Origin of the sequence: Streptococcus infantis (genome assembly GCF_047460685.1) — a bacterium.
Classification (GTDB): domain Bacteria; phylum Bacillota; class Bacilli; order Lactobacillales; family Streptococcaceae; genus Streptococcus; species Streptococcus infantis_AD.
The window spans coordinates 1-57,671 of record NZ_JASHFS010000002.1 but is presented as its reverse complement, the minus strand read 5'-3'; the positions used below and the strand labels follow the sequence as shown (position 1 = coordinate 57,671).

The window sequence follows — 57,671 nt, the reverse complement described above, 5'->3', positions numbered from 1 at the left end:
GAGACAGGCGTTGTTTAGCTGATTTGTAGACAAAGTCCATTGACTTACCAGCACCTTCAGGTAGATATTCTTCTACGATTGGCATACCAACTGGGAATACAAAGCCATTACGCTTGTCCACCTCACGATTGCCCCCTACAGTAGCATCTGCTGTCAAGACAATCGCTTTATACCTCTCAGCCTTCACACGGTCCATGATATGGCGGTTGATACCGTCATCCTTACTAAAGTAAAATTGGAACCAGTGAGGTGTCCCTTGAAGAGCTTCTGTAATTTCTGGAAGATCTACAGTAGAGTAAGAGCTGGTTGTATAAAGAGAACCAAACTCATGTACACCACGCGCAGTAGCTACTTCACCTTGTTCATTTGCCAATTTATGAGCCGCAACAGGCGCCATAATGATTGGTGAAGACAATTTTTCACCTGCAAATTCAATCTCTGTACTTGGATTTTCCACATCACAAAGCGTATGCGGAACGATGAGTTTGTGGTTAAAGGCACGGATGTTCTCCCGTAAAGTAAAGGTATCTTCTGCTCCACTAGCGATATAGCCAAATGCTGCTTTAGGAATAACTTGTTGCGCCATGGGCTCTAAATCATAGGTATTGATGAAATCTACATGACCTTCTGCATTGCTTGTTTTATATGACATAAAATATCCTCCTTAATAAGTAAGCGCTTACTTTGTATATTACAAAAACATCTTAACTCTTTTTTCAAAACTTTTCAAATATTTTGTTTGGAAATTTCAGAAATTTTATGTCTATGATAAAAAATCCTTATAACGGCAATAAAAAATACATATTATCCAAAGCTCTCTTTTAATGCTACAATAACTGTATCATTTTTCTAGATGGGAGGTTCTACTTTTGGATTGGTCCATTGTTGAACAATATCTACCACTCTATCAAAAGGCATTCTTTCTGACCTTGCATATTGCAGTTTGGGGAATTCTAGGTTCTTTTTTGCTGGGGCTCATCGTCAGTGTCATCCGGCATTACCGCCTTCCTGTTTTTTCCCAGTTGGCAACAGCCTATATCGAACTTTCACGAAATACACCCCTTTTGATACAACTTTTCTTTCTCTACTTCGGCCTACCTAGAATAGGGATTGTTCTTTCTTCAGAAGTCTGTGCAACAGTCGGGCTCATCTTTTTAGGTGGTTCCTACATGGCAGAATCCTTCCGAAGCGGGCTAGAAGCAGTCAGTCAAACCCAGCATGAAATCGGTTTAGCCATTGGGCTTACTCCATTTCAGGTTTTTCGCTACGTGGTTCTGCCACAAGCGACAGCGGTTGCTCTACCATCCTTTAGTGCCAATGTTATTTTCCTCATAAAGGAAACATCTGTCTTCTCAGCAGTTGCCCTTGCTGACCTTATGTATGTTGCTAAGGATTTGATAGGACTCTACTATGAGACAGATATTGCGTTAGCTATGTTGGTGGTTGCTTACCTTATCATGCTTCTACCTATTTCGCTAGTCTTTAGTTGGATAGAAAGGAGGCTCCGTCATGCAGGATTCGGGAATGCAAGTACTCTTTCAGGGAAATAATCTCCTGAGAATCTTACAGGGATTGGGCGTCACGATTGGTATTTCTATCCTGTCTGTCCTCTTATCCATGATTTTCGGAACGGTGATGGGAATTATCATGACTTCTCATTCTAGAGTGATTCGCTTCTTGACACGCTTATATCTAGAATTTATCCGTATCATGCCGCAGCTAGTGCTCCTTTTCATCGTTTACTTTGGCTTGGCTCGAAACTTTAATATCAATATCTCTGGTGAGGCTTCTGCTATTATCGTTTTCACTCTTTGGGGAACAGCTGAGATGGGGGACTTGGTTCGTGGTGCCATCACTTCCCTTCCCAAACATCAGTTTGAGAGTGGGCAGGCGCTTGGCTTAACTAAAGTGCAACTCTACTACCATATCATTATCCCTCAAGTTTTGAGAAGGCTTCTACCGCAAGCCATCAATCTTGTCACTCGTATGATTAAAACAACTTCCTTGGTTGTTTTGATTGGGGTTGTTGAAGTTACCAAGGTTGGACAACAAATCATTGATAGCAATCGCTTAACCATCCCAACCGCTTCCTTTTGGATTTACGGAACCATCCTAGTCTTATATTTCGCAGTTTGCTTCCCTATTTCCAAACTATCTACTCATCTAGAAAAACATTGGAGGAACTAAATGTCTGAAACTATTTTAGAAATCAAGGAACTAAAAAAATCCTTCGGAGACAATCCTATCCTCCAAGGACTTTCTTTAGATATTAAAAAGGGGGAAGTGGTCGTCATCCTAGGACCATCTGGCTGTGGGAAAAGTACCCTTCTTCGCTGTCTCAATGGTTTAGAAAGTATTCAAGGAGGAGATATCCTGCTGGATGGCCAGTCCATCGTTGAAAATAAAAAAGATTTTCACCTGGTTCGCCAAAAGATTGGTATGGTCTTTCAAAGTTATGAACTCTTTCCTCACTTGGATGTCCTTCAAAACCTCATCCTAGGCCCTATCAAGGCTCAAGGGAGAGACAAAAAAGAGGTTACTGAAGAAGCTCTACAACTACTGGAACGAGTTGGACTTCTAGACAAAAAACATAGCTTCGCTCGTCAATTATCTGGTGGACAAAAGCAACGGGTTGCGATCGTCCGTGCCCTGCTCATGCATCCAGAAATTATCCTCTTTGACGAAGTAACTGCTTCACTGGATCCAGAAATGGTGCGTGAGGTTCTAGAACTCATCAATGACTTGGCCCAAGAAGGTCGTACCATGATTTTGGTAACCCATGAAATGCAGTTTGCCCAAGCCATTGCGGACCGCATTATCTTTCTAGACCAAGGAAAAATTGCTGAAGAAGGAACTGCTCAAGAATTCTTCACAAATCCACAAACCAAACGAGCACAAGAATTTTTAAACGTCTTTGACTTTAGCCAGTTTGGCTCATATCTATAATCAATAAAGGAGATTATTATGAAACTACTTAAACCAATTTTAACTGTTTTTGCCCTAGCATTTGCGCTTATCTTCGTCACAGCTTGTAGTTCAGGCGGAAGCTCTGATGCTTCATCTACTAAGGCAACTGCCAAAGCTCGTACCATTGATGAAATTAAGAAAAGTGGCGAACTTCGAATCGCGGTATTTGGAGATAAAAAACCATTTGGTTATGTTGACAACGATGGTTCTTACCAAGGTTACGATATCGAACTTGGTAACCAATTAGCACAAGACCTTGGTGTCAAACCGAAATATGTATCAGTGGATGCAGCTAACCGTGCTGAATACTTGATTTCAAACAAGGTTGATATCACACTTGCCAACTTCACAGTTACTGACGAACGTAAAAAACAAGTTGACTTTGCCCTTCCTTACATGAAAGTTTCTCTCGGTGTTGTGTCACCAAAAGATAAAGTCATCAAAGACGTTAAAGAACTTGAAGGCAAAACCTTGATCGTTACAAAAGGAACTACTGCTGAAACTTACTTTGAGAAAAATCACCCAGAAGTAAAACTTCAAAAATATGACCAATATAGCGATGCCTATCAAGCCCTTCTTGATGGACGTGGAGATGCCTTTTCTACTGACAATACTGAAGTCCTAGCTTGGGCGCTTGAAAATAAAGGATTTGAAGTAGGAATTACTTCTCTAGGTAACCCAGATACCATTGCACCAGCAGTTCAAAAAGGTAACCAAGAACTTCTTGACTACATCAATCAAGAAATCGAGAAATTAGGTAAGGAAAACTTCTTCCACAAGGATTATGAAAAAACACTTCACCCAACTTACGGTGATGCTGCTAAAGCAGATGACCTGGTTGTTGAAGGCGGAAAAGTTGACTAATACTCTTCGAAAATCAAATTCAAACCACGTCAGCTTTATCTGCAACCTCAAAGCTGTACTTTGAGCAGCCTGCGGTTAGCTTCCTAGTTTGCTCTTTGATTTTCATTGAGTATAACATCCAATGAAATCACAAAAAGAAATCAGGTAATCCTAGCGACTACCTGATTTTCTATTTTTTAAGCATTTTGCCAATTTTCTTGGTCTTCTTTAAATCGTTTGAGGAGGTCAAGTCCTTCTGGTGTGATATAACCTTCTTCTTGGGCTAGGTGAATGAGCTCGCTGTAGTTTGAAAGTGTTACTAGTTTGACACCAGCATCTACAAAGTTCTTGTCTGCTTTTGGCAATTGATAGCTGAAGATAGCCACAACACCAAGGACATCAGCCCCTTCACGTTTAGCAGCTGCTACAGCTTCGAGAACTGAACCACCCGTTGAAATCAAATCTTCAACAACGACCATTTTTTGTCCTTGGGCTACATGGCCTTCGATTTGATTTCCAGCACCGTGATCTTTTGGTTTGCTACGGATATAGGCAAATGGCAAGTTCATCTTGTCAGCGATGATGGCACCATGCGGAATGCCCGCAGTCGCTGTTCCTGCAATCACTTCTACTTCTGGGAATTCTGCCTTGATGGCTTCCACAAAACCATTTTCAATCAAGCTACGCGTTTCTGGGTAAGCAAGCGTTACACGGTTGTCCGTATAAATCGGTGACTTAATGCCTGATGCCCAAGTAAAAGGTTCTTCTGGCTTGAGGTAAACGGCTTGAATTTTCAATAGATGGCTAGCAATGTCTTTAGCAAGTGTCATGGTGTGCTCCTTTTTATTTATAGTGTTAAATGAATCTTCTTTTTAAACCCAATCTTGTGTCCATTCTTCTTTGATGGCATGGTAGGCTGCGACTGGATCAGCTGCTTGCGTAATCGGACGGCCAACTACGATGTAGTCACTGCCAATCTGGTAAGCTTGTCCTGGGGTTACTACCCGTTTTTGATCTCCTGCTTCTGTCCCTCTTGGGCGAATCCCTGGTGTCAGACAGATAAAGTCTTCATGAGTTGCTTGTTTGATGAGCTTGGCTTCTTGAGCCGAGCAAACGACTCCATCTAGACCAGCTTCAGCTGTTTTCTGGGCATAGTGGATAACCGACTCTTGGAGGCTAGTTTGGATATTTTGACACTCCTGCATTTGTTCTTCCGAGGTTGAGGTTAATTGGGTCACCGCTATGAGAATCCCCTTGTCTCCCAATCCTTCACGCGCTGCCTGCATCATCTCAACTCCACCTGCTGCCTGCACATTGGTCATATCAACTCCTAGGTTGGATAAGATTTTCATGGTTGATTTGACTGTATTGGGAATATCATGCAGTTTGAGATCCAAAAAGACACTATGTCCTAATGACTTCAAATAGCGGACAACTTCAGGCCCTACAGCATAGTAGATTTCCATTCCTACTTTGACATAGAGCTTTTCATCTGCTGGAAATAGGGCTAAAAACTCCTTGGCTTCTTCAAAACTTGGAAAATCCAGAGCTATGACTGGGCGACTTTCACGCATGTGTTTCTCCTCTTATCTTTCTTATCAGCCCAACTTCCTTCAAAAAGACTACAAAAAAGGAACCTGCCAACAGCAAGGTTCCACGAAAAATGGGTAGAATCCACCCTTTCACCGTCTAACCTTAGCTGCCTCTCTGGACTGCTTTAAAGGTTTTTAACTATTCTATTATTTAAAGCGGGACTTGTCAAGTAAAAACTAGTATCCGAAAAACTTTAAAGCCAAGACTCACAATCAAGCCGATAGAATGTTCTCAAGTTTATCGACTCTGTGATTGTTGAGTTGTTTGGTTTTGATTACCCTGTTCCTCTTGTTTTTTCTTTTCTTCTTCCAGCTTTTTCTTCTCCTCTTCTTTGGCCTTGATTCTCTCCTCCTCAAGTACCTTATCCGCCAAACTATAACTATAGATCCCAACTTCCATATCAATACCACTTGGTACTGTCAATTGTGGTTTAATCTTACTATAGTAAGGCAATTTTTTACCTAGTTCTGATAGAGGAACCAAAACTTCATCCGTATCATACATGGTAATCTTGAGTAGATCACTGGTTACACTAGTTGGAGCCAATTCAATCGTTTTGATCGCTTGCTTAATCTCTGGGCTGATTTCAGCCAGTTGTTCAATCAAGGTTTTGACTTGCTGCTCATCGTTAAAGAGTACAGACATATAGGTTTCTGGAAGACTGACTAGGCTAACTGGACTAGTTTCCACCGTCCCACTAGAAAGAATCGGATAATGGTCCTCTCCAGAAACATAATAAGCTATAATCCCGTATTCCTTGACCTGGATGGTGAAATTGGTCGGGAATTGATAGTGAATGCTAGCAGATTCAATCCAGTGATTGGACTTAATCATCTCAGCATGTTTGTCTTTATTGAGAAGTAGACTAAAGGTATAGTCACTATCACGAATCCCTGAAGCCTCTTTGATTTGATCTGCATTGGTCTCTACTGTCCCAGTGACTTCTATGTTTTTCAGAGTTGAGAAGGGCGTCAAGAGATAGATCGAAAAGACCAAGAAAAGCAAACTCGGGATTAGAATCGTAACAGCACGCCAGATATGAACACTTGGAATAGAAGGCTTAGCAATCTTTTTCTTAGACTTAGATCTTTTTTCTTCTTCTTTTGTTTCTTCAGATTTTTCGTCCTCTTCTTCTACTTGTTCTGTCTCAGTAGTTTCCTCCTCATTTTCAGGAGAGGACTGGTCTTCTTCTACTTGTTCTGTCTCAGTAGTTTCCTCCTCATTTTCAGGAGAGGACTGGTCTTCTGCACTTTCCTTCTGCTCTTCAGGATTAGAATCTAAATCCTCTTCCTCCTCAGTATCTTCAGATAAGTCTGACTCTTGTTCTTCCTTGGTCTCTTCCTCAGCCTTTTTACGCAGATATTCACGGTTCTGCTTCTGCCACTCTGATAAAGTGGTTTCTTCTTCCGGAGCTTTTGCAACTTCTTTTTTATTGGTATCTGCTTGGGCCTTTTCTTTGGCTAGTTGGGCCTCTTCTTCAGCTTTTTTTTGAAGATATTCTTGATTTCGTTTTTGCCACTCTGACAATTCCTTGCCTTGAGTTGGCTCTTGTTTCTTATCCTTTGACATCGATTTTCCTTATGATAGATCTTTTGTTAGTAACGCATAAAAATCCGCCACAGATTTTAATTCATGAGAATTCTTCATCGTGTTCTGGTAGTCTTCTTTGTGGGTCAAAAGCTTGCTTACTTTTTCTTCTAAAGTAGACAAGGTCAAATCGCCCTCTTGCAACTCCTCAGCATAGCCTTTTTTCACAAAGTAAGCCGCATTTTCAATCTGATCTCCACGGCTAGCTTCACGCCCTAGAGGGACAATGACATGCAATTTAGCCATGGCAAGAAGTTCAAAAATAGTATTGGCACCACCACGAGTGACGACTACATCAGCCATATTCATGAGCGGTTGATAGAGGTCAGTAACATAGTCAACACGATAGAGGTTTGAACTTAGTTCATTTAAACTAGCATCCCCTGTCAGGTTGATGATATTGTAGCGACTAGTCAACTCTTCCTTGTGGTCTGTGACTAGTTGGTTAAAGACACGCGCACCAGCAGAACCTCCGACAAAGAGAAGAGTTGGTAACTTGTCGTTGAAAGAAGTTCGGATATCCACCATTTCTTCAGGTTCTTCCATAACTGGACCAGAAACCTTGGTCACAGCTCCTACATGTTCTACCTTAGTGAGACTAGACGCTTGCTCGAAAGTAGAGTACATCTTAGTCGCAAACTTATAGGCAATTTTATTGGCCAATCCCATAGAGAGGTCAGACTCGTGGATAAAGACTGGCACTCTGCATACTCGCGCTGCAATAACAGGAGGAACAGATACAAATCCCCCCTTAGAAAAGAGGGCCTGAGGACGAAGACGGAGCATGATAAAGAGCGATTGAAGGATTCCAAAGGCAACCTTAAAGACGTCAACCATATTTTGCCATGAGAAATAACGACGCAATTTCCCTGTAGCAATAGAATGGAAGGTGACATCTAAACCTGACTTGAGAATTTCATGATGCTCAATTCCGTTCTTATCACCAATATAGTGGACTTCCCAGCCATCTTCGATGAACTTAGGCATTAACAAAAGGTTGAGGGTAACGTGTCCAACCGTTCCCCCACCTGTAAATACTATTTTTTTCATATTATCCCTTTAACTCCGCTACAGTGTCGATGAAAAGATCTCCACGTACTTCAAAGTTAGCATACATATCCCAGCTAGCATTAGCAGGACTGAGGAGAACCACATCTCCTTCTTCTGCAAGTTCATAAGCCTTGCGGGTTGCATCTGCAATATCTGTTGCATCCACATAAGCCACACCTGCCTTATCGGCTGCACGTTTGACACGTTCTGCAGACTGACCGAGAATGACCATTTTCTTAAGTCCAGTAATATCTGGTACCAATTCGTCAAACTCATTACCACGGTCTAAACCACCAGCAATCAAGATAACCTTGCTATTGTCAAATCCAGACAAGGCTTTTTGAGTTGCCAAGATATTGGTTGATTTACTATCGTTATAGAATTTAACCCCATTGATTTGGTCTACAAATTGGAGACGGTGCTTGACACCACCAAAGGCTGACAAGGTTTCCTTGATGGTTTGGTTATCCACACCACGAAGCTTGGCCACAGCAACCGTCGCAAGAGCATTTTCTACATTGTGGCTACCTGGAACTCCGATTTCATTCGCTGCCATGACTACTTCCCCACGGAAGTAGAGTTGACCATCTTCCAGATAAGCTCCATCAACCTTTTCCTGTGTTGAAAATGGTACAACGGTAGCTTGTGTTTTGCTAGCCAATTCTTTTGCCAAGTCTTGGTTGAAGTTCAATACTAAGTAATCAGTCGCTGTCATATTGCTTTGAATATTCCACTTAGCTTCGACATAGGCTTCAAAAGAACCGTGATAGTCAATATGCGTTGGCATCAGGTTGGTAATAACAGCAATTTCAGGATGAAATTCTTGGATTCCCATTAGTTGGAAAGAGGATAGCTCCATGACAAGGGTATCCTTATCTGTTGCTGTCTGAGCTACCTGGCTTGCAGGATAACCGATGTTACCTGATAAGAGTCCATTTTGCCCCGCAGCAGTCAGAACTTCTCCAATCATGGTTGTGGTCGTTGTCTTACCATTTGAACCAGTAATTCCAACAATGGGTGCATCAGAAATCAAGTAGGCCAACTCAACCTCTGTCAAAACTGGAATGCCTTTTTCTAGAGCTTTTTCAATCATAGGATTGCTATAAGGAATTCCTGGATTTTTTACCATGAGGGCAAAATCTTCATCCAATAATTCCAAAGGATGTCCACCAGTGACAACCTTGATGCCCTCTTCCAAAAGACTTTGCGCAGCTGGATTTTCCTCAAAAGGCTTGCCATCATTCACCGTTACGATGGCTCCTAGCTTGTCCAAGAGACGAGCTGCAGATTCACCAGATTTAGCCAAACCTAGGACTAATACTTTCTTATTTTCAAATTGATCAATTCGTTTCATATCTAGAACTCCATTTCTACTCTTACTATTTTACCATTTTTATGAAAATAAAAAAGCCACAAAGGGCTTTCTTATTTGTTTTTATCCTCTACCAATTATTCTACAGACTTGAGGGCTTCTAACATATCCACCTTTCGGAGATAATGATTGACAAAAATTCCTAGGATGGTCAAAATAACACTGACGGCTAGAACTGGAATGAGATAAACTTCCCAGCTGACCTTTGGTTGAAAACGGAAGGTACCGGGTGCGATCATCTGAATGAGAAATTGATGGAGATAAAAGCCTGATACCAATCCTACAATCATTCCAATTAGTGACAATAGGATGGTTTCCCGATAGATATAAAGGGTCACTTCTTTGTTATGAAAACCAAGAACCTTGATGGTTGAGAGTTCCCTAATCCGTTCAGCAACATTGATATTGGTCAAATTATAGAGAATCACGATGGCTAATAGAACCGATACCAGCACCAAAATCGCCATGGTATGATTCAGAGAATTAGCAAAACTTTCAAAGAGCTGAATGGTTGAGGCATTTTGAACGAGGCCACTGACAGCCACCTGGTCCATAAATTCTCCTGCGACGGTTTCAGTATTCCCTTCACTTTTATCCTTAAGTTGGACCAGATAGGTGTTCATCTTGGGAGCTTGACCATATATCTCCTCATAGGTCGCCTGATTCATATAAACAAAATGGCCTACGTAGTGTTCGGTAATGGCTCCAACCTTAAAGGTTTTTCCATCTATTGTAAAGTTGTCACCAAGGGAAACTCCTGCCAACTGGGCTAATTTTTCAGTCAGAACAAGTCCGTTAGATAAGCTCAGTTTTTCCCCATTTTTTTCTAGGAGGACAAATGGAGCCAGATCATCTTGATCCGTTACCATCATGGTCACGGTTTGAACACCTGCCTTGCCAGCATACTTTTCCTCAACCTGTTTGGAAGAAATTAAACGATAGTTTTCAACTTCATCACTCTGCAATTTTTCTTCTAGCTTTTCCTTATCAGAATCTGAAGCCCGAGAATTGACAGAGAGAACCATCTGGTATTGTTGCAGATCCTTAAACTGTCTGTCGGCCACGCCAACCACAGAGGATTGAATACCAAGCCCTGCAAAGAGGAGGGCTACTGAACCTGCAACTCCAAAAATGGTCATCAGCATGCGTTGTTTGTAACGGAAAATGTTACGAGCTGTAACTTTTTGGGTAAAGCTCAAATGAGACCAGATAAAGGTGATCCGCTCCAAGAGAATCTTTGAGCCCTTGACTGGTGGCTTGGGTAGTAATAATTGTGCTGCTTCTTCATGCAATTCTCTGCGAGATACAAGGTAGGCAGGTAAAACGCTAGCTATTAAGCTTAGCCCCAGAGCTAAACAACTATAGGTCCAGTAAAAATACTGCTGACTCTCTCCAACAATCATTCGCTCAGTGATGATATGCGAGATTGTGGGTGCTAAGACATAGTGACCAATCAGAATGCCTAGAAGGGTGCCAAGAGTACCAGCAACTAGACCGTAAATCACAAACTTAGCAATGATATTCTTGCTATGGTAGCCTAAGGCCTTAAAGATACCAGCATTAGTTCTTTCTTCGTCTACAAAACGGGTCATGGTGGTAAAGGTAACCATGGCTGCTACGGCATAGAGAACAACTGGGAAGATATTCCCTACGGCACGAATACTCATAGCCGAGTTACTATACATGAGATAACCTTGACCAGTAGGAGAACTCTTGCGATTGTAGACATGATAGGTTGGCGCTGTCAGAGCATTGACCTCATCCTGACTGGTCTGCCACTTAGCCTTTTCACTCGCCAGATCTGTTTCGGCTTGACTCAGCTTTTCCTTTTCTTGCTTTAGTTGTTCTTTTGCTTCTTCTAACTGACTAGATGCTTGACTTTTTTGTGGTTCTGGTAGTTGGCTCACTTGATTTTCTTGAGCTTGTAAACGCGTTTCGACTTCCTGCAGGCGTTTCTTGCCCGCTGTCAAGTTGCTTTCAGCCTCGTCTAGCTGTTTCTTGCCCTCATCAAGGGACTCTTGAGCGTCCTTTTTCATTTTTTCTAGCCGCGCTTGACCATTATCAGCAACTAAGTTCTTTAGAGTTGCTTCTTCTTCCTCTAGCTTCTTTTCGTAATCACTGGAGAAAGGATTGACATCTGTTAAACTAGCAAAACGCAGACGGGCAATCGTGTAAACAGAGCTCTTAAAATTTGCTTCAGTTACGACACCATAGGCTGCTAGATTCCCATTACCACTGGCTGAACTCCCCATATCCGTTTTTGAGAAAATATCTGGAGAGTGGACGAAGCCTGTAATGGTATAACTATCCCGCTTCAACTGAGAATTACTGCCCTTCTTTTGACTCAACTGAATGACTTGACCAATCTGATAACGATCTTTCCAAAAGTCCGCCAAAGCCAATTCATCTTCTTTTTCAGGCAAACGACCTTCCGTTACTTGAAATTTTGAAATCTTTTCAGTATTTGAAAAGATCCGTATGGCATCTTCACTGTTTGCCAGAGTCAAATCTGTCATATAACCAAATTCGACATCTGCTCCTGATAGAGTTTGCAATTCTTCCTGGTCTGCCTGATCTAGACCATAATCTGCTATGACGGTCATATCTGCCGCATTAGTTTCTTTCAGATAAGCCCAAGCTGTTCGCTCCATATTAGGACTAGCAACCTTGAGACCAACCACGGCTAAAGAACCTAACATCATCAGAGTTAGGATGGATAAAAACCGTCCCTTTGAACCTGTGAAAGACTGGAGCAGGTCTTTCCAATATGTCTTTCTTTTCATCTTAGTACTCCAAATCATCAATATCCTGTGGTTGAGGATTGAGGACAACACTCTTGACACTGGCATCATGCATCTGAATCACCCGATCAGCTATTGGAGCTAGGGAGGCATTATGGGTCACAATGATAACGGTAGCCCCCTTCTTACGTGACATATCTTGAAGAATCTTTAGAACCTGCTTACCCGTCTGGTAGTCCAAAGCTCCCGTTGGTTCATCACAAAGGAGAATTTTAGGATTTTTTGCCACCGCTCGAGCAATGGATACTCGTTGTTGCTCACCGCCTGACAGCTGAGCTGGAAAGTTATTTAGACGGTGTCCTAAACCTACATCCTTGAGAACCTGCTCAGGATCCAAGGCATCGGCAACAATTTCTGAAGCAAGCTCAACATTTTCCTTGGCAGTCAAGTTAGAAACCAAGTTGTAAAATTGAAAGACAAAGCCAACGTCATCTCTACGATAGTTAGTTCTCTGATGAGAAGTGAAATTCGAGATATTAGTTCCATCAATCCAGACTTGCCCTTCATCGTTTGTATCCATACCACCTAGAATATTTAAAACGGTTGACTTCCCTGCACCAGATGACCCAAGGACAATGACTAGTTCTCCCTTTTCAATCTCGAAGTTGACATCTCGATTGGCTACGATTTCTGTATCACCAGTATGATACCTCTTATAGCTGTTTTTCATTTCAATATAAGCCATCCTATCTCCTCCTCTTCTCCTATTTTCATCTTTATTATAACTCTTTTGAGGAGAGAAAGAAAGCTTATCCCTGTAGACTTTAGAGAGATTTTCAAAGTCCTCAGATGAGCTGAATTCAAGTCAGTATAGCCATGCCTTACTCACCATGTTTCTGAGGCAATTCCTCTAGTTTGTTATTTTAGTTTTTTGTCGAATATCATCTCTGGTCTTCTTTTGCAATTAATTGTTTAGATAAAAAAGCGAACAAGACCAGCTTCTGTTTATCAGAAAACTAGTTTTGTCCGCTTTTTATAATCGAGGCTGGGACAAAAGTCCTAGCCTCTCAATTGTCTTTGGATTGTCGAGCAAGACGCAGTGGTTGAGTGGGCTCTACTACGCTGATTTCATCAGCTTTTACAGCCCTACTCAACTGTGCGGAGGTGGGACGACGAAATCGAATTCTAACGAATTACCGATTTCTGTCCCACTCTCTATGACTTGGATGCTTTTACATCATCTTATTCGTCGTCTCTTTTCTTGCCCATTGCAAACATACCAAGAAGTGCTCCTACAACACCTACGGCTGCAAGGCCAGCATTTTCTTTAGTGCCTGTCTCTGGGAGTTTGTATTGATGACTTGCAGGTGCTTGGTAGGTCTTATCTTGTGACATAGCAAGAGCTATTTGTGACTGCTCATCTTTGAATTCTGGAAGTTCATGGATAGCTCCTTCTGATCCATTGACACCACCTGTGAATTCTGGACCTACTTCTTGAACAGCTGCTGCTTCACCATTCACACCACCAGTAAATTCTGGGACTTCATGGATAGCTGCTTCTGCTCCATTGACACTGCCTGTGAATTCTGGGCTTACTTCCTGAACAGCTACTTCTTCACCTGCTGTACCAATAGCTCCTGTGTATTCTGGGATTTCATGAACAGCTGCTTCGACTGCGTTAACGCCACCCTTGAATTCTGGGACTTCTACTACTGGTGCTGCTTCATCACCTGCTGTACCAATAGCTTCAGTGTATTCTGGAACTTCATGAACAGCTGCTTCTGCTCCATTCACACTGCCTGTGTATTCTGGGATTTCCACTACTGGTGCTGCTTCATCGCCTGCTGTGCCAATTGCTCCTGTGTACTCTGGAACTTCTACTACTGGAGCTGGCTCGTCACCTGCTGTTCCAATTGCTCCTGTGTACTCTGGAACTTCTACTACTGGAGCTGGCTCGTCACCTGCTGTTCCAATTGCTCCTGTGTACTCTGGAACTTCTACTACTGGAGCTGGCTCGTCGCCTGCTGTTCCAATTGCTCCTGTGTACTCTGGAACTTCATGAACAGCTGCTTCTGCTCCGTTAACACCACCTGTGAATTCTGGAACCTCGTGGATAGCTGGATCAGTTTTACCTGATACTTCTTTCTTAGTTCCGACTAAGACAATCTCATCTTGTGCTGCTTCAACAACTTCACGAAGTTTTTCAGTACGGCTTCCATCTACTGCTACTTCAGTAAGGATGCGTTCTTTACCTTCACGACCTACTTGAGTCACACGAGTTTCACCTTCTGGAAGATTCGGATCATCTTGCTTAATAGACTTAAAGCTGATTGCTTCTTCTACCACTTCAAGGCTAGGAAGTTCTTCCTGAACTGCTGGGGCAACTTTTCCAGTTTCAACCTTTTCTTTGGTCAATTGGATACGGTATTCCTTAACGTGTTTACCACTTTCTGAAACGAGACGTACCAAGACTGGAAGTTTATCGTCACCACTATCAACAACTGTTGCCGCTACGTTTTCACCAGCTTCAACGGTCACTTTAGGACGGTTTCCACTATAGGTTACTTGGTAATCCACACGAGCTTCAGAGAAGTCAGCAAGCTCTTTACCATCTACTAGAAGTTTAGAAGCTGTATTGTCTTTTGGTGCTTCACTTGGTGCGATAAAGGCCATTTCAGTGATAGCCACACCCTTCTTGTCTGCTTTTCTGTCCATGCGCCATCTCATAGCTTTAGCTTTGACTGGTGCAAAGGTTACATGGATGTCAGTTCCTGCTTGAACTTCTTGATCCGCACGGTATTCAACTTTCTCCCAGTTAGAAGGAGTGTTGAATGGATGTTCTGGATCGTATGGTTGGTAGTTAGAGTAATATTCTGGTGAATCAAATTCTGGTCCCACATAGCGTTCTAGAACGAGTTTAGAAGGTGCATCTGTTCCACCATCTGCAAAGAAGCGAATGCTTCCTTCAGCTACTGTACGTTCAACAATCTTACCATTTTCTCTGAAGATAACCCCTACTGAAACTTCTGGATTTTCAGATGGAGTTGGAGACCAGTTGGTCCAACGACGGCTTTCATCATCAGAACCATCATTGACATAGTCCACACGGTCACGAGAGTTTGGATCAATATCGTTAGTTGCTGAGGCAAATGAGCGGTTGCTGTCATCATCGAAGTCTGGGTTGTCTGATAGGTTTTCACCGAGTTTATCAGTCACACGTACAGCCACTTCAGCAGTTAAATCAGTACCCAAAACGCGACCATGAACTGTAAATTCACCTGCTTTTGTTAGATTTTCTGCTGGGACTGCTTCCCAATCAACAGCCAAGTCTTTCACTTCATAGTCAGATTTTCCTGTGAAGTAGACAGGAACTTTTGCTGGTAGCTCAAGGGTTTGTCCTTTAGCAACCAAGCGAGAGGATTTGGCAACAGCAACAGGTTTACTTGCGAGCAAATCTTTATCATTTGTGAAGTGTAGACGATATTCACCCAGGATATCACCGTTTTCAGCCTTGACAACAACACGAACTGGATCTCCTTCACCTACGCTTGGTACAACTGTTGCAATACCATTTTCAGTGACACTTGCTGTTACAGTTGGAGCTTTTCCTTGGCTTGCTTCTAGATAGTAGTCAGTCAAGCCTGGGTTAAAGTTTGGCAAATCTTTTCCATCCACTTGGATTTGTGCTTGAGCTTTCTTAGCTGCTGCTACCTGTTTAGAGAAGACTTGCATTTCTGTAATAGAAGTACCCCATTTACCATCTGGTCGAACCATGCGGATACGAACTGCGTAAGTGTTGACTTTATCAAAGCTAAAGTGGGTCATTTCTCCAGCTCTTACTTGATCTGGAGCCTTGAGATTTGTTACTTCTTTCCAGTTTTTATCGTCATTAAAAACATGATCTTCACGTGCTACGAAGCTTGGATTCTTAGGAACTGTTGGAGTTGCTGAACCAACATAGTATTCGATGACATAGGATTTAGGTGCACCAACACCGTGGTCTTCGTGGAAGGCGACATTGAGGTTATCAACTAAACGTTTAGACATGATACCAGAGTCACCAAAGAGAATCCCTACTGAAGCTTCACTTGTACGGTTCCAGTTTGTCCAACGGTTTGCTGGTTGGTTATTATATGAGATTAGTTTGTCATTGACATTGGCTACTGGGTCACTTGGATTTGAGTCTGATGCAAAGGCAAGTGGCAATTCTGAACCAGTCCACTGATCAGAAATATTAGCACCAGTTTCTGTCTGAGCAGACACACGAACATGAAGTTTGGTTGGTAGTTGAGTACCTTCGACATATCCTGTCACAGTAAAGTTGCCTTCTTGTGCGTATTGGCTTGGTTCAATTGCGTCCCAAGTTACTTTAGCTGAAGATACTTGGCCATTTGAGTGATAAGTCCGAACACTCTCTGGTAGTTGAGGAGCTTCTGCAACTGGAGTTGTTACGCTCACTTCCTCGACAGCAATGATACCTTCAACAGATACCTTAGCATGAGCTTCTTTTTCGAGCCCTTCTACTTTACCAAGAACATCAAAGCTATGGTATTTAGCAAGGTCTTCCTTAGCAACTGCTTGCCAAGTCACCTTGTGAACCTTTGGAAATCCTTTGTCATACTCTACAGTTACTGTAGCTGGGAGACTTGGTTCTTGATTCAAGCCTGTCACTACGCTGACTGGGCGGATTGCTTGTACGACTTTGTTTTCAGTATTTGCTTGAATGTTCAAGTCAATCTGACCTTCTGCTCCTTCAAATTGAGCTTTCAGAGTTACTTGACCTGGTTTGTGCAATTCAAGCATACCTTTACGAACGGCTACATCTCCCTCACCTGTAGTTGAGAAGCTAACCTTGTCAGCCTTCAAGACTGCTTGTGTACCGTCTTGATAGTGAGCCAAGACCTTGATACCGACAGTTTGGTCTTCTTTCAAAGTAGCTGCATTTTCAACTTCTAGGCTCAAACGTTCAATTTGTGGAGCTTCTTGTAGGAATTGGATAGCATAGATTTGTAGTGGGCCACCATCGTTTGGTTGAACATGGATGCTTGCACGCATACCATTTGCTTCATTAGCTTGAATAACTGTCACTTGAGCATTTTCAGCTGTAGCTTTGACCTCTGGCAAGGCTGCTCCATAAGCAAGCTTGTGATATTTTACAGGTTGGTCTGTTGAAAGACCTTCAACAGCTTGATCTGCTACAGTTACACTTGGAACTACTGGATTAGCAGCTTCCCCTTCTGCAACTACCAAGGTCGCAGCGATTTCTTCATCTTCTAAAATACCTTTTGCTGGGATGCGAGAGCCTGGGATTGCTAGTTTAGCTTGGTCTTCAGCTGCAATTTCCCACTTATTAACATCATAGCTTGCTACAGTACCATCTGATAATACGTAGGAAACAGATTTGTCAACTGAATTTAGGTCTGTATTTGGAGCGATTCTCTTAACGACAGGCAGTTCTGCTTCGAGTGCCAAGACTTCAACACGCGCTTCTACTTCACGTCCTTCTGCCACACCTTTAACAGTAACAATTCCTGGTTCGTTGATATCAACTGCTGACCACTCTACTGGAAGTTTTGCACGACTGCCGTCACTGTAGATAAAGGCCACTTTCTTAGGCATTTTTGGTGCTTGCCCGATAACCGTACGTACTTTAGGTACTTCTGTACCCAAAACTGTTTTTTCAGCTTGCTCTTTCTTACCTGTGAAGATAGTAGTTTGAGCAGATTTCAAGAGATCAGAGTGAGCAGTCAAAGTAAATTTACCAGCTTGCTCAGTTGATTTAACAATGACAACACCCTTACCATTGAAGGCCTTACGGATCCATGAACCGTCTGCTTGTTCTTTGTAACGCTCACGGCTAGCTTGTTCACCGTTATCCACACCGACAATTTGACCTTGACCATGCAACTGGAAGCGCACAAGGTTGTTAGCTGTAGGAACTACATTACCAGCCTGGTCAACTATTTCATAGTAAATATAAGTGAGGTCTTTCCCGTCTGCTGCAATAGCATGTTCTTCTTTGACTAAGCGAACACCTGCAGGCTCTCCAGCAGTCGTAATCTTATCACGAGCAATTTCATTACCTGCTTCATCACGAGCTACTGCTTCCAGGGTTCCAGGTTGATAAGCAACCTTCCACTCAAGGTAAAGTTCCTTGGCATTGGCACCTTCTTGATAAGTACGTCCATCACTTGTTTGTTTTTTGTTAAATGTCTTCTTGCCTAGAGATTCACCATTCAAGAATAATTCCACACTTGCAGCGTTTGAAAATGCACGAACAGGAATCTTACCATCTGCATCAGCTACATTCTCTTTCAGACTAGAGTCTTCCCAGTTCCAGTGAGGAAGCAGGTGAACCATTGGTTTCTTCTGAGCAGAAACCCATTGGCTTTGGTACAAGTAGTAGTCATTCTTTGGAATTCCGGCTGTATCTACGATACCGAAGTAAGAACTCTTAACTGGCGTATTGTTTTGGTTGTGCCACGGAGTAGGCTCACCGATATAGTCGGTACCCGTCCAGATAAACTGACCAGCATAACCAGCATTGTCACGGTCAAAAGTCCAAGATGCAGTGGCTGTTTTACCCCAACCAACACGGTCATTACCGTAGTCAGACTGCTCATAATGACGGTAAGCTTGATTGCTGTGGACTAGTTCACTTTCTGGACGGAAATAGCTACCACGAGTACGAGTTGCAGAAGAAGTTTCTGAACCGTAAATCAACCAGTTTGGATGTTTAGCACGCAGTTTCTTGTAGTTATCTTCTGAATAGTTAAATCCAACCGCATCCAGTTCGTCAGCGATTTTCTCATGTCCACCGCTACCATCACCGAAGCGGAATTTATCTGCTCCCATTGTGACATAGCGAGTCTTGTCAACGTCTTTGATGACCTTGACCAAACGCTTAACAGTCGCTAGAGAATGTGGATCTCCTGAAGCTTCACCGATTTCATTACCGATAGACCACATGAAGATAGCCGGGTTGTTCTTACCTCTTTCGACCATGGTACGCAAGTCAAAATCAGACCATTTTTCACCTTTTTTAGCTTCTGGGTGAGTGGCATCTTTTTCAAAGAAGCGGCCATAGTCATACTGTTTCTTACCACCATACCAAGTATCAAAAGCTTCTTCTTGAACCAACAAACCAAGCTCTGCAGCAATTTGTAAGGTCTGCTCACTAGCTGGGTTGTGGGTTGTACGGATAGAGTTCACACCCATATCCTTCATCTGTTTAAGACGACGGTATTCTGCCTTATAGTTTTCTTCTGCTCCTAGGGCCCCGTGGTCATGGTGAAGAGAAACACCGTGGAATTTAATGCGTTCACCATTCAAAGAGAAGCCTTCGTTTGGAGTCCAATTGTAATAACGATAACCAAATAAATCTTTCTTAGCATCTACCAACTGGCCATCACGATAGACACGAGTTACCAATTCATAAAGGGCAGGCTTGTCGTTAAGGACTGTCCAAAGTTTTGGTTTCTCAACTTGCAAAATAGCATTTAGACTAGTTGATTGATGAGCTTTCAAGACTTGACTATCTGTACGAACCACGTCCGTTACAGCCTGACCATTTCGTTCAATAATTTGGTATTCAGCAACAATTTCATGATCTTTGTCATCTGTATTGACAATCTTACTTGATACGTGAGTGTCAACCTTACCATTTTGTTGTTTTTCAAGGTCTGGAGTTAAGATGGTTGTACCGTTTTTGGCAACATGCAATTTGTCTGTCACTTGAAGAGTAACATCACGATAGATACCACTTCCTGAGTACCAACGGCTACTTGGTTGTTTATTAACCGCATGTACAGCTACGACATTTTCACGACCGTCTTTATTGAGATAATCAGTGATGTCATAAGAGAATTGGTTGTAACCATTTGGATAGTGACCAACTAGCTGACCGTTTACATAGACTTGCGAATCCATATAAACACCATCAAAGACTAGGCGAATATTCTTGTTTAGGTCTTTTTCATCTAATTTAAAGGTCTTGCGATACCAAGCATCCCCACCATTCAGTTGTCCACCCTCATTTTGGGCAGGAGACTGATGGTCGAAGTCGTTATAGATACTCCAGTCATGAGGAAGGTCTAATTTCTTCCAGCTTGATACATCGGCATCTGGCTTGATGGCGTCTTTGGCATTAGCATTGAGTTTAAAATGCCAGTTTTGGTTAAATTCTACTTTACGATCCTCAACCAATTGATTTACCTCCTCGCTGGTAGCCGGTTTTAGGTCCGGTTTTTCCGTTTGAGAAGATTGATCTTGAGTAATTACTTGAGATTTCTTATCTAGCATGGAATCCACTTTTTTATCAGAATCTGATTGTAGAGTTTGGTCGTCCTGTGCCTTTTCAACTGCATGAGCTGGTGTAGCAACTTCACTTGCAGCTGATTCAGTTGATGCTGGCTGTTCTGGACTTCTTGTTTCACCAAGTTCCTCTTTATGAGAATCATCCGCTACTTTTTCTGTAGCAACTGTAATCGGAGTTTCTTCCGCAGCTACTGGATTTGCACCAGCTACACTTGCTCCAAATAAGACTGAGCAAGTACCGATGACTACAGAGCAAGTTCCAACGGTAAATTTCCGGATACTATACACTCTTTTTCGATTCCAATGACCTTTTCCCATAAGATCCTCCTTATATTCGTAACCGCTTCCATTTTTGTGTAAGCGCTCTACTTTTTCAGTAGTATTTTGCTTCTATTTTATAAAATAATATAAGAAACTTCAATACTGGCAGCATAAAAATCATACTTTTGATTCTTTTTTCTATAATTTGTAGAAAAGTTTAAAAATCTGAATGTACATTTAGTGAATGGTTTTACTAAAAAAGGCGGTGGGACAGAAATCGATAGACAAAGTCTCGATTTCGTAGTCCCAGCCTCGCGAGGATGATTAGGATCTTTTTGGAGTCTAATACTCAATGAAAATCAAAGAGCAAACTAGGAAACTAGCCGCAGGCTGCTCAAAGCACTGCTTTGAGGTTGTAGATAGAACTGACGAAGTCAGCTCAAAACACTGTTTTGAGGTTGTTGATAGAACTGACGAAGTCAGTAACATACCTACGGCTAGGCGACGCTGACGTGGTTTGAAGAGATTTTCGAAGAGTATAAAAGACGAACAGAAAGTTCAATCAGCTACCGCATCAAAGTTTGATTGCTAATAAAAAGTGAGGTCGGGATCTTTTGTCCCAACCTCTTTTACGGACTATAAAACCGATATTTCCTTATAGATTATTGACTAGATTTCCCCTTTTCCAAAAGCTTGACCATCTCATTTTTACGCTCTTCTAGCTCTGCAATTTGATGAAGTAAAAGCTCTGAAAAATCACATTCAAGCTCTTCAGTTTCGCCACTATTATACCAGTCTAGAGCAACTATGTGATTGTTCTTATCAAAGCAGAAAATCACATCTCCATCACCTACGATAGACAGAAATGGGATATAATCCACAAAGCCCAGAGCGTGTAATTCCTTTGTTTGAAGACGAATGTCTAAGAAGTCTGGGATACCATTTGCAATTCCCAAGACATTAATACCTCGACAGAAGGTCCAAAATGGTGCTACATCGTAAGCCTTGGCTCTTGGCCATATCTCTTCTTTGACCTCCATAAAGAGACCTCCCAGAGATGACATGGTGAATTCCCTGAAATCTTCTGGCAGACGAATGCCGTATTGATTTTCAAAATCCTGAACATCTTCCTCCGATGGTTCATTGCCCATGCAGGCGACAACCTGATAAGTTTCCTTATCATAGTGACGAAAATACTCATAAACTTCCTTGAGTGCCATTATTTTAATCCTTTTTACTCAGAAATAATAACTACAAATCCAGCTGGTAAGATAACCTCTTGTCCATCTTTAAGATGGCAATGACTCGCTAAATCAACAGAATCCTTGTCTAAGATAACATTTTCTGTAGACTGATTGAAGATGGCTTGAACTTCTTTTCCTTGGTAGTTCCACTTCAAGGATAAAACATCTGGTTTCAATTCTTCCAAGCGATAATTACCATGCTGGATAATACTTGCCACTTCCTTACGGACTTGGATTAGTTTCTTCATGAAATTCAGCATGTCATTGTCTTCAGAAACACGCTCCCAAGGCATGACACGACGGCAGTCAGGGTCTGGTCCACCAATTAGGGCCAGCTCTGTTCCGTAATAGATACAAGGAGTCCCTTTTTGAAGGTAGAGGAAAGTTAGAGCTGCCTTGACGTGTTGGATATTTCCTTGGGCAGTTGTGAGGATACGTTCTGTATCATGAGAATCCAGAAGATTAAACATAACCTCTGAGATTTGTTGCTTATAGTACATAGACTGGCTATTGATTTCTGAAATAAACTGGTCAGTCTTTTTATGCTGACGCAAGAAATAATCTTTAATACTTTCAGAAAGCGGGTAGTTCATGACCGCATGGAACTCATCCCCATTTAGCCAAGGCTGAGAAGTATGCCAGATTTCACCTAAAATATACAAATCAGGCTTTTTAGCGAGAACTGCCTTTCTAAAATCTCTCCAGAACTGATGGTCAATTTCATTGGCAACGTCCAAGCGCCAAGCATCGATATCAAAATTCTCAATCCAGTAGGTCGCAACACTTAAAAGATAGTCTTTGACTTCAGGATTGGCTGTATTTAACTTAGGCATATAACTAGCAAAGGCAAAGGTATGATAAGGGAGTTCTCTCGCGTTTTTCAGTTTATCCTCTGTAATTGGGAATTCTTGAATATGGAACCAATCTTTATAAGGTGACTTTTCTCCATTTTTTAGAACATCCTGCCATTGGACTGACTGGTTGCCAATATGATTAAATACTGCATCTAGCATAATCTTGATACCACGTTTGTGGGCTTCCTCGACTAGATTACGAAAGACTTCCTTGTCTCCAAAGTGACGGTCAATTTCAAAATAATCCGTCGTATCATACTTGTGATTGGTCGTTGCTTCAAAAATCGGACATAGGTAAAGTCCAGTGATTCCCAAATCTTTAAGATAGTCTAAATGGTCAATAATCCCTTGTAAATCTCCACCAAAAAAATCATCCATGTTAGGTGCAATGGCAGCATCCCACTCTCGAGCTCCATCTGGAGTCAGATTAGGATTTCCATTAGCAAATCGTTCTGGGAAAATCTGATACCAAACGGTATTTGAAACCCAGTCAGGAACCTGACATCCGTCGATTTCGTGAATATAAGGAAGCTTGAAACCATTGCCTTCAGCATCCAAGTTTTCTTGAGTATGTTCTACGCAACCCTTATCACCATAGAAAACACCTTGACCTTCTTTATCAAGGAGCTCGAAGAGATACTGAATCCGTGCAAAATCAACCGATACCGTAACCTGCCAATAGTCAAATAGGGCATCTGAGGTTACTTTGGTCATTTCTTTATTTGCTTCATACTTATCCTCAATGAAAATAAAGGGATCTCCATAATGCAAGATAACCTGCTGGACATCATTTTTCTTGGTTCTGATTCGGATATGTAGCTGACCTTCTTTGTAAAGATATGCATACTCTGATTCTGGTCTATGATAAATGGCTGTTAATTCCATGTATTGTCTCCTAAATAATCTTCAACAACAAAAACGCAAACGTTTTCATAACTAACAGAACTAGTATACTATTTTAAGATTCGATTTGCAATTTTTATACCAGTTTTACGATAGATATAATAGATTGAATTAAGGTGTGAACAAAGAGATTGGGAAAGCCAACTAAATTTCTAGAAGTTTTTTTAGAATCCATAGTGTACTATTCTAGATTCAACCAACTATATATAGATGGACAAGGGTAAAATTGAGTAGACTCTTTTTGAGCTTTAAAAAGAGAGTTTCCATGAACTGGAAAACTCTCTCATCATTACGGAGCAGATGATTAAAATAAATGCTATCTGATATCTTTAATCCTCTAGAATGAAAATTTCTTCAACATGTAGTCGTAGCAACCTTGCAATTTTCATTGCTAGTTCAAGTGTAGGATTGTACTTGTCATTCTCAATAGCAATTATGGTTTGTCGACTAACGCCTAATATTTTTGCCATATCTTCCTGACGTAGTCCTTCAGACTTTCTTAACTGTTTGATATTATTTTTCATACAGCATTAGTCTTTCTGAAAACAATAAATGCCAATCGCCAAAACTACGATAAGGATAACAACCATCAAAATTACTCCTTGAACAAGTTTATTTGGTTCTTTAAACTCTTCATCACCGTCAATCATTTTATGTTTTATTGCATGTTGAGTAAATCCTTGAATAGAAATAGATAAACATAAAATCAGACATGGTAACATTTCAAGTTCAATGCCTTTTGTAATAGATTGATAAATATTAAATACTGTCCATCCACATAAGCCAAATAGAGCCGTTTTATAACCCCATTCCTCAGAACGTAGCTGAATCGCTCTGTCCATTTCATCCATTTTTCTCATAGTCCTATTCCTCCAATTCGTCAAAAAAATGTCAAGAGCTCTTTACATTTTTTATTATACTCTAAATCGATGAAATGTCAAGATGTTTTAACATTCTTAGGCTTTTTTATTTTCTTCATCTATTCTAAGAATATTCCTAACTCCAATTTTCAGTCTAATCAATCCGACAAAGGGCAAGTTCTTTTAAACCTATTTTATCTTGACTTCATAAGCTTTGGCTATAGATATACTTTTAGTTATGTTAGACTCGGAGTTTATTCTCTCTTTAATCTGCTTTCTTATCTCAATTATACTCCAAAACTATCAAATAGAGATAAACTACCAGTATTTTCAGGGATTATTTTTGATCAACAACTTCTCCTAATTAAAACAAAAAGCCATTCCTCAAGGAAACAGCTTCATCACTTATAATTAAAGGTTTCTCCAGCTAACTTATCTGCTAACTTGGGAAAGAGGGTGTAAAATTTATGAGCTAAATTTAACAAAAGAGGGAGATTGAGCTCGCGTTTGTTTTTCCCTATGGTCTTAACAATCTTTTGGGCTACTGCGTCAGGTTCCAAGAGAAAACGATCAACCGACTTAAGATAGGTTCCATCTGGATCAGCCTGGTCAAAAAATCCTGTACGAATCGGACCTGGATTAACCGTCGTCACATAGACTCCATAGGGCATGAGTTCGAGACGTAAAGCATTTGAAAAACCGATAGCCGCAAACTTAGTCGCTGAGTAAAGACTGGACTTGCCAGTTGCTATCAAACCAGCCATACTAACGATATTGATGATATGGCCTTTTCGCATTTCCTTCATACGAGAAGCGATCAAACGTGATAAATTCATCAAAGCAAAGGTGTTAACCTCAAACATCTGATGAATATCTTGATTAGAGATCTTGTCAAAATCTTCAAAGATCCCGTAGCCAGCGTTATTAATCAGAACATCAATCTTACCATAACGCTGATAGAGTTCGGCTACTAAAGTTTCTAGGGCTGTATCATCGGTAATATCAATCTCAACCAATTCTACATGTGGGTGGTTTCCGTATAGCTGAACTAGTTTTTCCTTATTTCTGCCGAGTAAGATGAGTTGGTTGTCTGGTAAGAGTTTGACCATTTCTTGGGCTAGACCACCACTAGCACCCGTAATGAGAATAGTAGACATATTTATCCTTTCTCGAGATCCTAGATTTCCACTTCTTCTAGGTCTTTAACCACATGGACATTTTCAAAAATCGTTACAGCATCTTTCTTGAGCTGGCTGATATCTTTTGAAAGGAAGCGTGCACTGATATGGTTGAGCAAGAGTCGTTTGGCTCCTGCTTCTGCCGCTACCTGAGCAGCTTGCATATTGGTTGAGTGACCGTGGTTGCGGGCAATCTTTTCGTCTCCCTTGCCATAAGTCGACTCATGGACAAGAACATCTGCATTGACACCAAGACGCACACTAGCATCTGTTTTTCGAGTATCTCCCAAAATGGTAATAATCTTACCAGGTCGCGGTGCTGAAATATAATCTGCTGCCTTGATCTCGGTACCGTCTTCTAAGACGACGTCCTGACCGTTTTTGATTTTTCCAAAGAGTGGTCCAAATGGCACACCAGCAGCCTTGAGCTTTTCAGCATCCAAGGTTCCTTCTAAATCCTTTTGCATGATACGATAGCCGACACAGAAAATAGTGTGATCCAACTCTTCTGCATACACCATGAATTTATCAGTTTCGAGAATTTTCCCTAGAGAATCTTGGTCAAATTCATGGAAATGAATTCGGTAAGGCAGGCGAGAACCTGACACACGAAGACTAGTTAAGACAAAGGACTTGATCCCTTGAGGTCCGTATATTTCCAAATCTGTTTGCTCTTCATTGGCCTGAAAAGCACGACTTGAAAGGAAACCTGGTAAGCCAAAAATGTGATCTCCATGCAGGTGGGTGATAAAGATTTTGCTGACCTTACGTGGTCGAATTGTGGTCTCAAGAATGCGATTTTGCGTACCTTCTCCACAGTCAAAGAGCCAAACTTCGTTAATCTCGTCCAAGAGTTTCAGGGCGAGACTAGAGACATTGCGGGCTTTAGAGGGCTGGCCAGCCCCCGTTCCTAAAAATTGAATATCCATTCGATACTTTCTAATTAATCAATATATAACATGGCTGTGCGGTTTTCCGATCGGAAATAGCGATTGCCAGAAAAAGCAGCAGCTTCTTGCAATAAATCTTCTTGACTGTAGCCTTTAAGACGTTTACGACCATCAGCCAAGCTTTCCAAATCCGTCAAAGCTGTCAGACTCTCCACGCTAACAACTTCCTCTTCTCCGATTGCCTTCATATAAATTTTTCCAGACTCCTCAAAGACTAGCTGATGGGGGAAAATTTGCGCAATTTCAAAAAGTAAGTCAGCTGTGATTGCTTCCTCATATTCAGAGAAAATGCGACCAAGGCCTTCTCTCTCATAGCAAAAACCAAAAGATTTGCCTGATAGATTCAGACGAATAAAGGGCTTGCTTTCTTCCGTGAAACTTGGCTCAGCATTGTAGAGGTTCAGTTCCTGGCTGACTTCCGCAAAATAATCTGTCGCAGCTTGAGGACTTTTTTTCTGGTAGAGTTCTGCAAAGTAGGCATTAACCACGCTAGGTGGAGGGGTAATGAGAGCTAGTTGCTCCTCTTCAGATCTACCAGCTAAAAGCTGATCCAGATAAACCTTGTCTAGACTTGTATAGCCACCATACTTGAGAGCTAATGATTTGATATCAGTCATAAAATTCTTCTAATCTCCATTTGTTTTTCTCAGAAATGAAGCCTGTGATGACTTCACCGTCATCTTGGTAGTCACGTTCTTCGAGGATAGCAACACTTTCTAAGCCGTGAATCTTGTAGGACTTAGAAAAAGGCACGCGCAAAGTAAAGGGTTCAAAAATTTCCTTGATCTTATCTAGCAATAAAGCCTGTAACTGTTCTCGACTATCTTTAGACTTGGCAGAAATCAATGCATAAGGCGTTTGAGTAGGCGTGAAATCTTCCACCAAATCCGCTTTATTATAAAGGGTTAGGCGAGGAATATCCTCCATGTCCAAGTCTTTCATGATAGACAGGACCGTTTTTTCATGTTCCTCATGATAAGGATTGCTGGCATCGATAACATGGACCAAGAGATCTACGTGCTTGCTTTCTTCCAAGGTCGACTTGAAACTAGACACCAACTCTGTCGGCAAATCTTGAATAAACCCAACGGTGTCAGTCAAGGTAACCTGAAGATTGCCCCCCAGATGAATGCTTTTAGTTGTCGCATCCAGAGTCGCAAAGAGCTCATCTGCCTCATACTGGGTCTTGCTAGTCAAGGTGTTCATGATAGTTGACTTTCCAGCATTGGTGTAGCCAATCAAACCAATCTTAAAGGTACTTGACTCCAAACGTTTTTCTCGAACTGTCGCTCGATTTTTCTCAACGACTTTGAGCTGACGTTCAATGTCTGTGATTTGGTTGCGAACACTACGACGGTTCAACTCCAGCTGGCTTTCTCCAGGTCCACGGGAACCAATTCCCCCTGCCTGACGGCTGAGCATAATCCCCTGACCAACCAAGCGGGGCAAGAGATACTTGAGCTGGGCTAGGTGCACTTGGAGTTTGCCTTCATGGCTTCGAGCTCGCATGGCAAAGATATCTAGAATCAACTGCATACGGTCAATAACCTTGACCCCGAGAACTTCTTCTAGATTGACATTTTGCCGTGGTGTCAGACGGTTATTGACAATGACTGTCGTGATTTCTTCTGCGTCCACCATGAGCGCAATTTCTTCCAACTTACCAGAGCCGATGAAGGTCTTGGAGTCGTATTTTTCACGTTTTTGTCTGTAACTATCGACTACGACTGCACCAGCCGTCTTAGCCAGACTAGCCAGCTCTTCCATGGAGAGGTCAAAATTATCCATGCCCTGGAGTTCAACACCAATCAGCAGGACTCGCTCCTCTTTTTTCTCCGTTTCAATCATTTAAAAACTCCTCAATCTGGTTTAAAATACGGTCTTTTACACCAGATTCTCCTATCTGATAAAAGGTCACCTGCATGCGATTGCGGAACCAGGTTAGCTGGCGCTTGGCAAAACGACGAGTCGCCTGCTTAAGATTGTCACTAGCCTCCTCCAAACTTTGCTCCCCTCTAAAATAAGGAAAAAGTTCCTTATAGCCAATCCCTTTAGCAGCCTGCACATCTGGATAATGGTCAAACAACCACTTAGCTTCATCCAATAATCCAGCTTCAAACATCAAATCCACACGGTGATTAATCCGTTCATACAATTGACTGCGCTCATCATCCAAGCAAATAATCAGCGGCTCATACAAGGTCTCTTGATTTTCCAAGTCTTGACCAAAATGGGCAATTTCCAAGGCACGCATGGCACGGCGACGATTAAACTGGGGAATTGCAAGGCCTGCTTGATCCACCAAATGGGCTAATTCCTCATCTGTATATGGCTCCAAACTAGCTCGATAGGCTAAAATATCCTCATGAGGTGTCTCTCCACCTAGATGATAGCCCTCTAGTAGACTCTGGATGTAAAGCCCAGTTCCACCAGCAATAATAGCTAGCTTTCCTCGACTTTGAATATCCTCAATGGCCGCCTTAGCTTCTGAAACAAAATCAAAAGCCGAGTAAGACTCGGTTACCTCTCTAACATCGATTAAATGATGAGGAACAGCCGCCTGCTCCTCTGGACTAGCCTTGGCCGTTCCGATATCTAGCCCTCGATAGACTTGTTGGCTATCACCACTAACAACTTCGCCATTAAATCTCTTGGCAACTTCAATGGCTAGAGCTGTCTTTCCAACTGCAGTCGGTCCAACAATCACAATTATTTTTGTTTTCATCTTTTTTCCTTGAAAAATTCCCATTTTTTCGCTACTATTATTATATCACAAAAAGGTCAGTCAGAAAAATGCGACCTCTTGAGGTAGCTGGCTGATTTATAAGTTAAAGGAGGAATACTCATGGCTAAAGGATTCGCTAAAGGTCTTGTAACAGGTATTGCAGGAACTGTCGTTGCAGTTGCAGGTGCAGTATACGCAGTTAAAAAGAAAGTGATCGAACCAGAAGAACAAAAAGCAGCTTTCATCGAAGAAAATCGTAAGAAAGCAGCGCGTCGTCGCGTATCACACTAAGCAACAAAAGAAGTTGAGATTTTTTCTCAACTTCTTTTGTTCTATTCTTTTATACTCAATAAAAACCAAATAGGAAACTAGGAATCTAGCGTGGTTTGAAGAGATTTTCAGAGAGTATTAAATTGCCAAGTCAAACTTCAACTGTGGCTTGACTGGATCATAATCAACCAACTCAAAATCCTCTGCTTTAATATCAAAGAAGTTGGTCTTATCTGGTACATTCAAGACCAAACGTGGTTGGCAGTTTGACGGCTCACGATGAAGCAATTCCTGAGCTTGTTCAAATTGATTGTCATAAATGTGAAGGTTATTGATGAAGTAGAAGAATTTTCCAACTTTCCAACCAAAGTGTTTAGCAATCATCATCTGAAGCGCCACATACTGCATGGCATTGATGTGGTGAGCCACCAGCATATCGTTAGAACGCTGGGTCAAAGTCGCATCCAGATAAATCTCACCATCCACACGACGGACATCAAACATGGTCTGGAAGGCACAAGGCAGAAGGCCATCTGTCTCCTCAAAAGCTTGATAATCCCAAAGTGAGATGATATTGCGACGGTTCCAAGGATTGGCTTCTAACTGTTTGAGAATCTTGTTAATGATATCATGCTTCTTAACAACAGCCCCATAACGCTCCCCAATAGTACCTGTGTCTCCCACTTCCCAATCATTCCAGTAGTGAACATTGTACTTGTCATTGAGTACTTCTAGGCTATTTGTCTGGTCTTGGTAGATCCAAAGCACTTCCTTGATGGCTGATTTGATTGCGATTGGTCGCAAGGTTGTGATTGGAAATTCACCCTTAGACAAATCATACTCCGCAAAAGCACCTGTGATGTACTTGGAGTTAGCTACTGTTCCATCCTTATACTTGGGACGAGCTTGCTCGGAAAACACACCCTCATTCAAGATTCGCTCGATATTCTCTTTAAAAATCGTATCTGCTTTTGTCATTTACTCTCACCTCAATTATTGTCTTAACTAGTATAGCATAAAAAATCTTTTCTACATACTCAGATAATCGATGGCCTTTTTATATTTTTCTAATCGTTCCAAATCCTTGTCAGTGACAGAACTCAGTCTCGATAAATCCGAATTATGCTTCAAATCTGCTAATTTGATAACGCGTGCTAGGGGATTAGATTTCACATTTTCTAGATATGTTTGATAGTCTTGCCCCTTTTTCTTTGACAAAATCTGAATGGCTGTAACTACTGTCTCTGGTAAACCCGCATTTAGTAACTCTTCAGCAGTAACAGAACTGTCCTCAATAACATCATGTAACAGAGCCACTGCTTTTTCTTCTTCAGTATCAACTTGGCTTGCTACATAGATTGGATGTTCTATATAATCTACTCCTGCCTTATCCAGTTGCCCTTCATGAGCTTGCCTAGCAATAGACAAGGCTAAATCAACCATGGATTGCTCTGCAGTATTCATCCAAAACTCCTCCTATCATTAGTGAGCTATTACTTTATTCTAACAACTTCAACTTAAAAAGAGCTTGATCAATATCCAAGCTCTTGATTCATGTGCATTATTGCAAGACAAGTGACGCAGCTCCGATAACTCCAGCGTCATTTCCTAGTGTTGCAAGAGCTAGTTTAGTTGTTGTGCGCACTTGTGGGAAGGTATTTTCATCATAAACCTTTTGCACGCCTTGAAGAAGGAATTCTCCCGCAGCTGATACACCACCACCGATAACGATTGTTGATGGGTTTAGGATTGAACCGATGTTGGCACATGCGATACCCAAGTAACGTGAGAAGTTACGGTAAACGATCAAGGCAAGGTCGTCTCCTTCTTTTGCCAAATCAAAGACAGTTTTAGCTGTTACTTCTTCTCCGTCATCAATCAAGCGTTTTAAGGCTGCATCACCTTCATACTCATCTGCATAACGACGAGTCAAGTTAACGATACCTGTCGCTGAAGCTACTGTCTCAAGACAGCCTTTTTTACCACAAGTACATGCGATTGGTTGGTCAAAATCAACTGTGATATGGCCTAGCTCACCAGCAGCACCTGCAACACCGTGAAGCAATTTACCTTCTGCTACGATACCGCCACCAACACCTGTACCAAGTGTCATAAAGACAACATCTGGTTGGTTGTCACCGGCACCCATCCAACGCTCACCAAGAGCTGCCACGTTAGCGTCATTGTCGATAAAGAATGGAATCCCCAAGGCTTTTTCCATTTTTTCTTTGATTGGTTGAAGAGTTTTCCAGTTGAGGTTGTAGGCACCGATAACAGTCCCTTTTTCACGGTCAACCACACCAGGTGACCCCATACCAATTCCACGGAAATCTTCAGCAGACAATCCAAGCAAGCCCAAACGGTGTTGAATAGTTTCAATCATATCGTCTACGATATGGCTTCCTTCATCCAAAATGTTAGTCTTTATAGACCATTTTTCTTGGATTTCTCCTTCTTGCGTTAAAATAGCGAACTTGATAGAAGTTCCACCAAGGTCAATCCCAATAATCTTTTGACTCATCTTTATCTCCTTTATGATATTATCACTTTCATTATTATTTTATCAAACTTATTTCAGCAATTCAAGAAAACTTCTAGTTATTTCTGCAAACTCTTTTGGTTTTGCCTTATTCAAGACATGAGGGCCGTCAGGGATGATCTGAAACTGGGAATTTGGCATCAGTTCTTGAATAGCTTTCATTGAACTGAGATTAGGCTTATCCTGACTACCACAAATTAACAAGCTTGGATAGGGACAATTCCGTGCAATCTCTCTTAAATCAAGTGTTTTTAATTCCTCAGAAACTCCAACCATAAGAGCCTTATCTGCTCCCTGTTTCTCAAATATCCTTTTTGGGAGTAGTTTAAATATCAGCAACTGAATGTAAAAAGGAATGTTACCCGCTAGTTTCAGTGGGCAACCTGACAAAACCAAGGCCTGAAGATTTGGTATCTCAGAACTTGAAAGCTCCAATGCAAGGGCAGCCCCTAAGGACAAACCGATTAGGACAAAAGGTTCTGTTTCCACTGTTAAGCGCTGATAAATGCGCTCCTTGGCTTCTTGGTATGTCCCAACTCCGGAAGGGAATAAGTCTAGGGCTTCATTTGGATAATCTGCAAGAAAATCCTGAACTTCTTTCCAACTATCTGCTGACTGACCTAGGCCATGTAAAAATATTATTTTCATTTAGTTCTCCTTCAAGGATAACTCATACAAGCCCCTAACTGCATTACAAGCATAAATGACTTCTGCCTGTTTCAAATCTTCTACGGTCAAGACCTTCTCTTCTACTTGTCCGCTTTCAAGCAAGTGTTGACGATAAATCCCTGGTAAAAGACCTAGTTGACTTGGCGGTGTATAGAGTTTCCCATCCATTTTCAAAACCAGATTGCCAATAGAGGTTTCAAGCAATTTTCCATCAGTAGTGTGATAGATAATTTCCTGCTCTCCCATTGTCAAATGCGGTCGGTGTGTCGTCTTAAAGTAGGTAAAGGCCTGCTGCAAATCAGCTTCTTGCAGACAAAGTTTAGCCTGACAGAAGCCCGAACTAAGTGGTGTCAATACTTGTCGATCAATTTCTATTTCTCCAGACTTATTGAGACTGATTCGCAAACGGTAGTCTTGATGGAGGTCACAAGCTTGACTCTCTTCCTCTATCTTTTGTCTCAAGTCTTCTACATTAAAAGGAAAGGTAAAGTAACGACTAGCCTTTTGCAATCTTTCTAGATGTTGATTTTTAAAGAGCAAAGTTTTCTGGCTGATTTTCCCTGTCGTAATCAGCTGAAAACGAGGCTGTTTTCGGTAAAGAACAGCAGCCTTTTGCTGGACTTCACGGTATTCTGACTCCCAAGTGCTATCCCAAGTGATGCCTCCACCTACTCCATAGATGGCTTGCTCTCGATGCAGTTGAATGGTTCGAATAGCCACATTGAAAATCCGTCGGCCATTGGGAAGCAAGAGACCAACAGTTCCACAATAAACTCCTCTGGGTTGGGGCTCCAAGTCCTTGATAATTTCCATGGTCGCTATCTTGGGTGCTCCTGTGATGGAACCACATGGAAAGAGTGAACGGAAGATTTCTACTAGGTCAATATCTGGTCGTAACTGACTCTTGATGGTCGAAGTCATCTGCCAAACCGTTGAATACTGTTCCACCTGACATAAACGTTCCACATGCTCACTTCCCACCTCAGACAGACGATTCATGTCATTGCGCAAGAGGTCCACTATCATCATATTTTCTGAACGATTCTTGGGATCCTGCTCCAACCAAGCTGCTTCTTTCAAATCTTCAGCATCAGTCAGACCACGTTTAGTCGTCCCCTTCATAGGACGAGTTGTCAATTCACGATCATTTTGTTCAAAAAAGAGTTCTGGACTCATGGAAATTACTGCCATGTCGTCATGTTCAACATAGGCATTGTAACCTGCCTCCTGCTCTACTACCATGCGATTGTAGATAGCAAAAGGATTAGTACTTAAATTCTGTTTGAGTTGGACAGTATAGTTGACCTGATAAGTATCGCCCTGTCGCAAATGATGGTGAATCTGGGCAATCGCCTTTTCATAGTCCTCTGCAGAAGTGACTTCCTGCCAGTTTGATGGCAAAGCCATCTCCTCATAAGTCAGAGGAATGCTAGATTTTTCTACACTATCATGAATAGTGAAATAGAGGAGATACTCTCCTAACAAGGGACCCTCGTGAACCGCTAACTTCTCCTCAAAAGCAGGTGCTGCTTCATAACTAACATAACCAACTACATAATAGCCCTGCTCTTGGTAGCTTTCTACTTGAGCTAGCAAGTCTGCTACTTCTGCTAAATCTCTGGTTTTTAACTCTTTGATAGGCTGGGTAAAGGTGTATCTCTCGCCCAAAGCCCTAAAATCAATCACTGTTTTTCTATGCATATCCTAAGTATACCATAAAAGCCAGACCCCAACAGGAGATCTGGCAATTTTATTCTTTGAGAATGATAAAGTAGATGTCACTTCCTAAGAAAATCTAAAAATAGTAGACTCTTTTATCACTTCAACTTTTATCTATCCTTTAGGAAAGAGTTCAGATGAAAAGGCATCTGTGACCTGCAATAGCTTCTGGAAGACTTTTTTCTTCAGAGCTACTGTATAATTGGCAACTGAGCCTCCATACTTGAAGTTTCGGTAATCCGTTTCTACTGCTTGGTCAAACAAGTCTTGCAATTTCTCATAAGAATCAATTTGCTGACCATCAATTTCAAAACTATGGATTCCTCGTTTTGCCTTGGCAATAATGTCATCAAACCAGGCCTTCTTCCATTCTTCCAAGTTCTGGAACTTGCCTTTCGAAACCTTCTGGATAATGAAATCATCCCCAAGGGTGTCACGTCCCTCGCTTAAGGCCTCATCCTTGTATTTATTAGAAGCATAACCTAAGAAACCATTTTCGTAGCCATAATAACCCCACATACGGAAGGCATTATGCTTGAAGGAGATGGCTCCTGGAGCTCCCTGACTTGTATTTCCACCATAGATAGCGTCTACCATCTTGACATTGACATAAGCTGTCTTGAGTTCTTCTGGTCTGTAAGTTCCCTGATAATGCCTATTGGTGATGATGTTATGTTTGATTAGGTCATCTACAGAATTTAGCTGAGTCTTGGCTTCCTCATCCGTCAATGGACGGACATAGTCCCACTGGTTAGGAGCAAGGAGTTTATTATCTTGGTCCTGATAGCGCATCTGCTTAGTCATCTTGCTGAACCAGGCCTTCTTCAAAATCAGATCATTCTTAGCGAGAACTCGTTCTCCTTCCAGATAATCTAAAAGCATCAAAGCCTCATTATAAATCAAACATTTTTAATTTGGTTGATATTCCAATAAATCATCTAGCTGACACCCTAGTTCTTTACAAATAGCTTCAAGCGTTGAAAAACATATGGCTTTAGTCTTACCTGTTTTCAGTATTGAAAGATTTGCGGGAGTAATCCCAACACGTTCGATTAAATTGCCCAACCGCTTCTAAAATTCAAATTCTACACTTCTTATGAATTAAAATGGATTTCTAGTAAACTCTTTTTTATAAAATCAAGTTCACTCTACATAATCCAACAAATAACCGTAACCCTTCTCTTCCATTTGATCCTTAGGAATAAAACGGATGGATAGACTATTGATACAATAGCGAAGTCCTCCCTTGTCCTGAGGTCCGTCTGTAAAGACATGGCCTAGGTGGGAATCCCCTGTTCGGCTTCTGACTTCAGTTCTGACCATATTGTAGGACTTGTCTTCCTTGTAGGTTGCAACATCTGGACTGATAGGCTGGGTAAAGCTTGGCCAACCACAGCCCGATTCAAATTTATCTTTCGAAGAAAAGAGTGGTTCACCAGTTGCTACATCCACATAAATACCTGCTTCAAATTTATCCCAGTAACGATTTGAAAAGGCCCGTTCTGTTTGACTATTTTGAGTCACTGCATATTCCTCAGGAGAGAGGAGTTTTTTCAATTCATCGTCACTCGGTTTTGGATATTTACTCGCATCAATAACAGGATAGGCTGCTTGATTGACATTGATATGGCAATATCCATTGGGATTTTTCTGGAGATAGTCTTGGTGGTAGTCCTCAGCCACGATAAAATTGCTTAAGGCTTCCTTTTCAACCGCTAAAGGCTGGTCATACTTTTGAGCAACTTGCCCAAAGACTTGATTGATGACTTCTAGGTCCTGCTCGTCCTTATAGTAGATTCCCGTTCTGTACTGAGTCCCCACATCATTTCCTTGCTTATTCTTACTAGTTGGATTGATAATGCGGAAATAATGGAGCAAGATTTCTTTTAGAGAAATTTGATTGGCATCGTAGGTTACATGAACAGTCTCAGCATGCCCGGTTTGGCCGATCAATTCATACTGGGTTGTTTCTCCTCTACCATTAGCATAGCCCGAAACAACATCTGTCACACCTGCTACTCGTGAAAAATACTCTTCGACTCCCCAGAAACAACCTCCCGCTAGATAGATATCATGTAGGTCAGCATCTTTACTTGGCTCAGTTTTTTTCTTGGTCTTTTGTCCTTGACTAACTGCTGCCTTCTCGATTTGAGTGGTATCTGTGTAACTTGCGCTCCTTTTTTCTAAAAGAAATAAAAATCCAATAATAATGCAAATGATGATTCCTATGAATACAATTATTTTTAATTTATCATTCATGATGAGCCTCTAATCTATGCTTTTTAGCGTCTGTAAAATAGTTTCTTTGTCCATAAAACCTGGCTGGGTTTTGACTAGTTTGCCTTCTTTATCGATAAAGGCCTGAGTCGGATAAGAACGAACTCCGTAACTCGCTAAAAGTTGTCCCGAAGGATCTAGCAATACTGGTAAATCTTTATAGTCCAAACCCTGATACCATTTTTTAAAGGCTTCTTCTGCTTGCTCTCCTTTTTGACCAGGAGAAACAACTGTCAAAACGACATGGTCATCACTTGCTTCTTTTGCCAGTTCATCTGTATCAGGCAAACTAGCTAGGCAAATAGAACACCATGAAGCCCAAAATTTGAGATAGACCTTTTTGCCTTTATAATCGGATAGGCGATAAGTGTTACCATCAACTCCCAAGAGTTCAAAGTCTGGAACTTCTTCTCCTTTTTTTGCAGTTTGAGAGCTAACTTGCCCTTGTTTGTCTCCACTCTGCTTATCAGTTTGGCTTGTTGCCTGATTTTTACAAGCTGATAGACAGACCAGACTAGCGCAAACCAATACAGATGCTTGCCATTTTTTCATCTTCATCACCTTTCTCTTTCATCATATGAATATAGATATTTACTTTGTAGTTCTATTATATACCTACCATCCTAAAAATACTTGAAATCTGTTTGGAAAATATTGCACCTTCTTGGGTACAAAAACTCCCACCTGCTAAGCAGATGAGAGCTTTGGATTATTTAAAGATTGAAATTTTAAAGCTATCTGTTTGTTGAAGAAGTTTCTTGAAGACTTTTTCTTTAAGTGAAACGGTGTTGTCAAATTTGACAGATCCCTTACTTAGAGTAGCCTTATCTTTATCAACTGCTTCAGCAAATGCACGTTTCAAGTCTTCATAGCTATTGTATGTTTTACCATCAATTTCAATAGATTGAATTCCTTTTTTAGCGCTTGTTACAACTTCATTGAAGTATGCTTTCTTCCAATCTTCAAGATTGTTGAATTTTCCTTCAGAAATCTTATTAATGATGAAGTCATCACCTAAAGTATCTTTACCAGCTTTTTTAGATTCAGCTTTTAGCATGTTAGAAGCATAGTTTAGGAAGCCTTTTTCGTAGCCATAGTAACCCCAGATTCTGAAGGTATTGTGTTTAAATGACATAGCTCCAGGAGCACCTTCACTGGTATTTCCACCATAGATACCTGTCATCATTGGAACATTAACATAAGCAGAATCAAAGTCAGTTGGGTTGTAAACTCTGTTACCTGGACCACGGTTAGTCATAAAGTTATTGGTTACTAAGTCATCTACTGTACGTAAAGGAATAGCTTTTTCCCCATCACTTAAAGGTCGAACCTTATCGAATTGGTTCTTGGTGTTATTTCCTCTGTACTGCTTATCAACCTTCTTGAACCAAGCGTTGTTTAAATCTTGATTTCCTTTATCGAGGACAGCTTCTCCTTCAAGATAATCCAGAAGCATGAGGGTGTCATTATAGCCCTTCATGTAACGATCAATTTCTTCACGAGATTTAAGGTCATTTGGATTTGTGTTGTACCATTGATTGCCATCGTTTGGACGTTCATAAGCCATGTTGAGACCTAGGGCTTTGTATTCACCATTTGGATTTGATACTGATGGAGTTTGCAACATTCCTTGTGCAAATGCTTCAAGATCTGTTCCTTCACGGTGTCTTGAACCACCCAAGTAGACCATACGATCATTTACGTGAGTTGTTTCGTGGGTAAAGGCAGAAACCCCAAAGTCACTAATCATGTCCGTAACCATGAAGAAGACAGAATCATCTTTATATGGATTCTGATAAACGCGAGCCACAGCTCCCATACGCCAGTCAGTCGCATGATAACGTCCTGTAGGTCCGTATAATTCACGGATAGGCGCCACATCTTTACCACTATTAGTGTGACCATATTTATCAGTACTAATATCTTTATAGTTTTGGTTATCCAAAACAGGTGTTGGAACCATGTTGTTGCTCTTCAAAAGTTGATTACGAACTTTATCGATTGATAGACGTGACCAGAAGTCTAGATAATTCTGTTGACCTTTTGCAACCTTATCGATTTCAGCTTTAAAGGCATTACGTTCTGCTTCAGTATACTTACCATATTTCTCGAATGAACTATAAGCCATTGTATTGTAAGTTGAAATCAAGAACATATGGGCATCTTTTAAGTTCAAGAGTGGCAAGATCATCTTACCGTGCATATCATTGTTTAATCCTTCATAAGCTCTGTGTTTCTTATCAGCAAACTCAGGAGTTGTTGTTACTGGTTCAACGATATAAACATTGTCTTTGGTTGCTTTGATAAACCAATCGTTCAAGTTTGTATCATTTGTGAATAGACGCATATTATAGTCTAAGAAACTATTTAACTCGCTGATACCGATAACTCCACCGATAGCTTCGCGATAAGCTTCTAAAGTTCTATCACCTTTAATGTTACTTTCTTTAGAACCAATCTGAATCAAGAAGTCTAACACACTTACATTTTTACCATAGAAGTCTGGTTTGAACAACATAAGTTGCTTGATATTAAAGTTATCAAACTTAACTCCGTAGTAACGATTGAGGTAAGACAAACCAAGAAGAACCGCTGCCTTGTTGTCATCAATCTTCTTGATCAAGGCACGTTTAGCAGCTTCATCTGTGTTTAATTGATGATCTTCATTTTCAAGCAACTGTTTCACAAATTTAGCCAAATTATCCTTGACTTCTTTGAAGGTTTCTTCGAGGTAAAGATCTTTTATAGCGTTAACTTTATTTGGTCCTGTTCTACCTAGGTGTGTGTAGATAGGATCTGATTGCAATTCAACTGGACTTAATTTTTCAACGATAGTATTGATAAGATCGCTACGGTCTTTGTCAACCATGTTCGGAGTGTAAACAACTTCTCCAAGTTCAGCAATGCTGTACTCTTTGACTTGTTTGACCTTAGATTCTTTCAGCGAAACAGTAAAGATGTCTTTGGTCTTATCACCATAATGAACCATAATATGGTCGGCATCAGCCAATTCTGTTACAAAAGCATTGCCCTTCATGGCAGTAACAGACAAGACTTCCTTGGTCAAGAGAGGACTTCCTGCAGCCAATTTGTTTCCTTGGTTAACAATCCACTCTTTGTTGTAGAATGGTTGCAATTTTTCGATATTACGGTAGGCAAGTTCACGAGAAGCGTCGTAACCATCGATTGTTTTGTATTGATCAGCTTTGTTGACAATGTTATTAAGTTTGTCTTCAACAGGTTTGGTGCTTTCAAATTTATCAGCAGTGATTCCCATTGCTTCAATCTTCTTGTCAGCTTCTTCTTGTGAGATGCTAGGAATCTTGCGAGAATTCTTATAAGATTTATTACCCTCACTTACTCCCTCAACACTAAAGTTACGTTTTGTTCTTGAATACGTGAAGTAATCATCGGCGTCAATATCAGAGTGACCAAAGACCATCTCACCTGTTTTGACTTTCATCATGGTGATGTTATCTTCAATAGCACCCAAGGCCCAGTTGGTACCCAGCAAGCCACCAGATTGAACAGCTTCTTTCAGCTCGATAGAACCTTTAGCAACTGAATTTCTGAGAACACCTTCTCTTCCTAGTGTATTGTTATCTCCACCATTTTGAGAAGAATAAACTAATCCTGCAGCTTTTGCCTTGTTACCAGTAATTTCAGCATCAACGTAGGCTTTTTCTACGATACCTTTCCAGTTTTCACCTAGAACACCTGCTAAGTACCAACCTTTATTTCCAGCAGCGTGAATCTTACCGATAAAGGCAACATTACTTACCTTACCACTACCATCAATTTTATTGATAATACCAGCTACATCGTTGCCCCCGATAACATTACCTGTTACTTTAACATTCTCGACAGTCGCATTATTTTTGATAACATTTGCGATTGGTGCTACTCGATCAAATCCAGGCATGTCAATGTTGACATTTTCAAGCAAGAGATTCTTGACAGTACCACCTTCAATGTTACCAAACAATGGTCTCGTAATGTTATGGATGGCAAATTTATTACCTTCTGTACTTTCCAATGTTCCCTTGAAGGCATTGGTTACATAAGACTTGCCAGCTGCTTGAACGTTACTTGCATTCATACTGCTACCAAGCTTAAAGGTACCAGTAGGATTGGCCTGCATTGCTTTTACAAGGTCATTGAAATCGTAATAAACATCACCTTCATGGGCTTTTGGTTTAGCAAAGTAATGGACATATTCCTCTGTAAACTGATTATCTGCGTTACGTTGGACTAGGTCTGGTGCTTTAGCAGTGACTTTGAACAATGCTTTACCATCAACTGTGACTTCTTCAATCTTATCAACAGCAAGTTTTGTCACCTTGTTATCATGAGTAGTCACTTTCAAGTAATAAGGTTTAACATCTGATGGTTTTGCTGACAAGAGACTATTATCAGTTTCTACACCTTGGTCATCAACACTGATAAGGCTTGTTTCCTTAATGTTTTTAACTTCGACTTTTTTGAGGTCGAGTCTTAGTGGTTCTTCCGCAAGAACAACTTCTTCATTCCCATTTCCACGATCGTAAACCATCTTGGTCGCAATCTTGTAGTCCTTGTAGTATTTCAAGTTTGTAAGATTTGCAGTCAGGTCTCCCTCAGACATGTTGACTGTTTGAAGGCTAGTATCACCATCTTTCAAGACAACTTCAAGAGATTTAATGGTTACACCTGTTGGTTTAACCAATTGGTAACGAACCTTGGCACTACGCTCTAATTCTTCTTTATCTATATGAGTGAGGGTCAACGTTGGCTCAGTCAGGATTTGATCACCTTTCTTAATGAGACGATCTTGAACTGCTTCAACAACTTCCTCTGAAATCGTTGGAGCATCTGCAGTTTTCACGCCTTTAAGAGTCTTATAGACTTTGGTAATCTTTTTCTTACCGTTTTGACCAGCTTGAGCAACAACTTCTGTTCCCTTCGGAAGAGTGCTGTCTACTTCTGTTCTTGTCTCGAAAGGAATTTCTTCAAATGAAACTTCTTCAACTTGACCTTCAATAGCCTTGGTACCACGACTAATTTTTTCGTTTACTGGCGCCTTAACAGTTTCTGTACTCGTGCTAATTGGGTCCCCAACTTTTTGGCCATTGACTGTCTTATAGACACGATGGATCAGCTGACTTCCTGCTTGACCGTTTTGAATCACTGTTTCTTCATCAGTGTAACGAGTATCATCAGCTACATACTCCTTTGTATATGGAACTGCTACTGTTTCAGTTTCTGTGACAGTTGCTTCAGCTACTTCATACGCTGGCAACTCTGGCTGAACTAGGGATTCACCTTCGTGACCTGCTTCTTGAGTTCCTTTGGCTGTAAGCTCACCTGTATAAGCTGGGACTTCTGGCTGAACAAGAGATTCGCCTTCATGGCCTTCTTCTTGCGTGCCTTTAGCACTATGCTCGCCGGTGTAGGCTGGCAATTCTGGTTGAACCAAAGATTCGCCTTCGTGGCCTGATTCTTGAGTACCTTTGGATGTAATCTCGCCGGTGTAGGCTGGGGCTTCTGGTTGAACCAGTGATTCACCTTCGTGGCCTTCTTCTTGAGTTCCTTTAGCGCTAATCTCACCGGTGTAGGCTGGCAATTCTGGTTGAACCAAAGATTCGCCTTCGTGGCCTGATTCTTGAGTACCTTTGGATGTAATCTCGCCGGTGTAGGCTGGGGCTTCTGGTTGAACCAGTGATTCACCTTCGTGGCCTTCTTCTTGAGTTCCTTTAGCGCTAATCTCACCGGTGTAGGCTGGCAACTCTGGTCGAACCAAAGATTCGCCTTCGTGGCCTGATTCTTGAGTGCCTTTAGCGCTAAGTTCGCTGGTATAGACTGGCAATGCTGGCTGAACTAGGGATTCGCCTTCGTGACCCTCTTCTTGGGTTCCTTTGGCTGTAAGCTCGCCGGTGTAGGCTGGCAATGCTGGCTGAACCAAAGATTCGCCTTCGTGGCCCTCTTCTTGGGTGCCTTTAGCGCTAAGTTCGCCTGTATAGGCTGGCAATTCTGGCTGAACTAGGGATTCGCCTTCGTGGCCCTCTTCTTGGGTTCCTTTGGCTGTAAGCTCGCCTGTATAAGCTGGCAATTCTGGCTGAACCAGAGATTCACCTTCATGGCCTACTTCTTGAGTTCCTTTAGCAGTAGCAATTTTCTCTGGTTGGTCTTGGAAATCTGATGCTTTAAAGTAACCGACGTATTCGTATCCTTCGATTTGAATGACACCTTTTGCCAAGTCCTCTTGACTACTTGCTGCAATCGTTTGATTGTAGGACACTAGGATTTTATTCTCAAATGCTTGAGCTGACTGAGGGATAAAGTAACTACCACCTAGCGCTCCAATAAAGAGAAGACCCAACATTTTATTGCGGTGTTTTTTAGACATCACCACAACAACCAAAGACGCTGTTGCAAATCCAAGAGTTGCCAGTGCTAACTCCTCGCTTCCAGTGTTCGGCAATTGTTGAGAATTCACTTCCTTCTTTCTGTAAACAAGATAGACAACATCATCTTGCTTTAAATCAGAAGGAAGTTCGCGATGGATTAAAGCTTTTTCTGCTTCTGTCAATTCTTGCTCAGCCAAATAACGGTAATGAACTTGGCTAGGTGTCGCTACTTCGTTAGCTGCAACAGTTTCAACTAAAAAGTTATTTGCCCCCAAAAGAAATGTCCCGATAACCGCAGAACCTACACCAACTGAGAACTTCCGAATAGAGTATTTAATGACTCTATCAAACTGCATTTTTCTGTTTTTCATTTTAAATCTTTCTAATGTGATCTATTGGATATTGAGCACGCGCCCCTCCAATGAGTTTTGGTCGACTAGCAAGTGCTGTCACATGAGCCAGACCAATCTCTCTTAAGACTGGTCGAATGGGTACCTGAACATGTTTGATATGCATACCGATAGCTGTATCACCAATGTCTAGACCAGCATCTGCCCTGATAAATTCGACCTCCACGGGATCCTTCATATAGCGAAAGGCGGCCAATTGACCAGAACCTCCTGCATGTAAGGTCGGGAGTACACTCACAATCTCCAACTGATGTTTTATAGCTACTTCTCGTTCAACAACTAAAGCCCGATTGACATGTTCACAACCTTGAACAGCCAGGTGAATTCCCTTAGCCGTCAACAGTTCCAACATAGTCTTGACAATAAGTTCACCGATTTCCTGACTCGAATCTTTTCCGATGTGTCCTCCCAGCACTTCACTCGAAGACAAACCCAAGACAAATAGTGCTCCCTCCTGTAAAGAAGCCTTGTCTAGTACATCTTCAAGAATCTGCTGTGTTTCTATTTGAATCCGTCTTTGGTCCATATTTCACCTCGCTTTTTTCATTCTATCATATCGTTTTTCATCAATTTTAGCAAGATTGGAAGACATAGGAATACCAATTGCTAGGATTCAAAAACTATATGAGGGCTCTTTTCAAAAACTGATTCAAATTTTATCTATTTTCAAATATAAACTAAAATTATACTTTGAAAACAAAAAAAATATAATAGTTTAGTAAAATCGTTGCTGTAGCAACATTTACACCTAAAAGATTTGTCAGTCAATTCGATTCTAAACTACCGAAAGTAACTTCCTCCATTCTACCCCATTTCTTACTTTTAAGCTACTAATTTACCTTATTTTTTGGACTTTTTTTCTACTTCGTACTAACCTTTGTCCATTCAGAAAATTTTCATGAAATTATGCTAAAATTTTAATTCTGCTATCAAATTATAATATAGCAATTTTTTGAATACAAACTGTATCCAATTTTTAAAAAATAGATTTTACAGAGAAGATAACAAAAGGCGGGGGGTGGGACAGAAATCGATAGACAAAGTCTCGATTTCGTAGTCCCAGCCCCGCGAGGATGATTAGGAGCTTTTTGGAGTCTAATACTCAATGAAAATCAAATAGCAAACTAGGAAGCTAGCCGCAGGCTGTACCTGAGTACGGCAAGGTGACGCTGACGTGGTTTGAATTTGATTTTCAAAGAGTATAAAAGACGAACAAAAAGTTCAATCATCTACCGCGTCAAAGTTTGATTGCTAATAAAAAGTGAGGTCGGGATCTTTTGTCCCAACCTCTTTTTCTAGATTAAACTTTTTGGAGTCCTTGGACAGCATCGTGGTTGATGATGATTTGACCGTATTCTTGGAGAACTGAACGGCTGATATCACTATCATCAGCAAATTCACGCATGCGAGCCAATAACCAAGCTGGATAAAGACTTGGATGATCTTCTACATCAACCAAAACTGTTAGATAGTATTGGTCGTTCATTTTGTAAAGTTCTGAAGTCTCCATTTGGTAGTCAACCGTTTTGGCAAAAGAAACCAAACTAGCTAAATTGTCAAAACGTAAGATGTAGTAGATATACGGTTCTCTTTTTCCTTCTTCTACTTCAAGGACTTCATCAAGCGCTGCTTCCTCTTCCTTTTCAACCTGTTCTAAAGATTGAATGGCTTCAATATCGTCTTTAGTTTTTTCTGCCATGGTTTTCTCCAAGGTTTTCAAAAACTCATCTGGAGACATTTTAGCCAACTCATCCATATCAGGAAGGTCTGCCAAATCGTCAAAATCCAAATTCTGGTCGATCTTAGACTTAGTTACAAAGACGTCGACCTTATCAGGCTTCGGTGTTACTCGGAAACTAAGCATGCCTGTATCCAAAAAACTATCTGGCATTTCTAGTTCATCCAAAATTGCGTAGAAAAATTCTTCTGTTTTTTCTTGTGGAACGAGAAAGTCTGCGATTTCCATCCCTCGATCCATCAAATCCTCTAAAGACATGGTGATCTTTAATGTCGTATCACTGATTTGTTTCATTTTCATAGTTCGTAACCTCATACTTTCAGTTCTATCTATTATACAAGATTTCATAGATTTTATCAAAAGAATGGCGTTGGAATGTGATATAATACTAGTATCTATTTTAGAATATAAGAAAGAAAGTTTCATGAAAAATATAAAAGTTAATGCTTTGGCTAGCTTGCTGGTCAACATCTTGAATATCGTTTTTCCTTTGATTACTAATCCCTATTTAACGCGGATTCTTAGTAAATCCAATTACGGTTACTTCAACACTGCCAACACCTGGGCAAGCTTTGTCATTCCACTCGCTGCCTTTGGGATTTATAATTATGGGATTCGAGCTATCAGTAAGGTTAAGGATGACAAAAACAAGATCAATTATGTCTTCTCTAAGTTGTTCTATATTTCGCTAATTACTTCAGCTGTAACAACAGCTATCTATTTCCTCTTTATTCATTTTGATACTAGTATTGTCAATCTGAAAATCCTTTACTATATCCTTGGAATTCAAGCCCTCTTCCAATTTCTGAATATCGAGTGGATGAATGAAGCCTATGAGAATTATTCATTTATCCTTTATAAAACACTGGTTATTCGTATTGGAATGTTGGTCGCTATCTTCGCTTTCGTTAAGACTCCTGATGATATTGTTCCCTATGCCACAATCATGAGTGCAACAACCATTATCAACTATCTGCTCAGCTTCCTATGGATTAAACGAGAGGTTTCCTTTGTTAAGATTGAGTTCATCGAACTTCTCAAGTCATCTAAACCACTCTTAACCATGCTCCTTCTAGCAAATGCTAATATGCTCTATACCTTGCTAGACCGTATGTTTATTACCAAAGGACCTGATGAGAATTACATCTCATACTACACCATCGCCTCCAGTATCGTTATGCTGATCGCTAGTGTCCTTAGCGGAGCTATCAACGTCAGCATCCCACGACTTGGTTATTATCTAGGAAAAAAAGATTTTACTTCTTATAAAAATTTGGTCAATCAGGGCGCATCCCTCTTTTACTTCCTCATGATTCCTACCAGTATTGGTATTATGGTTTTGGGAACCTATGCTACAGTTATTTACTCTTCTGAGAAATATCTTGAAGCAGGAATTGTAACAAGTGTCTTTGCCTTTCGTACCATTATCTGGGCCATCGAATTGATCCTTGCTAAACAAATTATCTTTATCAATGACCATGAAAATCATTTGACTGCTTTCTACTTTATCGGAGGTGGTGCAAATATTCTATTTAACTCCTTGCTGTTTTTCAATAATATCTTCACTCCTGAATACTACATTGGAACAACCGTTCTAGCTGAAGCAATTGTGGTTCTGCTAGAGATTCGCTTTATTAGGAAGTACAAACTATTGGATTTGAAAGAGATTTTTACAACCTTAACTCGCTACACAATCGTGTCACTCGGTTTCATCCCAATTTATTTTGTTTTTAAAACCCTCTTCCAAGTTCATAGCTACGAAGTTACGATGAATATGATCTGCATGGTTCTTTCTACAATCGCAGCTTGTGGCATCTACTACGCTATCACACTCTTTTTTATCAAAGATAAAACACTTCATTATGCGCTTGACCTAGTTCGTGCTAAGATTAAAAGAGGATAAAGATCTGTATCCCTCTCAAAAATGTTCAAATTAAATATTATGTAACAAAAAGAAGACCTTACAGAGTCTTCTTTTTCTATATAGCCTACACAACTCAATAAACTTGTTAGAGCATACTAAGTCAAGACAACACCGACCTAGCTTTAAAAAATTAGAAAGAGTATCACTTACAAATCTACTGTTAGTACCTTCCCTGCTCTCACGACTTGCTCACCTGCAATGTAGACGTCATCAACATCACTGGATTTGACAGCATATACTAGGTGAGACAGCATGTTTTCTTGAGGTTGGAGATGGATTTTTCCTTGCGGTTGGATAACGAGAAAATCTGCTTGCTTGCCGACTTCTAGACTACCAATCTCATCTTCCATTCCCAACACCTTAGCTCCTTCAATCGTCAGTGCCTTGAGGGCTGTTTCAATAGGAAATTGACTGGCATCACCGCTCTTCATTTTCTGTAAAAGGGCCGCCGTGCGTCCTTCCTCAAACATATCAAGATTATTATTAGAAGCAACAGAGTCCGTAGCAATACCAACTGGTACTCCTGCCTTTTGAAGTTGGATAATCGGTGCAATTCCTGAAGCTAATTTTAGGTTGCTAATAGGATTGTGGGCGATAGCGACTTGCGAATCTGCCAAGCGGGTAATTTCTGCTTCATTTAACTCAACACCGTGAGCAAAGACAGCTTTATGGTCTAAATACCCAAGTTCATCTAGAAAGGCTAGTGGGTGTTTGCCATAGCGTTTCAGGATAATCCCTGACTCTTCTTTTGTTTCTGCAACGTGGATATGGAGTGGAATATCTTCTTCTTTTGCTAGGTTCAAGCTAGCTTCTAACAATTCTCGACTACAACTGTAGGGCGAATGAGGGGCCACCATGACCTTGAAATTGGGATCCCGATATCCTTTGATTGTCTCGATAACAGCACTCGTTCTGGCTATAGTCTCATCAGTCGTCTCCACATCTGAAGAAAAGAGGGTTGGAGAAAAATAGCAACGCATCTTGGAGGCCTTGATCGCTTCATAAATCTTCTCTATCTCCACACCATTGGGATTATACATATCATTGAAAGTTGTCGTTCCTGATTGGAGCATCTCTGTTAGCGCCTCTTTGACAGCCTTTGTGGTCATCTCTGGTGTGAACTCTGCTTCTGCCGGCCAAATATAGTCCTCTAGCCATTCGTGGAGATTGCTATCATCACGAATGCCTCTCAAGCCTGTCATGGCAGAGTGAGTATGGCAGTTAACCAAGCCAGGCATAATCCAGGCACCCTGACAGTCTATGATTTGATCTGCTTGTTTAAGAATCTCTTGATTTTCCTGACCGACATAGACGATTTGAGAATTTTCAAGAGCCAAGATACCATCCAAATAGACGTGGAAATCTTGGTCACAAGTCACGATATTTACATGCTGAAAGACTTTCATCCCTAGGCTCCTTTTCTATATAAGTATTCATACTGGATAATTTTTCTAGCTATTGTAACAAAAAAGTCACCCGAAGGCAACTTTTACTTTGTATTTGCTTAAGAAACTAGGCAAAGTCTATTCTGGACTAAAAGCCGCTGCTTCTTGCATTTGATAGTATTTGCCTTTTCTCGTCATGAGTTCCTGATGATTGCCATATTCGACAATATCTCCATCGACCAAGACAAGAATCAAATCAGCATCTTGAATGGTCGATAAACGGTGGGCAATGATAAAGCTTGTCCGCCCTTTCATGAGTTTGGCAAAGGCGTCCTGAACCAGCACCTCTGTCCGGGTATCGATGGATGAAGTCGCCTCGTCTAAGATCAGAATCTTAGGAATGGCTAGAAAGACACGGGCAATGGTTAAAAGCTGAGCCTGACCAACAGACAAGGATTCCCCTGCATTTTCAAGCTTGGTATCATATCCCTGTGGCAATTGTTGGATAAAGAAATCCGCATTTGCTGCCTTGGCTGCTGCAATGACCTGCTCTCGGCTAGCATCAGAATTGCCAAAGGCAATATTGTCATGAATGGTTCCCTGCTTGAGCCAAGTTTCTTGAAGTACCATCCCAAACTGCTGTCGAAGAGATGCTCTAGTATAGTCGTAAATAGAATGACCGTCTAGCAAAATATTTCCTGAGTTAATCGGGTAAAAACGCATGAGGAGATTGATAAGGGTAGACTTTCCAGCACCCGTTGGTCCAACGATAGCAACCTTACTACCAGCTGGAATATCAATAGACAAATCCTTGATCAAGATTTTTTCAGGATTGTAACCAAAAGAAACATGCTTAAAGGAAATAGCTCCCTTGACTTGGTCGCTGTTCAATTCTTTAAGACCAGTTTCTGTAACCTCTGGACTTTTTAGAACAGCATAAACACGTTCTGCACAAGCTAAGGCACTCTGCAATTCGGCTAAGACTGATGAAATATCGTTAAAGGGCTTGGTGTACTGCTGCACATAGTTCAAAAAGGTCACTAAACGCCCAACCGTCAAAGTAGAACCCGCCATGATGCGCAAGGCTCCAACACCAGCTAGTAGGGCATAAATGAAGGCATTGACAAAACGGGTGGAAGGATTGACTGTCGATGAATAAAAGATAGCCGACTGAGAATAGCCTGCATAGCTATCATTTGCCTCATGAAGTCTCTCGATAAATTCTTCCTGAGCATTGAAGGACTGGATAATATTCTGTTGGGTGAGCGATTCTTCTATCAACTGAGTCTGAATCCCCCTAGTCTCTGTCTGCTTTTGAAAGAGATGGTAGGATTTCTTAGCGATAAAGCGTGAAATGACCATAGATAGAGGCGTTAAGAGCAGAACCAAGAGAGTCATCAATAGATGGATTTGGAGCATAGCAAGGATGCTGACCAAAATCATCAAAACTCCTATGAAAAATTGGTTGAAAATCATATTCAGACCCGCTGCCAACTGCTCGATATCTGTCGTTACACGGCTGACCATTTCCCCACTACCTTGTCTATCTACAAGGGCAATCGGAAGACGATGGAGCTTTTCAATGATTTTTTCGCGCAATTCTCTGGTATAGGAAAAAATCAGTCGATTATAGAGGAGAGGATTGGCCCATTGTACCAGCGTATTCCCAATAACCACCAAAATCATCTGGAGGAAAATCTGCCAAAATAGCTGGGATGAACCATCGACTAGGACTTGGTCAATCACCTGTCCTATCAAGATTGGTAGATAAATTGATAGGGCTACCTGAGCAATGGTACCCAAGAAAGCCAGGAAAAGAAGGACGGGATGGCCAGCTAAATCTTTTGCTAATCGTTTAAGGGTTTGACTTGCATGTTTGCCTTTCATTCTAGTCCTCCTTTCCATGTTGGGATGCATTGATTTCACGATAGACTTGGCTAGTCTCCATCAATTCCTCATGATTTCCATGCGCTAATTGCTCCCCTTTCTCTAAAAGGAGAATTTGATCAGCAATCTTCAAGGTTGAAGTTCGTTGGGAAATCAAGATCAAACTGGTGTTTGGTAGCTTATCTTGAACAGCCTTCAGAAGATTGGACTCAGTAATGGTATCAAGAGCCGAAGTAGCATCATCCAAGATGAGGAATGGTGCTCGACGCAAGACTGCTCGGGCAATCGATAAACGTTGCTTTTGCCCACCTGAGAAATTACGACCACCTGCTTGAACCTCTGCGTCCAGCTGACCTTCCTTGTCACTGACAAAATCCTTGGCCTGGGCAATTTCTAAAGCCTGCCAGAGTTCTTGGTCAGAGACTGGCTCTTCCATACCCAAAGTCAAGTTGGAACGAATGGTTCCCTTAAAGAGTTCAACCTTTTGAGGAACATAGGCCATCCAAGATCGCCATTCAGAAAGATCGCGAGGACTACGTCCATCTCGATAAAGGGAAATACTTCCCTTATCTGCCAGATAAAGGCCAAGTAGGATCTGGACCAAGGTTGACTTACCAGAACCAGTCCCCCCGATGATTCCAAGAATTTCCCCTTCTTTCATTCTAAAAGAAATATCTCTCAGAGAAGGTTGAGCAGCATCTGGGTAGGTAAAGCTCAAGTGATGAACATGTAGAACTTGATTCTCAGGCATTTTTCCTGCTTGAATCTCAGAACGAATATCTTCAGGTTCTTCAGCAAATACTTCTTCAATCCGCTTGGCAGAAATATAGGACTGGTTGAGTGAATTAATGAGCAGGGCTAGTTTTATCAACTCTACCAAGATTTGTAGGAGATAGTTGATTAAGGCAATCAAGGCACCTTGACTGAGCCAGCCTCCCTGGATAGAAATATAACCATTCCAGATAATCACCAGCAAAGTTCCATTTACGATCAAATAGGTTAAGGGGGTCAAGAGACTGGAACAGTAGCCTGTTTTCATTTGGATAGCTGTATAGACTTGATTGAGTACTTGAAAGTTCTCGATTTCTCGTTTTTCTTGGCCAAAGGCACGAATCACACGCATCCCTTGTATCTGTTGGCGTGTTTCCTGAACCAGCTGGTCTGTTTTCTTTCTCAAGCTACTGTAAAGAGGATTAACCAAGCGTGATAACACGACAATGACAAAGGACAAAATGACAACCATGACCAAAAACCAGAAGGTCAATTCAGGCGAGAGACGATAAGCCATAAAAATGGCACCGAAAACAATAATAGGAGCCCTTAAAAATAAGCGCAAGAATTGATTGATTCCCGTTTGAATCTGATAGGTATCTGATGTCAAACGCGTCACCAAACTCGAAGTCGTTAAACGGTCTCTACTATCCTTGGGCAATGAAAGAATATGACGATAGAGGTCATTGGTCAACTCCTTGGCAAATCCAACCGCTGCCTTGGCTGAGTAAAATTGGGCCACTAAGGCGACTAGGACACCGATGACTGCAAAAACAAAGAGGAGGCCCATTTGCATCCACAGATGACCCTGATCTTTTTGAGGGATGGATTGGTCAACAATTCCAGCTATCACCATGGGTACCAAGAGTTCAAAAACGGCTTCTAGCAGTTTAAACAGAGGTGCTAGGAAAGACTCCTTGAGGTAGGGTTTAAAGTAAGAAAGTAATTGTTTCATATGTCCCTTCTATTTTCAAAATGAAGAAGGTGGAAAAACCACCATCTTTTTATTTGTTCAAATATGGAAGTAGGTAGCCATAACCAGCCTCTTCCATTTCATCCTTAGCAATGAATCGTAGAGAGGCAGAATTGATACAATAGCGTAAACCACCTAGTTCCTGAGGTCCGTCTGTAAAGACATGTCCCAAGTGGGCATTCCCCGAACGTGACCGAACTTCGATACGCTCCATACCGTGACTCAAGTCCTGATAGTAATGGATGAGTTCCTTGGAGATAGGTCGGCTAAAGCTTGGCCAACCACAGCCTGAGGCAAACTTGTCCTTAGCAAAGAAGAGGGGCTCTCCCGTCGTGATATCGACATAAATTCCTTCCTCAAAGGTTTGATCATAGGCATTGCTAAAGGGAGCTTCCGTAGCAGCTTCTTGGGTGACACGGTAGGACTCTTCTGACAAATTTTCTCGTAACGTTGCCTGACTAGGCTTTTCATAGTTGGCGGCATCTATCAGTGGTTTTTCAGCATCTCTCACATCAATGTGGCAATAACCACCAGGATTTTTCTTGAGGTAGTCTTGGTGATAGTCTTCAGCCAGGATATAGTGACGGAGTTTCTCCACTTCTACCGCTATCTTGCGACCGAGCATGCGCTCCTGCTCTTGGACAAGAGCATAGATAGTCGGTAAATCCTTTTCATCTAGGTAATAAATCCCTGTGCGGTACTGACGACCACGGTCATTCCCTTGTTGGTTGAAAGATAAAGGATCAATGACTCGGAAATAATAAAGCAAAATCTCACGGAGCGACACTGTCTTTTCATCATAGATAACTTGCACAGTCTCTGCGTGATCTGTTTCTTTAATTAATTGATAATTGGTAGTTTCTACCTGACCATTAGCATAACCAACACTGGTTTGCAACACTCCAGAAATACGGGAAAAGTATTCCTCCAAGCCCCAAAAGCAACCACCTGCTAGATATATTTCTGCCATCTCATACCCCCTTGACCATCTATCGGTCAGCAAAAGTGGGAAACATTTCATATCCCATCTTTCATTTTCAAAAAAAGGATAGGAAGCCCTCTAATAGAGAGTTTCCCCATCCTATCGCTATATTTATTTTTCTTCAACGCGCACGCCTTGTGTGTCTACTTGCAAATCATGAAGCTTGCCTTTGAACGGTTGTTTTTCAAGCTCTGCCTTAATCTTCGGCATCTTATCAGGCTCAGCTAGAACCATGACCGTAGGCCCAGCACCAGACAAGTAGGTCGCATAAGCACCGTTTCTCTTAGCAACTTTTTTAATTGTCGCAAATTCTCGCACCAAATCTTGACGATAACGCTCGTGGAAAAGGTCACTCTCGATAGCTTGGCCAGCTTTGACCATATCTCCTGTCAGTAGAGCTGCGATAGCCACATTGGCGATAGAACTTGCTGCAACAGCTTCCTTGTATGATAATTTCTTAGGCAAGACACCACGACTATCGCGAGTTCGCAATTCATAGTTTGGAATATAAGCTAGGAAAGCACACTCTGGGAAGGGTGCTACCACTGCTGAAACCTGATCTTCGACTGAGCTCGCAATGACCAGATTACCATAGATAGCCGGCGCAACATTGTCAGGATGCCCTTCGATCTTAGTCGCCAATTGCAATTTTTCATGCTGGCTTAGCTTCAAATTTCCAAGTTGGTTTGCTAGTTCAATCCCTGCAACGATGACCGAGCTCGATGAACCTAGCCCACGTGCAAGAGGAATATCGCTGACCATCTTCAGACGTCTTGGTTGTAAGTCTGGAACAATTTGTAGAGCAATCTTCAGCAAAAGATTACGTTCATCACGTGGAATCCATTTACCTAATTGGTGCTCGATCATCCATTCTTCACGTTCTTCACAAACCTGAATTTCTAGATACTTCGTTACAGCTACACCAACCGAGTCAAAACCTGGACCCACATTGGCACTTGTAGCAGGTACAATAATCTTCATCTTAGTCTCCTAAAACCTTGAAGGTGTTGAGAAGTTCAAATTCAGCTACACCCTTCAAAGCTGCTGTAATATTTTCAAGTTGTGCCTTGTTGATTTTATGAGTGATGATGACAACACGAGCCTTGCCTTCTTGCTTACCATCTTGCAAGATTTGCTTGAAGGAAATATCTTCTGCATTAAAGAGCTCAGCCAATTTCAAGACTTGACCTTTTGAATCTGGAGCCAAGATTGAGAAATAGTAGTTGGCTTTGACATCTTCTGGCTGAGCCAAAACAAGGTCACGATGATATTCGTTGAAGGCTTTTCCAATTGTACTGTCATTCAAACGACGAACGATACGAACGATATCAGCTACGACACTCGTCGCAGTTGGTTTTTGTCCGGCACCTGGTCCGTAGTACATAGATTCACCGATACCAATAGACTCCACAAAGACTGCATTCATGACACCATTGACACTTGCAAGTGGGTGAGCCTTAGGAAGGAAGGTTGGTGTAACCTCGGCAGCGATTCCAGATGGTGTTTCTTCGATAGAACCTACTAATTTAACCACATACCCAAGATCTTGGGCAACTGCCACATCCTCTGGAGTGATGTTGCGGATTCCTTGATGGGCCACATCTTCAAATTTGACATTCATTCCAAAAGCAAACTGGCTGAGGATGACCATCTTGTAGGCTGCATCAATCCCGTCAACGTCATTGGTTGGGTCGCTCTCAGCAAAGCCAAGTCGTTGGGCTTCTGCTAAAGCATCCTCGTAAGACCAACCTTCGGTTACCATTTTAGTCATCATGAAGTTAGATGTTCCGTTGACAACACCAAGAACACGTGTGATTTTGTCTGATGCTAGTGAGTTAACCAAGGTACGAAGGATTGGAATTCCTCCCGCAACAGCTGCTTCATAGTAAAGAGCAACATTATGAGCTTTGGCAATCTCAAGCAATTCTGCACCATGAACAGCCAAAAGGTCCTTGTTGGCTGTCACGACATGTTTCCCTGCTTCTAAGGCACGAGTAATAAAAGTTTTAGCAGGCTCGATACGTCCCATCAACTCAACAACGATCATAATGTCTTTGTCTGACAAGATTTCATCGATATTTGTTACAAAATTAAAATCATTTCCTGCTTCAAGCAAGCGTGCTTTCTCTTCATCGTCTTTGACCAAAACCTTGGCTACTTCAATTTCTGAATGTGCTGCTTGAACAATTTTTTCTTTATTTTCCTTTAGCAAGAATGGCACACCACTGGCTACTGTACCAAATCCAAGTAAAGCAATCTTAACTGACATGTTTGTCTCCTTGAAATTTTCTAATAGTCCTATTATACCAAAATTGTGAGAAAATTCCTACCATTCTAAACTAAAAATAGAAGCATCAAATCATAAAAAAGCCTGCCCTGATACAATTTAGGACAGGATCTATTTTCTATCTATTTTACAAAGACCATTTCCTTGTCACTAGACAGGTCTTCTCGATAATTGAAACCCGCAAAGCTGAGCTTTTTAATCTCTTCAATCGAGGTTACCTGATTTTCCATCAAGGCTGTTAAGAAAGCCCCTCTAGCTTTTTTAGAAATGGTTGAGTGGATTTTTAGTTTTCCATCTCTTTCTTCCATAAACTTGAAGGTCACCATTTTCTCACGGATTTCTTTAGGAAAGACAGTTTCAAACTCTGAAGACAAGAGTGAAAAGATTAACTTCTGGTCTTTCATTGACTCTTCATAGGCCACCTGCCAATGATTTTTCAGGCTTTTCCCAGCAACTTTAAGCTTCATCAAAAAGTCCAGTCTGTGAGGTGCAATCGGCGCAAAGGCTGGGATCACACCATAGAGAGCTGACGTTATCATGAGGTGTTTCACCAGATAGGCTTGTTCAGCCTTGCTTAGATTGTCCCGTTTGATGTTGCGATACATGAGTCCATCAAAGAGGTGCAAGGCTGGATAGTTTGTAGCCGTTCCATTTTTCAAAGCCTGGATATGGTCATACTCCTCTTGTGCTTTTTCAGCAGAAATTTTGTAAAAACTTTCCAGCTCTTGGGCAGAATATCTGGCCAATTCATACAGCACTGCCTGACTTTCAGGACGTAATGGCCTAGCCTCTAAACTAGGGATTTCGGTATTCATTTCTTTTGCAGTTGGGATTAGAATTTTCATAGTGTTAGTGTAGCATATTTTTTTAGGACTACCAAGGATTTGTACTTAAAAGAGAGTGGGACAGAAATCGGTAATTCGTTAGAATTCGATTTCGTCGTCCCACCTCCGCACAGTTGAGTAGGGTTGTAAAAGCTGATGAAATCAGCGTAGTAGAGCCCACTCAACCACTGCGTCTTGCTCGACAATCCAAAGACAATTGAGAGGCTAGGACTTTTGTCCCAGACTCTTCTTTCCTTATTTTTGCAATCCTAACCAGATTGCAAAGAGAACTAGTGCTGTCCCAAGGCAGCTTGCCAAGATAGATGACAGATTAAACTTTTTCTCCTTTAGATGAGAAAATCCTATCTTCAAAGCGAAAAGACCAAGCAACATCGAACCAATCATCAGATAAAATCCCATTTGACTGTCCTCCATTTATTATTCTTTCTTTCATTATCACAAATTTCAAACAAGAGTGCAAGAAAAACGAGGTTGTTTCCTTAAGCTTGAAGGATGTACCCTGATCTGGGATACAAAGCCTATATGATAATCCCTTCCAAATGATCCAATTCATGCTGACAAATCTGAGCAGGAAATCCTGTCAGGATAATGGTTTGCTCTTGCCAATGGATGTCTCTGTAGCTTACTGTAATTTTTTCATACCGAGTTGTTGGTCTCACTCCTGTCAAAGACAAACAACCTTCCTCTGTTTCGTATGACCCTTCAAAAGATTTGAGAACTGGATTAAACATAACCATGGGAATCATTCCGATATTAAAAATAATGACGCGCTTTTGTACCCCAATCATATTGGCCGCTAGTCCAACACAGGTTTCTCGGTTGGCCTGTAGAGTATCCTGCAAATCCTTTGCTAGGGGTAAATCTTCCTGACTAGCAGGCTGGGATACCTGCGACAAAAACAAGATATCTTTTACTATTTTCTTTTCCAAGATTCTTTCCTCCATGCGATATCATTCTCCTTGATTATAGCATAAAATCTTTGTCAGTTTACCTTTATATACAAACAAAAAGCCATCCGAAGATGACTTTTCATAATGCGGCTCTATAATATTTGTAGTGGGTAAATCCCCTATAGATATTATGGAGCCTATTTTGTTGTAGAAAAAAAGTCCCATATGACCTATAATGAAAAGCGACAAAACAACTCATTAGAAAGATTCATATG

The 57,671-nt window shown here is 41.3% G+C and carries 45 protein-coding genes and 3 pseudogenes (1 of these 48 running past the window's edge); 6 read left to right on the top strand and 42 right to left on the bottom strand.

What is annotated here, in order from left to right; all coding sequences use genetic code 11:
- Positions 1-652, bottom strand: partial view of an L-lactate oxidase gene (gene lctO / locus QM917_RS01140; protein ID WP_075232218.1) — the 5' portion only. The gene continues 485 nt to the left of window position 1, outside the view; 652 of the gene's 1,137 nt are visible here — the first part of the coding sequence; its start codon is at positions 650-652; the stop codon falls past the left edge of the window.
- Positions 653-869: 217 nt separating this feature from the next.
- Here lctO and QM917_RS01135 point away from each other — a divergent pair, with 217 nt between their 5' ends.
- Genes QM917_RS01135 through QM917_RS01120 form a run of 4 tightly spaced genes read left to right on the top strand, consistent with a single transcriptional unit; the run spans position 870 to position 3,831 of the window.
- A complete protein-coding gene (locus tag QM917_RS01135; RefSeq protein WP_000384100.1) occupies positions 870-1,550 on the top strand; it encodes an amino acid ABC transporter permease in 681 nt (226 codons plus the stop codon).
- Positions 1,510-2,187, top strand: a complete 678-nt coding sequence (locus QM917_RS01130; RefSeq protein ID WP_075232219.1) for an amino acid ABC transporter permease — start codon at positions 1,510-1,512, stop codon at positions 2,185-2,187. Before QM917_RS01135 ends, QM917_RS01130 begins: the two co-directional genes overlap by 41 nt.
- Positions 2,188-2,946 (top strand): amino acid ABC transporter ATP-binding protein, encoded by a 759-nt coding sequence (locus tag QM917_RS01125; protein WP_004252334.1) that lies wholly within the window; start codon positions 2,188-2,190, stop codon positions 2,944-2,946.
- Positions 2,947-2,964: 18 nt separating this feature from the next.
- Complete coding sequence (locus QM917_RS01120) at positions 2,965-3,831, top strand: cysteine ABC transporter substrate-binding protein (RefSeq protein ID WP_153225300.1); 867 nt, start codon at positions 2,965-2,967, stop codon at positions 3,829-3,831.
- Between the two features lie 176 nt (positions 3,832-4,007).
- Here the strand turns inward: QM917_RS01120 and pyrE are convergent, their stop codons facing one another.
- From pyrE to miaA, 19 genes and pseudogenes are all read right to left on the bottom strand, one after another.
- The gene (gene pyrE / locus QM917_RS01115; protein ID WP_075232221.1) at positions 4,008-4,640 is read right to left on the bottom strand and encodes an orotate phosphoribosyltransferase; all 633 of its coding nucleotides are present in this window, start codon (positions 4,638-4,640) and stop codon (positions 4,008-4,010) included.
- A gap of 42 nt (positions 4,641-4,682) precedes the next feature.
- Positions 4,683-5,384, bottom strand: coding sequence for an orotidine-5'-phosphate decarboxylase (gene pyrF, locus QM917_RS01110; RefSeq protein WP_414284421.1), 702 nt, complete (start codon positions 5,382-5,384; stop codon positions 4,683-4,685).
- 256 nt (positions 5,385-5,640) lie between these two features.
- Positions 5,641-6,972, bottom strand: coding sequence for a cell division protein FtsQ/DivIB (locus tag QM917_RS01105; RefSeq protein WP_414284419.1), 1,332 nt, complete (start codon positions 6,970-6,972; stop codon positions 5,641-5,643).
- A 9-nt stretch (positions 6,973-6,981) separates the two neighbouring features.
- Positions 6,982-8,040 (bottom strand): UDP-N-acetylglucosamine--N-acetylmuramyl-(pentapeptide) pyrophosphoryl-undecaprenol N-acetylglucosamine transferase, encoded by a 1,059-nt coding sequence (locus tag QM917_RS01100; protein WP_414284417.1) that lies wholly within the window; start codon positions 8,038-8,040, stop codon positions 6,982-6,984.
- A 1-nt stretch (position 8,041) separates the two neighbouring features.
- Positions 8,042-9,394, bottom strand: coding sequence for a UDP-N-acetylmuramoyl-L-alanine--D-glutamate ligase (murD, locus tag QM917_RS01095; protein ID WP_049549388.1), 1,353 nt, complete (start codon positions 9,392-9,394; stop codon positions 8,042-8,044).
- Positions 9,395-9,489: 95 nt separating this feature from the next.
- Positions 9,490-12,195, bottom strand: coding sequence for an FtsX-like permease family protein (locus QM917_RS01090; protein ID WP_414284416.1), 2,706 nt, complete (start codon positions 12,193-12,195; stop codon positions 9,490-9,492).
- 1 nt (position 12,196) lies between these two features.
- Positions 12,197-12,898: an ABC transporter ATP-binding protein gene (locus QM917_RS01085; protein WP_153225307.1), complete on the bottom strand. Its 702-nt coding sequence runs from the start codon at positions 12,896-12,898 to the stop codon at positions 12,197-12,199.
- A 497-nt stretch (positions 12,899-13,395) separates the two neighbouring features.
- A pseudogene (locus tag QM917_RS01080) lies at positions 13,396-13,974 on the bottom strand (SIALI-17 repeat-containing surface protein); the annotation flags it as partial.
- Between the two features lie 36 nt (positions 13,975-14,010).
- Positions 14,011-20,640 (bottom strand): annotated as a pseudogene (gene bgaA, locus QM917_RS01075) (LPXTG-anchored adhesin/beta-galactosidase BgaA); the annotation flags it as partial.
- A pseudogene (locus QM917_RS01070) lies at positions 20,619-20,787 on the bottom strand (YSIRK-type signal peptide-containing protein); the annotation flags it as partial. The pseudogenes bgaA and QM917_RS01070, both read right to left, overlap by 22 nt.
- 605 nt (positions 20,788-21,392) lie before the next feature.
- Positions 21,393-21,950: an SMI1/KNR4 family protein gene (locus QM917_RS01065; RefSeq protein WP_414284414.1), complete on the bottom strand. Its 558-nt coding sequence runs from the start codon at positions 21,948-21,950 to the stop codon at positions 21,393-21,395.
- Positions 21,951-21,964: 14 nt separating this feature from the next.
- Positions 21,965-23,713, bottom strand: a complete 1,749-nt coding sequence (locus tag QM917_RS01060; protein WP_414284413.1) for a glycoside hydrolase family 13 protein — start codon at positions 23,711-23,713, stop codon at positions 21,965-21,967.
- Between the two features lie 347 nt (positions 23,714-24,060).
- A complete protein-coding gene (locus QM917_RS01055; RefSeq protein ID WP_006148098.1) occupies positions 24,061-24,255 on the bottom strand; it encodes a helix-turn-helix transcriptional regulator in 195 nt (64 codons plus the stop codon).
- 6 nt (positions 24,256-24,261) lie between these two features.
- Positions 24,262-24,591, bottom strand: a complete 330-nt coding sequence (locus QM917_RS01050; protein WP_281334814.1) for a hypothetical protein — start codon at positions 24,589-24,591, stop codon at positions 24,262-24,264.
- Positions 24,592-24,992: 401 nt separating this feature from the next.
- Positions 24,993-25,748 carry an SDR family NAD(P)-dependent oxidoreductase gene (locus tag QM917_RS01045; RefSeq protein WP_414284412.1) on the bottom strand — a complete coding sequence of 252 codons (756 nt, stop codon included), beginning with the start codon at positions 25,746-25,748 and terminating at the stop codon, positions 24,993-24,995.
- Positions 25,749-25,768: 20 nt separating this feature from the next.
- Entirely contained in the window at positions 25,769-26,698 is a 930-nt protein-coding gene (rnz, locus tag QM917_RS01040) for a ribonuclease Z (RefSeq protein ID WP_414284410.1), read from the bottom strand.
- A 14-nt stretch (positions 26,699-26,712) separates the two neighbouring features.
- Positions 26,713-27,336 (bottom strand): cystathionine beta-lyase, encoded by a 624-nt coding sequence (locus QM917_RS01035; RefSeq protein ID WP_414284409.1) that lies wholly within the window; start codon positions 27,334-27,336, stop codon positions 26,713-26,715.
- Positions 27,329-28,567: a GTPase HflX gene (hflX, locus tag QM917_RS01030; protein WP_414284408.1), complete on the bottom strand. Its 1,239-nt coding sequence runs from the start codon at positions 28,565-28,567 to the stop codon at positions 27,329-27,331. Before hflX ends, QM917_RS01035 begins: the two co-directional genes overlap by 8 nt.
- Positions 28,560-29,444 carry a tRNA (adenosine(37)-N6)-dimethylallyltransferase MiaA gene (miaA, locus tag QM917_RS01025; RefSeq protein WP_414284406.1) on the bottom strand — a complete coding sequence of 295 codons (885 nt, stop codon included), beginning with the start codon at positions 29,442-29,444 and terminating at the stop codon, positions 28,560-28,562. Before miaA ends, hflX begins: the two co-directional genes overlap by 8 nt.
- Positions 29,445-29,564: 120 nt before the next feature.
- On the opposite strand from miaA, the gene QM917_RS01020 reads away from it, so the two are divergent.
- Positions 29,565-29,735, top strand: coding sequence for a DUF3042 family protein (locus tag QM917_RS01020; protein ID WP_414284404.1), 171 nt, complete (start codon positions 29,565-29,567; stop codon positions 29,733-29,735).
- A gap of 117 nt (positions 29,736-29,852) precedes the next feature.
- On the opposite strand, the gene QM917_RS01015 is transcribed toward QM917_RS01020, so the two are convergent.
- The 12 genes from QM917_RS01015 to mecA all read right to left on the bottom strand — a co-directional run bounded on the left by QM917_RS01015 (position 29,853) and on the right by mecA (position 45,752).
- Positions 29,853-30,692: a thymidylate synthase gene (locus tag QM917_RS01015; protein ID WP_414273985.1), complete on the bottom strand. Its 840-nt coding sequence runs from the start codon at positions 30,690-30,692 to the stop codon at positions 29,853-29,855.
- A gap of 51 nt (positions 30,693-30,743) precedes the next feature.
- A complete protein-coding gene (locus QM917_RS01010; RefSeq protein WP_414284402.1) occupies positions 30,744-31,178 on the bottom strand; it encodes a GTP pyrophosphokinase in 435 nt (144 codons plus the stop codon).
- A gap of 97 nt (positions 31,179-31,275) precedes the next feature.
- Positions 31,276-32,235: an ROK family glucokinase gene (locus QM917_RS01005; protein ID WP_414284400.1), complete on the bottom strand. Its 960-nt coding sequence runs from the start codon at positions 32,233-32,235 to the stop codon at positions 31,276-31,278.
- A gap of 48 nt (positions 32,236-32,283) precedes the next feature.
- Complete coding sequence (locus tag QM917_RS01000; RefSeq protein ID WP_414284399.1) at positions 32,284-32,901, bottom strand: alpha/beta fold hydrolase; 618 nt, start codon at positions 32,899-32,901, stop codon at positions 32,284-32,286.
- Positions 32,902-34,623, bottom strand: a complete 1,722-nt coding sequence (gene pabB, locus QM917_RS00995) for an aminodeoxychorismate synthase component I (protein WP_414284397.1) — start codon at positions 34,621-34,623, stop codon at positions 32,902-32,904. It lies immediately after the preceding gene.
- 132 nt (positions 34,624-34,755) lie between these two features.
- Positions 34,756-35,526, bottom strand: a complete 771-nt coding sequence (locus tag QM917_RS00990) for a ZmpA/ZmpB/ZmpC family metallo-endopeptidase (protein WP_414284509.1) — start codon at positions 35,524-35,526, stop codon at positions 34,756-34,758.
- Between the two features lie 24 nt (positions 35,527-35,550).
- Positions 35,551-35,706: a helix-turn-helix domain-containing protein gene (locus QM917_RS00985; RefSeq protein ID WP_414284396.1), complete on the bottom strand. Its 156-nt coding sequence runs from the start codon at positions 35,704-35,706 to the stop codon at positions 35,551-35,553.
- A 78-nt stretch (positions 35,707-35,784) separates the two neighbouring features.
- Positions 35,785-36,900, bottom strand: coding sequence for a peptide-methionine (R)-S-oxide reductase MsrB (gene msrB, locus QM917_RS00980; protein ID WP_414284394.1), 1,116 nt, complete (start codon positions 36,898-36,900; stop codon positions 35,785-35,787).
- A gap of 9 nt (positions 36,901-36,909) precedes the next feature.
- Complete coding sequence (locus QM917_RS00975; protein WP_414284393.1) at positions 36,910-37,470, bottom strand: TlpA family protein disulfide reductase; 561 nt, start codon at positions 37,468-37,470, stop codon at positions 36,910-36,912.
- Between the two features lie 157 nt (positions 37,471-37,627).
- Positions 37,628-43,675, bottom strand: coding sequence for a ZmpA/ZmpB/ZmpC family metallo-endopeptidase (locus QM917_RS00970; protein WP_414284391.1), 6,048 nt, complete (start codon positions 43,673-43,675; stop codon positions 37,628-37,630).
- A gap of 1 nt (position 43,676) precedes the next feature.
- On the bottom strand, positions 43,677-44,240 hold the full coding sequence (locus QM917_RS00965) for a TIGR01440 family protein (RefSeq protein ID WP_153225322.1): 564 nt from the start codon (positions 44,238-44,240) through the stop codon (positions 43,677-43,679).
- A 774-nt stretch (positions 44,241-45,014) separates the two neighbouring features.
- Positions 45,015-45,752 carry an adaptor protein MecA gene (mecA, locus tag QM917_RS00960; protein ID WP_315639738.1) on the bottom strand — a complete coding sequence of 246 codons (738 nt, stop codon included), beginning with the start codon at positions 45,750-45,752 and terminating at the stop codon, positions 45,015-45,017.
- 124 nt (positions 45,753-45,876) lie between these two features.
- Here mecA and QM917_RS00955 point away from each other — a divergent pair, with 124 nt between their 5' ends.
- Positions 45,877-47,355: an oligosaccharide flippase family protein gene (locus QM917_RS00955; protein WP_414284389.1), complete on the top strand. Its 1,479-nt coding sequence runs from the start codon at positions 45,877-45,879 to the stop codon at positions 47,353-47,355.
- 167 nt (positions 47,356-47,522) lie between these two features.
- Here the strand turns inward: QM917_RS00955 and QM917_RS00950 are convergent, their stop codons facing one another.
- From QM917_RS00950 to QM917_RS00905, 10 genes are all read right to left on the bottom strand, one after another.
- On the bottom strand, positions 47,523-48,782 hold the full coding sequence (locus QM917_RS00950; protein WP_414284388.1) for a TRZ/ATZ family protein: 1,260 nt from the start codon (positions 48,780-48,782) through the stop codon (positions 47,523-47,525).
- Between the two features lie 117 nt (positions 48,783-48,899).
- Positions 48,900-50,648 (bottom strand): ABC transporter ATP-binding protein, encoded by a 1,749-nt coding sequence (locus tag QM917_RS00945; RefSeq protein WP_414284387.1) that lies wholly within the window; start codon positions 50,646-50,648, stop codon positions 48,900-48,902.
- A gap of 1 nt (position 50,649) precedes the next feature.
- On the bottom strand, positions 50,650-52,374 hold the full coding sequence (locus QM917_RS00940) for an ABC transporter ATP-binding protein (protein ID WP_414284385.1): 1,725 nt from the start codon (positions 52,372-52,374) through the stop codon (positions 50,650-50,652).
- A 49-nt stretch (positions 52,375-52,423) separates the two neighbouring features.
- Positions 52,424-53,362, bottom strand: a complete 939-nt coding sequence (gene msrB, locus QM917_RS00935) for a peptide-methionine (R)-S-oxide reductase MsrB (protein ID WP_414284383.1) — start codon at positions 53,360-53,362, stop codon at positions 52,424-52,426.
- A gap of 123 nt (positions 53,363-53,485) precedes the next feature.
- On the bottom strand, positions 53,486-54,355 hold the full coding sequence (gene thrB, locus QM917_RS00930; protein ID WP_414284381.1) for a homoserine kinase: 870 nt from the start codon (positions 54,353-54,355) through the stop codon (positions 53,486-53,488).
- A 1-nt stretch (position 54,356) separates the two neighbouring features.
- Positions 54,357-55,643 carry a homoserine dehydrogenase gene (locus QM917_RS00925; protein ID WP_414284379.1) on the bottom strand — a complete coding sequence of 429 codons (1,287 nt, stop codon included), beginning with the start codon at positions 55,641-55,643 and terminating at the stop codon, positions 54,357-54,359.
- A gap of 140 nt (positions 55,644-55,783) precedes the next feature.
- A complete protein-coding gene (yaaA, locus tag QM917_RS00920) occupies positions 55,784-56,506 on the bottom strand; it encodes a peroxide stress protein YaaA (RefSeq protein WP_414284378.1) in 723 nt (240 codons plus the stop codon).
- Positions 56,507-56,740: 234 nt separating this feature from the next.
- Positions 56,741-56,875: a DUF3953 domain-containing protein gene (locus QM917_RS00915; RefSeq protein WP_414284508.1), complete on the bottom strand. Its 135-nt coding sequence runs from the start codon at positions 56,873-56,875 to the stop codon at positions 56,741-56,743.
- Positions 56,817-56,939, bottom strand: a complete 123-nt coding sequence (locus tag QM917_RS00910; protein ID WP_265586419.1) for a hypothetical protein — start codon at positions 56,937-56,939, stop codon at positions 56,817-56,819. Before QM917_RS00910 ends, QM917_RS00915 begins: the two co-directional genes overlap by 59 nt.
- An 85-nt stretch (positions 56,940-57,024) precedes the next feature.
- The gene (locus QM917_RS00905) at positions 57,025-57,435 is read right to left on the bottom strand and encodes a peptide deformylase (protein ID WP_414284507.1); all 411 of its coding nucleotides are present in this window, start codon (positions 57,433-57,435) and stop codon (positions 57,025-57,027) included.
- Positions 57,436-57,671 lie beyond the last annotated feature (236 nt).

Excerpts from the sequence above, each read along its gene's own strand:
- QM917_RS01130 (WP_075232219.1), top strand. The coding sequence starts at position 1,510 with ATGCAGGATTCGGGAATGCAAGTACTCTTTCAGGGAAATAATCTCCTG.
- QM917_RS01125 (WP_004252334.1), top strand. The coding sequence starts at position 2,188 with ATGTCTGAAACTATTTTAGAAATCAAGGAACTAAAAAAATCCTTCGGA.
- QM917_RS01120 (WP_153225300.1), top strand. The coding sequence starts at position 2,965 with ATGAAACTACTTAAACCAATTTTAACTGTTTTTGCCCTAGCATTTGCG.
- pyrE (WP_075232221.1), bottom strand. The coding sequence starts at position 4,640 with ATGACACTTGCTAAAGACATTGCTAGCCATCTATTGAAAATTCAAGCC.
- pyrF (WP_414284421.1), bottom strand. The coding sequence starts at position 5,384 with ATGCGTGAAAGTCGCCCAGTCATAGCTCTGGATTTTCCAAGTTTTGAA.
- QM917_RS01105 (WP_414284419.1), bottom strand. The coding sequence starts at position 6,972 with ATGTCAAAGGATAAGAAACAAGAGCCAACTCAAGGCAAGGAATTGTCA.
- QM917_RS01100 (WP_414284417.1), bottom strand. The coding sequence starts at position 8,040 with ATGAAAAAAATAGTATTTACAGGTGGGGGAACGGTTGGACACGTTACC.
- murD (WP_049549388.1), bottom strand. The coding sequence starts at position 9,394 with ATGAAACGAATTGATCAATTTGAAAATAAGAAAGTATTAGTCCTAGGT.
- QM917_RS01090 (WP_414284416.1), bottom strand. The coding sequence starts at position 12,195 with ATGAAAAGAAAGACATATTGGAAAGACCTGCTCCAGTCTTTCACAGGT.
- QM917_RS01085 (WP_153225307.1), bottom strand. The coding sequence starts at position 12,898 with ATGGCTTATATTGAAATGAAAAACAGCTATAAGAGGTATCATACTGGT.
- QM917_RS01065 (WP_414284414.1), bottom strand. The coding sequence starts at position 21,950 with ATGGCACTCAAGGAAGTTTATGAGTATTTTCGTCACTATGATAAGGAA.
- QM917_RS01060 (WP_414284413.1), bottom strand. The coding sequence starts at position 23,713 with ATGGAATTAACAGCCATTTATCATAGACCAGAATCAGAGTATGCATAT.
- QM917_RS01055 (WP_006148098.1), bottom strand. The coding sequence starts at position 24,255 with ATGAAAAATAATATCAAACAGTTAAGAAAGTCTGAAGGACTACGTCAG.
- QM917_RS01050 (WP_281334814.1), bottom strand. The coding sequence starts at position 24,591 with ATGAGAAAAATGGATGAAATGGACAGAGCGATTCAGCTACGTTCTGAG.
- QM917_RS01045 (WP_414284412.1), bottom strand. The coding sequence starts at position 25,748 with ATGTCTACTATTCTCATTACGGGTGCTAGTGGTGGTCTAGCCCAAGAA.
- rnz (WP_414284410.1), bottom strand. The coding sequence starts at position 26,698 with ATGGATATTCAATTTTTAGGAACGGGGGCTGGCCAGCCCTCTAAAGCC.
- QM917_RS01035 (WP_414284409.1), bottom strand. The coding sequence starts at position 27,336 with ATGACTGATATCAAATCATTAGCTCTCAAGTATGGTGGCTATACAAGT.
- hflX (WP_414284408.1), bottom strand. The coding sequence starts at position 28,567 with ATGATTGAAACGGAGAAAAAAGAGGAGCGAGTCCTGCTGATTGGTGTT.
- miaA (WP_414284406.1), bottom strand. The coding sequence starts at position 29,444 with ATGAAAACAAAAATAATTGTGATTGTTGGACCGACTGCAGTTGGAAAG.
- QM917_RS01020 (WP_414284404.1), top strand. The coding sequence starts at position 29,565 with ATGGCTAAAGGATTCGCTAAAGGTCTTGTAACAGGTATTGCAGGAACT.
- QM917_RS01015 (WP_414273985.1), bottom strand. The coding sequence starts at position 30,692 with ATGACAAAAGCAGATACGATTTTTAAAGAGAATATCGAGCGAATCTTG.
- QM917_RS01010 (WP_414284402.1), bottom strand. The coding sequence starts at position 31,178 with ATGAATACTGCAGAGCAATCCATGGTTGATTTAGCCTTGTCTATTGCT.
- QM917_RS01005 (WP_414284400.1), bottom strand. The coding sequence starts at position 32,235 with ATGAGTCAAAAGATTATTGGGATTGACCTTGGTGGAACTTCTATCAAG.
- QM917_RS01000 (WP_414284399.1), bottom strand. The coding sequence starts at position 32,901 with ATGAAAATAATATTTTTACATGGCCTAGGTCAGTCAGCAGATAGTTGG.
- pabB (WP_414284397.1), bottom strand. The coding sequence starts at position 34,623 with ATGCATAGAAAAACAGTGATTGATTTTAGGGCTTTGGGCGAGAGATAC.
- msrB (WP_414284394.1), bottom strand. The coding sequence starts at position 36,900 with ATGAATGATAAATTAAAAATAATTGTATTCATAGGAATCATCATTTGC.
- QM917_RS00975 (WP_414284393.1), bottom strand. The coding sequence starts at position 37,470 with ATGAAAAAATGGCAAGCATCTGTATTGGTTTGCGCTAGTCTGGTCTGT.
- QM917_RS00970 (WP_414284391.1), bottom strand. The coding sequence starts at position 43,675 with ATGAAAAACAGAAAAATGCAGTTTGATAGAGTCATTAAATACTCTATT.
- QM917_RS00965 (WP_153225322.1), bottom strand. The coding sequence starts at position 44,240 with ATGGACCAAAGACGGATTCAAATAGAAACACAGCAGATTCTTGAAGAT.
- mecA (WP_315639738.1), bottom strand. The coding sequence starts at position 45,752 with ATGAAAATGAAACAAATCAGTGATACGACATTAAAGATCACCATGTCT.
- QM917_RS00955 (WP_414284389.1), top strand. The coding sequence starts at position 45,877 with ATGAAAAATATAAAAGTTAATGCTTTGGCTAGCTTGCTGGTCAACATC.
- QM917_RS00950 (WP_414284388.1), bottom strand. The coding sequence starts at position 48,782 with ATGAAAGTCTTTCAGCATGTAAATATCGTGACTTGTGACCAAGATTTC.
- QM917_RS00945 (WP_414284387.1), bottom strand. The coding sequence starts at position 50,648 with ATGAAAGGCAAACATGCAAGTCAAACCCTTAAACGATTAGCAAAAGAT.
- QM917_RS00940 (WP_414284385.1), bottom strand. The coding sequence starts at position 52,374 with ATGAAACAATTACTTTCTTACTTTAAACCCTACCTCAAGGAGTCTTTC.
- msrB (WP_414284383.1), bottom strand. The coding sequence starts at position 53,362 with ATGGCAGAAATATATCTAGCAGGTGGTTGCTTTTGGGGCTTGGAGGAA.
- thrB (WP_414284381.1), bottom strand. The coding sequence starts at position 54,355 with ATGAAGATTATTGTACCTGCTACAAGTGCCAATGTGGGTCCAGGTTTT.
- QM917_RS00925 (WP_414284379.1), bottom strand. The coding sequence starts at position 55,643 with ATGTCAGTTAAGATTGCTTTACTTGGATTTGGTACAGTAGCCAGTGGT.
- yaaA (WP_414284378.1), bottom strand. The coding sequence starts at position 56,506 with ATGAAAATTCTAATCCCAACTGCAAAAGAAATGAATACCGAAATCCCT.
- QM917_RS00910 (WP_265586419.1), bottom strand. The coding sequence starts at position 56,939 with ATGAAAGAAAGAATAATAAATGGAGGACAGTCAAATGGGATTTTATCT.